The following is a 56,871-nucleotide window of genomic DNA, read 5'->3' on the forward strand; positions in this document are numbered from 1 at the left end:
TCACGAACTACATCGCCAGATCACTCCTCGAGTCCGGAGGATTCAGAACCCACCTACACCCTCGATTGCGATGAGCCGCTTTCTCGCGGTCACGGGCGGCGCGCCGCAACGCCTTCTTCGATTGCTGCCCGCGCCGCACAACGACGAAAACGCTATCGCTCGTCTCCGACGTCGATCATCTGCGGTGACCTGCTCTCTCATACCGAGCCGCATGGTCGGTGGCAAGGGATCGCTCGCGATCCCGCGGCAGCCGTCTACGCTCCGTCCCTCGTCGCAGGGCACGCCCCGCCCCGCTCACCCCGCGAACGCGCAGTGCATCCGCACGGGAGTCGCGCCGGCCTCCTCCTGCGAATCCCCCATGAGCTCCTCCGGCTGGAAGCCGAAGAACCTCGCCCCGTCCGCCGTGAGCAGCGGCGCGTCGGGCAGCTCGTACAGCGCCACATTCTCGCCCACCGAGATGACCGAAGGCGCCGACGAAGGCGGGGCCGCTCGTCCATCGACGGCGTTGTCGGGGATGCCGTCGAGCCAGTCCGAACGCGGGCAGACGCCGCCCCAGGCCTCGATGGGCGCCACCTGGATCGGGTACGCGGTGTCGGCGATCATCGTGACGGTGATGTCGCGGATCTGGTCGCCCGTGCCGCCGCCGGAGCAGTCGCGGTCTTGGTCGGTGTGCGGCATCCACAGCGTCTGGTCGATGCTGAAGCCGCTGTCGGTGGGCGTGACCTCGTGCACGACGTCGCCGCAGCGGGTGGTGCGCGCGATGGGGTAGGTCACCTGGTCCGCAAGCGCGGCATCGTCCGAGGCGCCGGCCACATCACGACCGAGCCAGACGTACCAGAGCTCGAGGTACCCGTTGCCGTCGGTCTGTGAGACGGGGATGGCGAGATCCGGGATGCCGTCATCGTTCGCGTCGCTTTCGACCCCATCCCCAATCTCGTAGGTGCGCATCAGATCGTCGCTGGCCATGCCCTCAGCGAAAGAGAGGGTGAGGGGTTCGAGAAGGCCATCCGGCGCGAAAGACCATTCGGCGTTCGCGACCCACTCCTGGATGTCCTCGCCCGTCGGCGCGGAAGACTCGGGCGCGGCCTCAGCGGTCTCGGGCGTGGCGGACGGCTCCGCGGGTGCCGACGGCGCGGCGCAGGCGCCCAGCACCAGGCCGGCAAGAAGCACCGCGCTGACGGCGAGCGAGCGGCGCATCATCCTTCGCGGTTTCCACGAGCAGCTGATGACGTTCCCGATGCGACGTGCGCCAAACCGAAACTCCCTCGTGTCGTCGGCGCCCGCGGATGCCGCTGGCGGAGCGCCGGATGTCGTTTCAACCTATCGAGAGGCCCCGGTCCCGTCCAGCAGTGCCCGCAGTCGTCCCTGGGCGGACGAACTCGCGTGCGCACCGAGGTCGGTGCCGATGGTGCATTCGAGGATGCCACGGAGGCCGATGCATCAGACGCGCTCCCACGCGAGTGTTTCGGGCGACCATCGCCGCTCGATCGCGGAACCATCGAACACCGGTATCAACAGGCCGGCGACGAGGTCGACAGCCCGGGCGAAGGTGAGGGTGTCACCGCAGGCTGGCACCCGTCGTGCTTCGGCAGGATACCGGCGTTCCCAGTGGTCGGGCGGTGTGAAGAGCGGGGAACCAGGAAGGCCCCGGTGCGTCCATTCCGCGTTGATGGCTTCGATCAGCTCGGCCCCGGAGATGCTCTGCGTTCGGGCGAAGACGACGAGGTCGACCAGGTCGCGCACCCGGCTCGATGGCTGGTCACCCGCCGTGCCGTACGTGCTTTGGGTGGCGCACAGCTTGTCGGCGATGTGATCGACAACCGGGTAGAGGCGCACCTGAGCGGGTGGCACGGTGGGGACGAGCGCGAGTCGCGTCTGGATGTCGGGTTCTGCGGTCATCAGGGAACCGGTGACCAGATCAACACTGAACTGCTGACGGCGCCTGACGCCGCAGTATGCGTCGGTAGAAACCCTGAACCCGCCGACATCGGGTTGCATGGTCGCGCCGCCGGCTGCTCGGACGCCCGTGATCACGAATCGGAAGTGATCGTGCAAGTCGGTGTCTAACGCGCCCCGCAGCCTCTCGACTGCGGAAGCGGGGTCGTCGATTTCGGCCAGCAGATCGATGTCCTTCGTTGTGCGTGCGTTGTGCACGCGCATGAGTACCGCGTTTCCTCCTTTCAGTACCCACCCGCAGTCGGGCATCGCGAACACGCGCGCAAGGAAGCGATCGACAACGAACTGCCTCAGAAGCACGACTGGCTCCACGCCCTGCGCCAGCGCCTCTGTTTTGGATCGCGCCGTGATCGCTGCCCACATGGCATTGCCGTCTCGGTACGGCAGTTCGCCGGTCACGTCGATACCTCGTCGTTATTCCTCTCTGCCGCGGTGGCCAGCTGAGCCCGTGGCCATGACTCGGCCGGTATCGAACGGATGAGTTCGGGAAGCCAGGCGGGGACACTGGTCTGCAGCGCGCTACGAAAAGCTTCCGTGTCCATTGCCGCCGCGAACCTGTCGGCGGCTGCAATTGTCGATAGGTCAATCTTCGGGAGGATGCCCTCGGGGAACGACGCGGATACGGCGGTGCTGTTCATCATGGCTGCGATGGCAGAAGTATCCAGCGAGCCGAGAGGGTTCTTCGCGGGATCGAGTAGTGAGACGGACTCGATGATGCTCCTGATTGCTCCGAGCTGACCAGTGGTCACGAGCGCCTTCCCGAGATCACTGGTTGCGAGGTCTTTGGCGAGTGCGGTCACGCTCAGTCCCACGAGATCGAGCAGTTGCTCAAGGAGCGCGGCACCGGTTGGTTGCCCGTTCCTCTGGGCAAGCGGGTCAAGTGCGTTCGCGAGCGCATCGCGTGTCGCGAGCCCGCGACGGAGGATCTCCCCTGCGATGTCCGCGATATGTGCGGGATCGTGTCCGTCGCGGAGAAGATCCGCGACGGTGCGTTCCGGCGTCGTGACCGGCAGTCCCTCAACGATCGTCACCTCGTCGGGGGCGAGTGCCCCACGGTGCAGACGGATGCCTCGGCGGCTCTGCTTGCGGCGGGGGACCGTGACCTCCGGCTCATCGTCGAGCAGGTCTCCGACCTTGTGGAGCGCCGCCGCGGAGGTGTGCGAGACCACCCCAGACGCGGTGGGAGTCGTGAGGCGTTCCTCAGCCAGCATCCCGGGCGCCAGCGACAGCCACGCGGCGCGTAGCGGCGTGTGGCTGTCGCTGACGCCCGGTGCGGCGTAGATTCCCCGTTCGACGCGCTCGATCACGCCCGCCTCGGCGAGGCGAGCGAGCTGGAGCCGGGTGATGCCCTCCGCCTCAGCCTGCGCGGTCGTGAGCAGCCCCCATTGCCGGGCCGTCAGTTCCGACACCCGAGCTACCACACCGGTCACTCCCATGACTACGATCGTATCAATCAGGCGATACTAATGAAGTACCTGGGTGGGGTCTCAGGAAAAATGTTGCTCGGTGAGTGCTTTCTCGCGGTCACGGGCGGCGCGCCGCAACGCCTTCTTCGATTGCTGCCCGCGCCGCACAACGACGAAAACGCTATCGCTCGTCTCCGACGTCGATCATCTGCGGTGACCTGCTCTCTCATACCGAGCCGCATGGTCGGTGGCAAGGGATCGCTCGCGGTCCCGCGCCAGCCGTCTACGCTCCCTCGCTCACCGCAGCACACGCCCCGCCGCTCCGCCCCGCTCACCCCGCGAAGGCGCAGTGCATCCGCACGGGAGTCTCGTCGGCCTCCTCCTGCGAATCCGACATGAGATCTTCGGGCTGGAAGCCGAAGAACCTCGCCCCATCCGTGGTGAGCAGCGGCGCCTCGGGCAGCTCGTACAGCGCCACGTTCTCACCCGCCCCGATCACGGCGGGCGCGGATGCGGGCGGAGCCGCACGCCCGTCGACCGCGTTGTCGGGGATGCCGTCGAGCCAGTCCGAACGCGGGCAGACACCGCCCCAGGCCTCGATGGGGGCGGTCTGGATCGGGTACGCGGTGTCGTCGAGCATCGCGACGGTGATGTCGCGGATCTGATCGCCCGTGCCGCCGTCGGAGCAGTCGCGGTCTTGGTCGGTGTGCGGCATCCACAGCGTCTGGTCGATGCTGAAGCCGCTGTCGGTGGGCGCCACCTCGTGCACGATGTCGCCGCAGCGGGTGGTGCGCGCGATGGGGTAGATCACCTGGTCCGCAAGCGCGGCATCGTCCGAGGCGCCGGCCACATCGCGCCCCAGCCAGATGTACCAGAGCTCGAGGTATCCGTTACCGTCGGTCTGCGAGACGGGGATCGCGAGGTCGGGGATGCCGTCGTCGTTCGCGTCGCTTTCGACGCCGGCCCCGATCTCGTAGGTGCGCATCAGGTCGTCGCTGGCCGTGCCGCCAGCGAAGGCGAGGGTGACGGGTTCGAGAAGGCCGTCGGGCGCGAAGGACCACTCCGCGTTCGCGACCCACTCCTGGATGTCCTCGCCCGTCAGAGCAGAAGTATCGGATGCCGCCTCAGTGGCGTCGGGAGTGGCGACCGGCTCTGCGGGTGCCGAAGGCGCGGCGCAGGCTCCCAGCAGTAACCCGGCAAGAAGCACGGCGCCGACGGCGAACGAGCGGCGCATCACCATCCCCGGTTTCCACGAGCAGCTGATGACGTTCCCGATGCGACGTGCGCCAAACCGAAACTCCCTCGTGTCGTCGGCTCCCACGGATGCCGCTCGCGGAGCGCCGGATGTGGTTTCAACCTATCGAACGATGCGCTCGTTGAGCGAGCGAAGCGAGTCGAAACGCGCTACCTCCCGCTCGTTGAGCGAGCGGAGCGAGTCGAAACGCCCACCCCGGTCGTGGAGCGAGCGGAGCGAGTCGAAACGCCGGGTCTCCGACCACCAGACACCGACCGCGAGAACCCCGAGAGGCGCGAGAACCGCGAGCCCCGCAGACCCGCCTCCGCTATCGGGCCTTGATCTTGCAGTGCCGCTGGGCGGCGAGATAGTCGGGATCATCCTCTCGGATCGGCATCCCTTCGACAATCTGTGTCATCTCTTCGAGCCCATTGTCAACGCCGCGCATCCAGTAGGCCCAGCACAGTCCCGTGCTGCCGGTGGGACTGCCGTGCTTCGACACGAATCGGATGCCGAGGGGCAGGGTGGCGTCGTCCAGGGTGACGTTCTCGCGCAGCTCGGCAGCGATAGCGGGCGTGAGGGCACGGTCGCCGCCGGTGATCTGTGAAAGCGTCAGTGGTTCTTCCGTCGTGCCATGAGAGGTCGGCCAGGTGTTGTCGAAGAGGGGTGGAGCAAGCGGGCCGTACGATTCTCGAGCGATGCGGAAGGCGGTGGCCGGCCCCGTAGTGAGTGCGAGCCCCGTCTTGGTGCAGATTCGCGAGTCAGACGCCACGTCAGCCGCTGAACGAATCGTCAACCAGGGCCTGCGCGGCGCGGGCTACCTCTTTCAATCGGTCTTCGCGGATCGCGTTCACCGGGGTGTCGTACTCGAGCCAGGGATTGGCCCCAATGAACCAGACGCGCGCGACGTGCTCGCCCTCAGCATCGGAGACCTTTTGCCACTGCTCGTAGGCGAAGGTGAGCTTCTTCACCGCTTCGGGGCGTGGCTGGGGCCCACCTTCCTTGGCCCATTTGTGGGAGGCCTTGCTGTCCTTGGAGCCAGCCAGAGCTGATACCAGGGTCCCGCCCAGGGCGGCGTTCAGGCGGCGGGTGACCTCGCGGATGTCGAGGCGGATTGTGCGCTGGTAGGCAGCGTTCTTGTCCGCGCTCTTTCTACTCGTGTTCTTGGTCGTCTTGGTGGCCATGGCGGGCCCCGTTTCTGTCGATACCTTGCAATTAGGGTAATGTGGATGCTGTGCGATTACCACCCATAAGCCACTACAACGACACCGTGACTGGCGGTGCCGTTCTCGAAGGTGAAGGTGTATCGGATGCCTCTCTCGGAGCGCCGAATGTGGCTTTCACCTATCGAAGGATGCCCGCCAGCGGTCGTTGAGCGAGCGAAGTGAGTCGAAACGCCCACCAAGGCCGTTGAGCGAGCAAAGCGAGCCGATACGCCCGCTACCCGCCCCCCACAAGTCCCCGCAACATCATCCCCGTCGACGCCGAACAGCGTCGGTTTGCGCACCAGCTCGAGCAGCTCGGTGTGCGTCGTCTCGACGCGACCGGGCACGCCGCTTCCTCGCCCGGCTCGATGGTGGTCTCCAAGACCCCCTGCGGCTTTGCGGGAATCGGTTTCGACGACGTTGAGGCGAGCCAGCGGATCCGGCCGTGCAGGCTCGTCGCATTGTGCGGCTACGGCAGGCCGAGGGTGCGCTTCTTCGCGTGCTCGAACTCCTCCTGGCTGAGCGTGCCATTGTCCAAGAGCGCTCTGAGGCGGGACAGCTCCTGCGACAGCGTCGGCGCCTCGGCTTCTCGACCCGTGGGGCTGGTTGGCTTCATGGCCGCCGCGCGGCGACGAGGCGCGGATGCTTTGAGGTCTGCGGCTACGCGCCGGATTGCTGAATCGAGTTTGCCTTGCGCCAGGGCGAGGTCGCCGCGGGACGCGGTCTTCGTGCCGATGAAGCTGAAGCCGTCGACGGCGCCCGAGATGGTCGTCACCGACCCGGTCGGTGTCTTAGCAACGGTGACCGATAGGTTGCCATCCCAATGCCGGTACTCGCTGTTCGCGCGAAGGCTCACGAATCCCGCGTCGCGGTCGGCATTCTGCACGCTGAAGCGACACTGCGCGGCGGCGTTGATCACGGCCTGGTACATCATCGAGTACGGCACTCCTTCGAGCTCTATCCGCCCCTGGTTGAACGAGTTGCGCACGCCATCGAAGAACCCCATGGCCCAGACCTTAGCCCCATGGGGGTAGGAGTCCGTGAGACGGGAATGCGCGTTCAGTCGGGTGCGAGATGAATGGGAGCGCTACGGCGCGACCTCACACGGCGAAACAGCGTCGTCGCCGGCCTCTTCCCCATCCAGGGTCGCGGTGTGTACGACCTCGAGACCCTCGGTGCTTGGTGCCCGTATCCCGATGTCGATGCTCGTGCTCTCGCCGGGGAGAAGGTTCGTCTCCCAGGTGTAGACGATGCGGTTTTCGTGTATGTCCGAGCCGACGCTGGCGCCGTCGCCCGCAGTGACAGACATCGGTTCTGCGCCCTCAGGCAGATAGATGTAGGCGACCGTCCGGGTCGTGCCAGGAGTAACACCGTAGTTGCCGCCGCCAGTGATGTGCTTCGTGTACTCCCCGATGTCGGCCGGCGCATCGTTCTGCAGGGTCACTCTAAGAGACGCCTCGCCCGTCCCGTCGGGGTGGGTGGTGCACCAGGATGCTGCCGTCTCTGTGCGCATGTAGTAGTCGAGCTTCGAGCCCGTACCGTCATTGAGATAGACGCCGAATCGGGTGGTATCGGCATCGGTGACGGGGAGCTTGCCCTGCAGGCTCGTGCCGTCGAGTATCGCTTGCTCGTCGTCATGGCTGCTCCAGATGAACACGCGGTTCTCGGCCGATGCCTGCCCCAACGCGCCGATGAGCGCGATGGGATCGAGCGAGCGCGTGGAGATCGCCTGGAAGACGGCTGCGGTGGCGATCTCGAAGAACTCGTTCTGCTGCAGCGGGTCGTCGTAGCGCAGATACACCTCGTTCAAGACGAGTTGTACGACGTTCTCAGCGGTGAGCGTGTCTCCCGTCGGCAGCGAAACGGGTCCCGTCACCTCCAAGATGTACGACAGCGCGACGGGATCGACCGCGATGACGCCGTCGGCGTCGTCGCCGTGCGTCTGCTGCCAGAACTCGCGTGCAAGTGGAGCGCCGAGGGTGAAGTCGGGCAGCTGAGTGACGTTTGCGGGGTATCGACCAGGCCGCGTGCCATAGATGGCCAGCACCTCGTCGTCGAACGCGATCGGCGGCTCGGGGTAGTAGCCCAAACCTCCCCCCGACCCCTGACCGGTCAATGAGAAACGGCCGTCCTCGGTATGCACGAGCGCCAAGGACCCGACGAGACCGCCCAACGATCGCCATTCGGCGTTGTTCTGAAAGAGCACGAGGTAGTCGCGAGGTCCATCCGCACCCAGCATCGGCGGCAACAGAAGCGTGGCGCGCGCGAGCACGTCAGTGGCACCGGCTACCTGCTCCGACAGCGCAGCGGCTTGTTCGAACGGCTCGCGGAGAGCGGGGATCAACAGGGAGGGGTCAAGGTGCGAGTAGACCCGCAAGGCTTCAGCGCTCTGTTCAGCCGCCTCGGATGCGCTGCCTTGCAGCTGGATGAGCGCGTCGGTGTCGATCGCGCCGTCGCGCGGGGCGAATGCCTCGAGGCCGACGTCACTCACCTGTCCGACGAGGGGTTCAAGAGCCGTCACGATTTCGTCGAGTCCTGCTGACACCGTGCTGACTGCGCGCAGCTGTGGGCCGATCCACGGCAGCGTTTCCGCTGCACGCCATACGCCGTCGCTCGTCAGAGAGCGTGCCGCAGAGGCCTCCTCGGCAAGGGCCGCGAGCTTGTCGCGCAATGCATCGTCATCATCGCCATCCATGGATGCGGCGGCAAACTGCGTTGCCAGCTCTCGCGCTTGCTGCAGATGGTCCTGCGCTGCGTATGCGCGAGTACCAAGCCATGCCGTCGCTGCCGCCACAAGAAGAAGGAGAAGCGCCAGACTCAGGGTGAAAGCGCGCCCAGCCTTCCTGCCCCTCGTCACTCGCCCCAAACTATCACCGCGCCCCATGTGGCCATGGAAGCGGTGCGTGCACCCGTGCTCGAGTGTTGCGTGCCGCTTCGGCGGTATACCGCAATCCGATACGATGAAAGTGTGCCGCCCCCAGCTGCTGAAGGCCGACGCACGTCGGCGAGACTCGCAGCAGTGGTGCGCTTCGGCTCGAGATATCTCGTCGATGCAGCGGCATGGATTGTGGGGCTCTCGCTCGCAATCTGGTTCCGTTACGCGTTCGACGTGCCGACGGACGCCTATTTTCCGGTCACGATGCTGATCCTGGTCACGCTCTTCGGGCAGCTCCTCTTCGGGTTCGTCTTCGAGCTTTACCGGGGGCGCTTCTCGTTCGGCAGCCTCGAGGAGGTGCGGGCGCTCGGTGTAGCGGTTGCGTTCGTCGCCGTGTGCCTGGGAGTGCCGGTGCTCTTGCTCGGGAGCGGCTACGGCGTTCCGCGCAGCATCTTTCTCATCGCGACCCCGCTCGCGCTCGTGGCGATGTTCAGCGTTCGATTCGTCAAGCGGCTGCTCATCGAACAGCGGAACGCGCCGAAAGAAGGGGTGACCCGCACATTGGTCTATGGCGCCGGTGTGCTTGGCAGTTCGCTCGTGCGGCAGATGCTCAGCGACCCGACGACGCTATACCGTCCAGTCGGACTGATCGATGACGATCCCGCCAAGCGACAATCGCAGGTGCGCGACGTACGGGTACTCGGGGCGTTCAATGATCTTCCGCGAATCGTCGAGCGCACGAGGGCGCAATTCCTCGTCGTGGCGGTGCCCAGGGCAGACTCCACGCTCCTGCGCCTCGTGCAAGACATGGCTATGCAGCTCGATCTCACGGTTAAGGTCGTCCCGACGCTCAGCGACATACTCGCGGGCCGGTCCGGCACCGGCACTATCCGCGACATCTCGATCGAAGACCTCATCGGCCGACATCCGGTCGATACCGACCTGTCGACGATCGCCGGCTACCTCACGGGGCGTCGGGTGCTGGTGACAGGGGCCGGGGGGTCGATCGGCCTTGAACTCTGCAAGCAGATCGCCGGCTTCGGCCCATCCGAACTCGTCATGCTCGATCGGGACGAGACAGGGTTGCAGCAGGCTCAGCTCGCAACAGCCGGTCACGGCCTGCTGAATACGAAGGATGTCGTACTCTGCGACATTCGGGATGCTCCGGCGCTTGACGAGGTGCTGATCGCCCGTCGGCCCGAGGTGGTGTTCCATGCCGCAGCTCTCAAGCACTTGCCGATGTTGGAGCAGTACCCCGACGAGGCGTGGAAGACCAACGTGCTCGGCACCCTGAACGTCATCAACGCGGCGCGACTGGCTGAGGTCGACACGTTCATCAACGTCTCGACCGACAAGGCAGCGAACCCGACGAGTGTGCTCGGCCACTCGAAGCGTGTCGCGGAGAAGCTCACGGCTTGGGCCGCGGACGACAGCGGGTTCCGTTACCTTTCCGTGCGTTTCGGCAACGTGATCGGCAGTCGCGGCTCGATGCTGCCCACGTTCCAGTCGCTGATCGAGGCTGGCGGCCCCCTGACGGTGACTCATCCCGACGTCACCCGGTATTTCATGACGATCCCCGAAGCCTGCCAGCTCGTCATTCAGGCGGGTGCGATAGGCCGCCCGGGTGAAATTCTCATTCTCGACATGGGCGAGCCGGTTCGCATCCTTGACGTGGCCAAGCGCATGATTGCGATGTCGGGAAAGCAGATCGAGATTGCCTTCACCGGTCTACGGGAGGGGGAGAAGCTGCACGAAGAGCTCGTCGGTGTGCGCGAGAAGCTCGAGCGCCCGTTTCACCCGATGATCTCGCACACGCGGGCCGACACCATTCCCCCGACACGTCTCGATCACGATGGGTGGATGGCGCGAATGTTTGCGGAACCGCGGGTCAATGACACTGCGGTGCTCGAAGCTCACCGCGCTCAGAAGGAGCACAAGGCGTGACCGAACGTATCTACATGTCGTCGCCCGACGTCGGCCAACTTGAGGAGGACGCCCTCGTTCGGGCGTTGAGGTCGGGGTGGATCGCCCCTCTCGGCCCCGAGGTCGACGCGTTCGAGGGTGAGGTCGCCGAACGCGTGGGTGTCGCGCACGGAGTGGCTCTGAGCTCTGGCACGGCTGCGCTCCATCTAGGTCTGCTCACCCTGGGAGTGAAGCCGGGCGACGTTGTCCTCACATCGACCATGACCTTTGCGGCGACGGCAAACGCCATCGTGTACACCGGGGCTGAGCCGTACTTCATCGACGCCGATCTGCAGACAGGCAATATGAGCGCCGAGCTGCTGCGCGAGGCGCTCTCCGAACTGCGCGCAGCGGGTGAGCGCATCGCTGCCGTTGTCCCGGTCGACCTTCTCGGCAAGGCCGTTGACTACACACGCATCCTGGCTATTGCGGAGGAGTTCGAGGTACCAGTTCTCTCCGATGCCGCCGAATCGCTCGGTGCGACGCACGCCGGCCGAGCCGCGGGCAGCTTCGGACACGCGTCGGTCCTTTCGTTCAACGGCAACAAAGTCATGACGACGTCGGGCGGCGGGATGCTGCTCACCGACGACGCCGACTTCGCCACGCACGTGCGCTACCTCGCAACACAGGCTCGTCAACCGGTCGTTCATTACGAACACACGGACATCGGCTACAACTACCGCATGAGCAACCTGCTCGCAGCTCTGGGTCGCGCCCAGTTGTCACGCCTCGACGAGATGATCGCCCGACGGCGTCAAGTCCGTGACCTGTACAAGGAGTTGTTCGCCTCAGTGGACGGCGTCGAGGTATTCGGTACCCGCGACGACGAGTTCGATAACGTCTGGCTGACATCGATCCTGGTCGACTCAGAGGTCACTGGTTGGGCGCCCAAAGACTTGAGCACAGAACTCGCCAAGGACAACATCGAGTCGCGTCCGCTTTGGAAGCCGATGCATCTGCAGCCGATCTTCGCTGAGGCTCGTGGCCGTATTTCGGGCGCGTCCGAGGCGCTTTTTCAATCGGGTGTCACGCTCCCAAGCGGTTCAGCTCTGACTCCCGAACAGCGGGAGCGTGTTGTGAGTCGCGTCCGGGACTTTCTCGGTAGCGCAGCCTGAGATGAGATTCGTACGCCTGCTCGGTTTCGATTTCGCGAAGCGACTGTTTGACGTGTTCGCATCCGCGGCGGCGCTCGTTGCACTGACGCCTGTCATTCTGTTCGTGGCGGCTCTGGTGGCAATCAACCTTGGCTGCCCAGTCATCTTTCGGCAGGGACGGCCGGGTCTGCGTGGGCGGGTATTCACCCTGTACAAGTTCCGATCGATGCGGAATCCCGATGCCGCCAAGGGGTTGGTGAGCGACGAGCAGCGGCTCACGCGATTCGGACGCATGCTTCGCTCTACGAGTCTCGACGAATTACCGACGCTCTGGAATGTGCTCAAGGGAGACATGAGCCTTGTCGGCCCCCGTCCGCTCCTCGTGGAGTACCTCGAACGGTATAGCCCGGAGCAGGCACGCCGGCATGAAGTGCGCCCCGGCGTCACGGGGCTGGCACAAGTCAGCGGGCGCAATTCACTCAGCTGGGAGGAGAAGTTTCGGATCGATGTCGAGTACGTCGATGCCCGAAACGCGACTCTCGACACGCAGATCCTCTGGCGAACTGCGCGCGCTGTCGTTCTACGCCGGGGCATCAGTCACGACGGCCATGCCACGATGGCCAAGTTCGGGGCTTCAAATGGTTGACGAGCTCGTCGTCGTGGGGGCGGGCGGCTTCGGGCGGGAGACTCTCGATGTGATCGAAGCGATCAACGCGTCCACGAACGAGGCCGTGTGGAAGGTCCTGGGCGTAACTGACGACGCTCCCTCGTCCGTCAGCCTTGAGCGGCTGGCAGCACGCGGATACAAGTACCTTGGACCGTCGCCTGACGTACGGGCGTCTCGTTCCGCCACGATGTACGTGGTGGGTGTCGGGTCCCCGAACGTGAAAGCGCAGATCGTTGCGGACTTCGACGCTGCGGGGTGGGAAGCTCCCGTGCTTATTCACCCCTCCGCGAGTATCGGTTCCATGACCGCCCTCGCAGCGGGCTCAGTGGTATGCGGCGGCGTCCAGCTGTCGACTAATACTCGGCTAGGCAGGCACGTGCATCTGAACCCAGGATCGATCGTGGGACACGACGCCGCCCTTGCCGATTTCGTCTCGGTCAATCCGGGCGCTGTCGTCTCTGGTGACGCGCGCATTGGTGCCCGGGTGCTGATCGGTGCCGGAGCTGTTGTTCTGCAGGGGCTCGAGGTCGGCGCAGGAGCGGTGGTGGGTGCCGCCGCGTGCGTGACTCGCTCGGTGCGACCACACCAGACAGTTGTGGGCGTCCCAGCCCGCTCGGTGCTTCGCGGGGATGTTGCATGAAGGTCCTCGTGCTCTCGCAGTACTACCCTCCTGAGGCCGTGCCGATCCCGGCAGAGGTTGCGAGGGGGATGCTTCAGCGAGGTCATTCGGTGCGGGTGCTCACTGCGTTTCCGAACTACCCCGACGGCAAGGTCTTCCCGGGATACCGCCAACGATGGCGTGTGCGCGAAATGGATGGGAAGGTACCTGTCTACCGGGTCCCCGTCTTCGCCGACCATTCTCAAAACCCCGTGAAGCGCATGGTGAACTACTTGTCCTTCGCGATATCTTCAACCACAGCGGCCCGGTATGCGCGAGGCGCCGACGTCGTATACGTCTATGCCACACAGATGACCGCAGCGCTTGGCCCTTGGCTTTGGCGCAAAGTGGGCGGCCCTCCGTACGTCCTTCACGTCCAAGACGTCTGGCCTGACTCCATCCTTGGAACGTCGATGATACGAAAAGGCTCATTCGCTTCACTCGTCGAGAAGCTCGTGGCCGCCTGGTGTCGGAGTGTGTACCGGGGCGCCTCGTCGGTAATCGGGATCGGGCCATCCATGGTGTCGCTACTGCAGGCGCGTTCCTCATCGAACGTGTCGGTCGAGCTCGTCTACAACTGGGGCGACCAGGAACAGATGACGCCGCCCTCACGGTCGGACCAGCGGGCAGGTACGGAGATCATCTACGCCGGCAATGTGGGCGAGATGCAGGATCTTGAGGTCGCCGTCCGCGCGGCTCATGCAGCGGTGGAGAGCGGTATTCGCCTCACCATTGTGGGAGGTGGTGTCGCTCGCCGCTCTCTACGATCGTTGGTGGCGGAGCTGGGATGCAGCAATGTCGTATTCAAGGACTCGGTCCCCCGGGCAGCGATGGCCAGCCTCTACGCCGAAGCCGACTTCGGGTTGGTGCCACTCAAGGACCTCCCGGTTTTTCGTGCAACCATCCCGTCGAAGTTCCAATCCGTCCTCGGTCACGGCCTCCCCGTGATCACTACGGTGCAGGGTGACGTCCGTGCCCTCGTCGAAGGCGAAGGTGTCGGACTCACGGCGGATGCTGGCAACGTAAGCTCTCTCGAAGGTGCCTTTCGTCGAGCCGCATCGCTGAGCGCCAAGGATCTTTCAGACCTTCAGGCGACGGCAACGAAGACATATGCAGCGTACTTTGTCCGAGCGTCAGGATTGGCTCGTATTGAGAGCATTCTGGTGCAATCGAGCCGTGCAACGGAGGAGGAATGATGGCTGGGCCTTATGAGGGCGCACGGGTGCTCGTCACGGGCGGGACAGGATCGTTCGGACATACGGTCGCCAAGAAGCTTCTTGACCGGGACATTGCCGAGATCCGTATCTTCAGTCGAGACGAAGCCAAGCAGGACCTCATGCGGCATGAGATCCGTGATGGCCGTATGCGCTACTACGTGGGAGACGTGCGTGACTACGACAGTGTCGAACGTGCGACGCGTGACGTCGACTTCGTTTTCCACGCCGCGGCCTTGAAGCAGGTTCCGTCGTGTGAGTTTTTCCCGATGGAGGCCGTGCGCACCAACGTTCACGGGAGTGAGAACGTCGTGCGCGCGTCGGACCACAATGGTGTTCGCTCTGTGGTTTGCCTCAGCACGGATAAGGCCGTGTATCCGGTGAATGCCATGGGAATGTCAAAGGCACTGATGGAGAAGGTTGCGCAGTCCTACGGGCTCAACAACCCGAATACCGAAACGACTGTCTCCTGCGTCCGCTATGGCAACGTCATGTACTCCCGTGGATCGGTGATCCCCCTCTTCATCCGCCTGATCAGGAGTGGCAAGAACGTCACGGTGACGAATCCTGAGATGACGCGCTTCATGATGTCTCTGGCGCATTCTGTTGATCTGGTTGAGTTCGCGTTCCTCAATGCCCAGCAAGGCGACCTTTTTGTGCGCAAGGCGCTTGCATGTTCGATGGGTACTCTTGCTGGTGCCGTCCTGAATCTCTTCCGTTCGAACGGTCAAGTTGAGGTCATCGGGACTCGCCACGCTGAGAAGCTCTCCGAAGCGCTTGCGACGCGAGAAGAGCTTTCGCGTGCACATGACATGGGCGACTATTTCCGAGTCGCTGCGGACAAGCGGGATCTCAACTACAGCGTGTACTTCGAAGAAGGTGACGTGCATCAAGACCGATACGAGGACTACGACTCGCACACCGTTGGTCAAATGACGGGCCCAGAGGTGGAGCAACTGCTGCTCTCGCTCCCCGAAGTGCGCGAAGAGCTGCGACTCGCTGGCATCCCGGTAGAGGAACCCGTCCCGTGAGCGGACTGACCCTTACCGGGGCAGGAGGTTTCCTCGGTTGGCACACGAGGGTGGCGGCGCGAGCGAACGACGTCGACACGGTCTCGCTCAAGGTCGGAAGTAGCTTCAGCGCCCCGCGAGCCGCGGAGACGGTATCGGGTACGGAGCGCCTCGTCCACGTAGCCGGCGTCAATCGCGGTTCTGACGCAGAGGTGCATGACGGAAACATTTTGTTTGCTACTCAAGTTGCCGATGCCATCAGGCGAGCGGATGAACCACCGCAGACCATTGTCTTCGCGAACTCTATGCAAGCCAGCAACAGTTCCACATACGGCATGGCGAAGGCTGCGGCTGCGGAGATCCTCTCCCGGGTAGCGGAAGATGTCGACATAGAGTTCGTTGACGTCCTGCTCCCCAACCTGTTCGGCGAACATGGGCGTCCCTTCTACAACTCCGTCACAGCAACGTTTTGTCATCTACTTGCCCGCGGTGAATATCCAGCGGTCGATCACGACCGGGAACTGACTCTTCTTCATGCTCAGAACGCTGCCGATCTGCTACTTGGTTCTGTTTCTCTTGAGTCGCAGGCTTCCCTCGAGCACGTTGAAACAGTGAGTGGCTTGCTAGGGCGCTTGACCGAACAAGCGAACCTTTACCGGCGTGGCGAGGTGCCGACGGTGGCGAGTCCGTTCGAGCGTGATCTCTTCAACACATATCGAGCGTTTGCCTTCGAGGGCCATATGCCTTTCGGCCTCGCTCGGCATGCTGACGAACGGGGCTCCTTTTTTGAACTGATCCGTTCACATGGAGGCACGGCCCAGTCGTCGATCTCCACCACAGCGCCGGGGGTTACACGTGGCGACCACTTCCACCGCCGTAAGGTTGAGCGGTTCACCGTAGTCAGTGGGAGCGCGTCCATTTCGCTGCGCCGGCTCTTCACGGACGAGGTGGTTACCTTCCAGGTGAGCGGCGAAGAGCCATCGGCGGTGGACATGCCCACAATGTGGGCGCACAACATCCGGAACGTGGGCGCCGAACTTCTCTACACCTCCTTCTGGACCAATGATTTGTTCGACCCTGTCGATCCCGACACGATCTCTGAGGTGGTTTGATGGGCAACAAGCTAAAAGTACTGACTGTCATCGGCACACGTCCGGAGATTATCCGCTTGTCGGCGACCATCAAACTTCTCGATCAGCACACCGATCATGTGCTCGTGCACACTGGACAGAACTACGATTACGAACTGAATGAAGTCTTCTTCGAGGACCTAGGACTTCGACGCCCCGACCACTTCCTTGCGGCCGATACCAGCAGCCTCGGTGCGGCACTTGGATCCATCCTCGCAAGGACCGAGCGCGTGCTTCTCGAGGAGAAGCCGGACGCATTCCTCGTGCTCGGTGACACGAACAGCTGCATCTCAGCAGTGATTGCGAAGCGAATGAAGATTCCGGTCTTCCATATGGAGGCGGGTAACCGTTCGTTTGATGAAAATGTCCCCGAGGAAGCGAACCGGCGCCTCGTCGACCATGTCGCGGACTACAACCTCGTGTATACAGAACACGCACGTCGCAACCTGCTGGCCGAGGGTATCTATCCATCACGCATCCTCTTGACCGGCTCCCCCATGCGTGAGGTCCTTGACCAGAATCGCGAGCAGATCGACGCGAGCGACGTGTTGCAACGGCAAAGTCTCGAGTCAGGTGAGTACTTTCTAGCGAGTCTGCATCGGGAGGAGAACGTCGACGATCCTGTCCGCTTACTTGAGGCGATTGAGTCACTGAAGGCGCTCTGCCAGGCGTACTCACTCCCGGTGCTCGTCTCCACACATCCTCGAACCAGGAAGCGACTGGGCTTGCTGAAAGAGTCGCAAACGGGTGGAATCACATTCCATCCTCCGTTCGGCTTCCACGACTACGTGAAGTTGCAGAAGGAAGCAAGGCTTGTGCTCTCTGACAGCGGGACGATCAGTGAGGAGTCCTCGATCCTCGGGTTCAGCGCCTTGACCTTGCGGAACTTTATTGAGCGCCCTGAAGCGCTAGATGCTGGAGCGATAGTCGCAGCTGGAATAACAGCGCCTGACGTACTGCGCGCCGCGGAATACGTTCTGTCTCCCAGCTTCGACCGACCACGAGTGCCAGAGTACGCGGTTAAAAATGCGTCGCGACGGGTTGTCACGTTTCTGCTATCTACAGCCCATTCGCACGCACGCCGCGTGGGTTTGTTGCACGTTGGCTCTTCGCAGACGTAGGGAGTACGTGTGACAAAGGTTATGGTCATTGGGTCAACAGATCCAGACTCATTCGCGGACAATGTAGCCGATACGCTGGTGCGGATGGGGCATGAAGTCGCAATGGCGGGAGCAGTCCGACCCCCATTACGGGGACGCCGGTTGAATAACGCTCTTGAGGTCGCTGGGGAAAGGTTTGCGGAGCTAGATCGGCGCCGCCAATATCATCTGATTCGGCGTGAACGACAGTTCAAGCCAGACCTGATCATCACTCTTGACAGACGAATCCATCCGTGGGTCGTGAAGGAACTCAAGAGCGGAGGAGCAAGAGTTGCTCTCTGGTTCCCAGATGCTGTCTCAAACCTCGGCCGCCATGATATGTTTCTGGCTCCGTACGACCGCTTCTTTTTCAAGAACCCTCGCCTCGTCGACCAGCTTTCCCGAGTGCACCAACTTCCGGTGTCCTATCTTCCAGAAGCCGCAAATTCCGATTGGCATCGTTCAAGTGAACCGTACGGGGCGGACGAGGTTGTTGTGATAGCTGGCAACATACATCCGACTCGCGCAATTCTCATTGACCATCTCGTGCAGGCGGGGCTGCCGGTGGTCGTATACGGGTCTCGGCCTCCGAAGTGGGTGGAGTTCCAGTCCGTAACGCAGGCACATACAGCCCGGTTTATCGCAAGACGGGAAAAGGCGAGCATATTTCGCCGTGCCCGGGTGGTATTGAACAATTTGCACCCAGCAGAGTACGCAGGCATGAATTGTCGGCTATTTGAAGCGGCAGCATCGGGAGCTGCGGTCCTCACGGAAGTTCGACCAGGCTTGGAGGACCTGTTCGAACTAAACCGGGAGGTCATTCCTTTTGGCTCGTTAGATGAGCTAGTGGTGCAATGTCACCGCCTGCTGTCGGATCCTTCGGCTGGCCGGGCGACTGGCGACGCAGCAGCGTACCGGGCTCACCGTGAGCATACCTACGAACAGCGCCTTGGCGAAATGCTTTCGGCGTTTTGATAGTAACCAAGTGCACGCGTCTGGTCAGCGAGAGTAGCTGGTCGACGAGTCCAAGCTCATGAAAAGGTCACGTCTCGCGGATACTATTGCGCGAATATCGAGGTCTGATATAATTCGCACGACTCTGGTCAACTATGTTGGGGTTGCGGTCACTGCGGGGACGTCGATATTGGTGGCTCGGGCTATCGGCCCCACGGGCAGAGGTGAATATGGCGCAATTGTCGCTTGGATGACGTTGGCGCTTGCGTTGGGTGAATTGGGCCAAAGTGGGGCGATCACGCACTGGGTTGCTCGCCTAACCAATCGGGCGCCAGTGTTAATTGCGTCAGGCCGGGTGCTCACCATTTGTGCGGCCGTCCTCGTGGGTGGATCCGCTGTCGCGATTGCGCCGATCCTTGCAGACGGGGATAGCCAACTCGCGGTGGCCTACGCGATCGCGTTTTCTACCTGCTTTCTGAACGGCCTTTGGGGGCCTTTCGTCTACGCCCTGCAAGCTACCTCAATTCGAATGTGGAATATTGTCCGGTTGGTCCAGCCGTTGACGTATGCGGCCGGGGTTGGCGTCCTATTCATGGCTATGAGCGTCAGCATAGTTGGGCTCGCGATCGCACTGTTGTCGAGCGCCGTTCTTCAGCTGATTTTGGCGCGTGTCCTCGCCCGTCGTCTCCGCCTTTCAGGTGGTCGACCTCAGGCAGCGGAAACTAGGCAGGTACTGCGGTACGGGCTCGCGTACGCGGCTTCGCAGGTGCCGGCGGCCGGAGCCGCCCAGTACGACAAGGTTTACCTGTCTCAGGCGGTGCCCGCGGTCGCACTCGGGCAGTACGCGGTCGCTGGCACTGTCGCGTCGCTCAGCGGCCCGCTTGCCACTGCGATAGCGAGTGTCTTGTTTCCTCGACTGTCCTCGTCGGGTGCCGGCGCTCTCTCCAGGCGGAGAGCGGAGAACCGCGCCATCGTTCACACAGCGGCCATTACCGGTATCGTCATGTCGATCATCGCGGTCATCGCCGCGCCGCTGGTCCCCTTTGTCTTCGGTGCGGATTTCGAGGACGCGGTTAGTCTCGTCTGGTGGCTACTTCCGGCAATGTTTCTACGCGCGGTCTCCGAGGTGGTTGCGGTGGTGATTCGAAGTCGTTCGCGGCCCGGCCTCGTGACTTGGGCGAGGCTTGCGAGCCTTGCAACTGGCGCTATTTCTATCGCTCCATTGGTCGAGCTGGCAGGAACGGTGGGAGCGGCTCTCTCCTTGATCGCGCTGGAAGCCACTATGCTCATATGCTCGTTTCTAATGCTCCGATTCCTTCGCCGCAAGCCGACGGAGGCGCTCGATGACTGAATTCGACCCCCCGGGAGGGCGCACGAAGACTCCATACTGGCGGGCGAGTGCCAAGGATACTGATCGGAGTTGCAGGGGCTCCGGCGGTAGGGCGTCGACAGGGCGATTGAGCGCGTCCAGCGTTGAGCGGAGGGGGGCGGTCCGAGCAGGGGCCGCTTTCGTGGTTCTCGCTGCGGCGTCAATGCTGGCTATCGGCGCAAGCCAAGTTCGCGGGGGGCAAGCGATCATCTTGTCATCTCTAGGGATGGCGCTTTTTCTATTCGCTTGTCTACTCGCGGTCTGGAGGAACGGCAGCCTGGGGACGCTATTCGATCTACGGCTCGGTCCGTGGCTATTCGGGTACGCGACACTCGCGTTCGGTCTCTCATCGGTGACAGTGGTCCTGCCGGAGTTCACGAGCGCGCAGGTCTCAGTTTCGACCGTTCCTGCAGCGCTGTTCACGTTGGCGGGTGGCTTCGCTCTCTGTGTTCTGGGCTATCTGTTCCGCGCGCTTTCGGAGCCGATATCCAAGGTCCTTCGCGCGACATTCCAAGCAATCTCACAGCGCCGTTCTGAACAAACTCGATCTGTCGCCGCTCTTTACGCTGTGCTGGCAATGGGAATTGCGGCCGACGCGCTGAAGGTCGGCTTGACCGGTCAGTTCGGGTACTTGGGGGACGCAACCCTGGTGACTATTGAGTCAGCGAGGTGGTACTCACAGCCACTTGAGATCGCGTCCACTTTGAAAGTGATGGCAATTTTCGGCTTGAGCGTTGCCGCTTTTCGCTCCGGCAACCGGCGGCCGGCCCGCGTGCTCTTTCCAGCTCTGCTGGTGGCCGTGCCGTTGAGTCTTGCTACTGGCATGAAGGAGGCCTTCCTCGACGTCGTGCTCGCCATCGTTATCCCATACGTCCTGATGCGGGCCCGCTTGAAGCTTGTGCCACTTGTGCTTGTTGGCCTCTTGTTTGTGACCGTGGTCACCCCGTTCGTAACGCAACTTCGCCTAGACGTACGGGGTCCTGAGGCGCTCAGCGTTGATCGCGCACTCGAGCGTACATGGGCAGGAGCGCTTCAGGAGGACGGCTACTTTGCGGCACTGGATCCAGTGCACTCTGGGCTTCAGGTCCTGAGCCGGCTGCGACAAGTTGACAACTTCGCGATCATCAGCGATACAACACCCAGGATAGTACCGTTTCAGGACTCGTCGGCTATTCTCGTGGCGCCATTAGAAGGGGTTGTTCCCCGTGTCGTTTGGCCAGATAAACCAGTTCGACTAGCGGGATACGAGTTTTACAAGGTCTACTACCAGGGGCAGGGGCAATCATCGAGTGCGATTACTCCGCAAGGTTCCCTCTATATGCATGGTGGTTTGGGCGTCCTGTTTGTAGGAATGTTCTTTATTGGCGTCTTCGTGCGTGCCCTTGACGATGGCCTTCAAGCGCGAGGAAGCACACACGCCGCATTGTTCCTGCTGCTAATAGCCCCGGTCGTAGTGAAGCAGGAGATGGATGTTCCCGGATTTCTCGCGGCTCTGCCGATTGTCTTCGTTACGTGGGTGGTGGGGATCATCGCCTTGTTCCCATCTCGTTCTTGGAGCATTGCCCAGTCCCCAGACCGTCTACACGACCGGCCTGACCGCTTCAGCGCACGAACTAGGAGCACCCCAATATGAGGCTTCGAAATCCGCGCGGTCAGTTTCGGCTAACGCCACGGAAAGTAGTAGGCAGGACCTTGCGCACGCTTGCCGCCTTCGGGCTTGCGGCGGCGTACGAATACTTGTCAATTACCGGGCGTCGGCGTGTGGTAGGCCAGGGGACCGAAGCAGTCGTTTCGCTCACTTCGCACAGCTCGAGGCTACGTCGTGCGCATCTTGCGATCGAATCGATCGGGCGCGGTCGTGCGAGACCGCGGCGTCTCATTCTGTGGGTAGACGCTGAAGACTATAGAGAGGCGATGGCGATGCCACGTATCGCTCGCCTCATGCGCCGCGGTTTGGAGGTGAGGGAAGGTAAGCGCGCGTACCGGGCTCACAACAAGTACATCAATTGGGTGGGCTCCGCGGATCTGGGCTACCTGGTGACTGCTGACGACGACATCTTCTATCCGCGCTCGTGGTTGGAGGAGCTGTGGGCAGCATTTGTGGAGGGTGGTCGCATGCAAGCTGTTGGCCACTGGGTTCGATGCCCCAGCTTGATCGGGCTGGATTTCGCCCCCTTCTCCACGTGGAAGGACGTGACGGACCAATCGGCATGCATTGGGCGATTCACGTTCGGAGTTTCTGGTGTCATTTTCCCTTCGGCGTTAAGGCAGGAACTTGCGCGGTCCGGGACCGCGTTTCTCGAACGAGCGCCGCTCGCAGATGATATTTGGATCAGCTGGTGTGCGCTGAGATCGGGGGTCGAAGTGCGTCAATGCAGGCGCCGCTCCGCCACCCAACTAGTGGTCCCCCTTACCCAGGGTCATCAACTTGCACAAGAGAACGTGCTTAGGGAACAGAATGACCGCCAGCTTGCGACGACCTACAACGAAGCAGATCGGAAGGCCCTGCGAGGGATTTCAGACGGTTCTCCAACTCATAGTGCTCGGGTAACGTCTCTGGGCGCGACACAATCGCACACCGCGACTGAGGACGATGACATCAATGATTGATTTGCGGATTTCGCCCTCACGGAGTCAGGCGCTCCAAGAGGCTCATCGTCTGTACGAGAACGATGCTGATGGCGAGGAAGTCGCACTCCGGCAGCTCCGCAGATTCAACGCCGAGTGGCAACGCTGCACTGTTGAGCTGGCTTTCTACCGGGAGTGGAAGCACGAGCACGGTCTACCCGACAGGATCGGAGATCTCGGTGAGTTGGAACATTTCCCTGTACTCCGAAAAGCAGATCTGCGCGAGCGCTCTGACCTTGTATTCCATGAAGCCAGACTCGGTAATTACTACGAAACCGGCGGAAGTACCGCCGAGCCGACGCGATTCCCCCGAGGTGGCCGCGACAGTGCCATCCTCTTCGCTGACAACTACGTCGGCAGGTCATGGTGGGGGTTGCTCCCGTATGAACGCTCTGTACTCGTGTGGGGCCACTCCCACCTGTACGGCAGTGGAATGAGGCGAGGTGTGCGCGGGCTACAACGGGCGATGAGGGACAGGGTGGGGAGAACCTTGAGGCTTGACGGCTACCAGCATTCGTCAACTGCACTTGCAGCACAGCTGGATCGACTCATCGCCTACCGTCCTCGCTACGTGGTTGGCTATAGCTCGGGGATGTCCCGACTCGCGCGGGCGGCGGACGAGACCCAGCTTGCAAGTCTTCGCGGCCTGCGACTCAAGGCGGTTGTCGTTACCTCGGACACGTTGGATCGAGTAGATGAGGAAGCCGTCCGGAGAGCCTTCCACTGCCCTGTCGTTATTGAATATGGAGCAGCAGAGGCTGGTGTGATAGCAATTTCTCGGTACGAAACACGTGAGATTCGCGTGTTGTGGAACAGCCATCTGGTCACTCTTTCGCCTTCGAACGAACTGAGGGTGACGACGCTTTGGCCGCGGCAGTTTCCACTGATAAACTATGCGCTGGAGGACGTAGTAATCGCGAAATCTGTTACCGCTGCGGGTAGCGTACTTGCCTTGAACGAAATTCGGGGGCGCGCCGCCGACCAGCTTAGGATCCGAGGCCGCAATGCGAATTTGACGATTGGCGCTCTGCAACTAGTTCATATGGTCAAGGGCTATAAACCTGTCGAATCGGTCCAGTTCTCGCAGGAAACGAATTCTAGTATTCGCGTTCACGTTAAGCTTTCTGAGTCCCGGTGGTTGCGCCATGTCGAAGAGCTCTTGAAATCTCAATTGCGCAATGAATATCCCGATATCGATCTGAGGTCCATCGAGGTGGTGGATGCGCCCTTGCAACTCAGCACGCGTGCCGGAAAGCATCTCGTGGTTCGGCCCTCGTCCCTCAATACGGAATAGTGCAGCGTGTTCTTATCTCGATTGCTGATGCGTCGCACGCCTTCCCCCTGGCTTAGGGGGGGTGGCTCGAGGGAATCGCATATTCGTATCGGCGTATTCGCCCCCCTGTTTCCTCCGGCCTTCCGCGGCGGCGGACCGATTCGTTCTATAGACGCTCTGGTGAGAACTGCGCCAGCAGAGATGGCGCCGGCAGTCCTGACTGCAGACCGCGACCTGGGGGAGAATCGGCCGCTGCCGGTCCCCCGAAACTGTTGGTGCGATTTGGGGGCTGCCGCAATTTATTACTGCTCCCGCAACAATCTTGTCTTAGCGTGGAGGGGAATTTTGGCGATGCGAAAATATCATCCCCACCTATTACATCTTAATAGTGCCATGAACCCCTTTTTTTCGGTTGTACCAATTCTTTTATGGCGCTTCGGTTTCTGGGGTCAAACGCCGCTCTTAGTTGCTCCACGTGGGGAATTCGGGGATGGAGCGCTCACAAGAAGGCGCTTCAAGAAGCGCGTGTACATCTCCTGTCTTCGTGTGCTAGGGATCCACCGTTCCGTGATCTGGCACTCGACCGCACCCCAGGAGTCCACTGATATCCGGAGAATTTTGGGTGACGATGCGGTCATTGTCGAGCGAACGAATGACACTCTTCTAGCCCCTCGCGCGGCGAACCCGCTCGCACACGAGGGCCCGATTCGCCTCGTATTCCTGGGGCGGATCGTTCCACACAAGGGGCTGGCCGTGGTCCTGGCGGCACTTCAGGACATGCCTGTACGAGTGGAACTTACGGTATTTGGTTCTCGTGAGGACGTGGGGTACTTCGCCCATTGCAAGGGCCTGGCTAGTTCTCTACCGCGCAATGTGGCAGTAGATTTTCGTGGTTCGGTGCCGCCACAGGAGGTTGTGAGAGTGCTACACGAACACGACGTGCTGGTGATGCCAACTGCGGGCGAAAACTTCGGCCACGTCATAGCGGAAGCGCTTTCCGCTGCATGCGTCGTCGTGACGACGCCGATGACGCCTTGGACCAAGGTACTTCAAGCAGGCGGTGGCGTGGTGATAGGTGACCGATCGCCTAATCGGTGGCGGCTCGAGATTGAGCAGCTAGCGAGGGCAACGCGATCTGAACGTTTGTCCCTACGTGAGTCTGCAGCGCAGGCATATGACAAGTGGGCGGCTTCACCAAGCGAGACACACGTGTGGGCTCTCGCTTTAGAAAAGGCCCTTTCAACGGTTTAGAGGCGGTGGATGCCCTCGCCGACCACACAATTTCGTGTGTCGAGCACGGGGATGCCGGATTGCTCCAGGTTGGCCAAGTCGAAAACATCATGGTTCGTAACAATGACGAGAAGGTCAGCGTCGGCTAGTGCGCAATCGTTCAGTTCAACGCGGCCCGCTGCATGCGGCCACCGCTCTTCAGCTACGAGCGGGTCGGCGGCGACGATTTCTGCTCCGTAGCCCTGAAGGAGCTCAATAATGCGAAGTGAAGGCGCCTCTCGACTATCACCAGAGTTCTTCTTGTAGGCGACTCCGACGATGAGGATGCGTGATCCTTTCAGTGACTTGCCAGCGTCATTTAGGATCTCGAACGCGCGCTGCACGACATAGTCGGGCATGTGCTCGTTCACGTCGTTCGCGAGCTCGACGAAACGGAAGCTCTGGCCGAGGCTCCGCCGCACCTGCCAGGAAAGGTAGCTGGGATCGACGGGAAGACAATGGCCACCGACGCCTGGTCCGGGGGTGAACTTCATAAATCCGAAGGGCTTCGTTTCGGCGGCGTCGATGGCTTCCCAGACATTCACTCCGAGTTGATGCGCGAAGACAGCGAGTTCATTGACCAGTGCAATGTTTACATGGCGGAAGGTGTTCTCAAGGAGCTTGGTGAGTTCGGCTTCTCTCGGCGTGGAAACGGGGACGGTGCGGTCGACGAGGGACGAATAGAAGGCGTCGACGCGCTCGCGAGACCTGTCGTTGATCCCCGAGATGACTTTAGGCGTATTGACGAAGGTCCAGGTCTCGTTGCCAGGATCGATGCGTTCGGGGCTGTACCCGACGAAAAAGTCGGTTCCCGCTGTGAGGCCGGACCCGCTCTCGAGAATGGGGACGAGAAGCTCTTCCGTAGTGCCAGGGTAGGTCGTTGACTCTAAGACAACCGTCGCACCTGGAGTGATGTATCCGGCGAGAGATAGTCCAGCGCTCTCGATGAAGGAAAGGTCGGGCAGCGTCTCGCGTAGCGGCGTCGGAACAGTGATCACAGCCACGGCGAAGTCCTGTGCAGCGGCATAGTCGCTCGTGGCGACATACTTTCCCGAATCAAGAGCCGCGCGAACGATCCCGGCGGGGATATCCTCGACGAAAGATTCTCCCCGCGCAAGTGTCGCGGTCCTATCGATGTCAAGGTCGAGACCGATCACGGTGTAGCCCACGTCGACAGCGCGCATTGCAAGTGGGAGGCCGACATAGCCTTGGCCAACAACGACGACCGGGCCCGTGATGTGACTCATCTGCAGCGACTACTTTCGGGTTGTGTGTGGACACAGGAGCCGCCGACAATCCAATCGACCCCAAGCTAGTTTGGCAGAGAGCTATCTCTCGCATGTCCTCGCTTCTGCGATTGCCTTTGCGAATCCGCCAGTTTCGTAGATCATGCGTCCGAAGAGAAACGACGGAGAGTCTGGTTCATCTATGAGCAGCATCTGCACCTTAGTGCCGGCGGGCAGACAGCGTTCGAATAAGTAGCGGGCGCGGACAGCATGACTCGCGTCGGTGGCGATGATCACACTCTTTGCGTTGTTCGCTTCCACAAGCTTTGCGACGGTACGAGCTTCGCCGAAGGTGTCCTCGCTCAGCGGTTCGAAACATGTCACCGTCAGCGAAATTGCCCGCTGACAGACGGTACGCAGTATCTCGATATTCTCTCTATCCAACAGTTCTTCAGCGACCCGTGACACCCAGAGATGCGGTGCTAGACCCGCCTCTGCGGCCCGGATCGCCGCGGGAAGCCGTTCGCCCGGCGGGGACAGCACGACGATCGCATCTGCCTCGTGTAGGGGCTCTTGGCGGGGAAAAACGAAGAGGATCAGGGCGGTCACCAGCCAACCAGCCGCGAGTAGTGCGAAGAGGGTGGCGCTCAGCGCAGCGACGCGTCGCACTGTGCGTGGACGTGCGCGAGAGGTTGGCATGTGGCTGGACCTAGCCCTCGGTGACTTAAGCGTACTTCGGTTGGATTCTCGACGCGTTCTTGTGAGTGACGGTACCAGCGGAGACGTGTGACCCCGTGATTGCGGCCGGCCTGAGGGCGACAGAAGGCTGAACGGCGGGTGTGTGCGTCACGGCGGCGTGTCAACCCCGGTTCGTGCGGTTTCGGGTGGGGTTAGCTTCGGCGCAACGCCGTGGGGTGGCGTGGTCGCGGGGAGGTGCGCACATGCAGCGGGAGCTCACCGGCAAGACCGCCGTCATCACGGGCGCCTCGCGCGGCGTCGGACTCGGGATCGCGATGCGGCTGGCCGGGGCCGGTGCGAACGTGGTGATGCTGGCGCGCGGTCAGGACGACCTCGACGAGGCGGTGGGCGCGGTGATGGTGCAGGGCGGCGAGGCGATCGCCGTCGCGGGCGATGCCGGGTCGCCGGCGGATGTCGCCCGGGTCGAGGCCGCGGCGGTGGAGCGGTTCGGCGCGATCGACATCTGGGTGAACAACGTCGGCATCGGGGCGATGGGGGCGTTCTGGGAGGTTCCGGTCGAAGACCACGACCGGGTGGTGCAGGTGAACCTGGGGAGCCTGATCCACGGCTCCCACACCGCCCTGCGCCGCTTCGTGCAGCAGGGCGAGGGCACGCTGATCAACATCGGCTCCGTCGACAGCGTCGTGCCCGTCGCGTATCAGGCCACGTACGCCGCGACGCAGGCCGCGATGCTCAGCCTGGGCGCGGCGCTGCGGCAGGAGCTGCGGCTTTCGGGCGCGGGCCGCGGCATCCACGTGTGCACGGTCCTGCCCTGGGCCGTCAAGACGAGCTGGTGGCGGCAGGCGGCGAACCACACCGGGCGCCGGCTGACGATGGTGATGATGGATGAGGTGTCGACCGTGGTGGATGCCGTCATGGCCGCCTGCGCGTCGCCGGCGCCGGTGCGCGCCGTGGGGTGGAAGGGGCGGGGAGCGGTGCTCGCCCACCGGATGTTCCCGCGTCTGACGGAGCACCTGGCTGCCGACCTCGTGCGCGCGCACCTGAAGCGGCAGCCGCGTGAGGCCAGGTCGCGGGGGACGATTCACTGAGGGGGCGTGGGTGGCTCTGGCGGGCGCTTCGCGCGAGGAGTTTCGCGCCGCGCGAGGATTCCTGGGGGCGATGAGTCCTCGCGCCGAGCCGAAGTCCTCGCGCGGGGCCGCTCCGTGCGCGCGGGGTGGGGGTTTCGGCTCGCTTTGCACCGGGTGGCTTGCTTTGCTCGCTCAACCACCGGGGCGGGGTGGTGAGCTGGCGGGCGAGATTGAGATAAATTGAGCAAGCGTTGAAAAACTACGCCTTCTCAATTAATCTCAATCTCGTGTCACTTATCGACGAAGCCATCATCGCTGTGCTCGAGGGTGCCCTGCCACGGGATGTGGAGTCTGCGGCGCTCGATTTCAAGCAGGAAGCCGAAACCGTGAAGCGTACGTTGGAGGTGCTCGCGGACGCTGTCGTCTGCTTCGCAAACTCTGAGGGCGGCGTCATTGTCCTCGGCGTCGCTGATTCGACGAGCGGCTCGGCCGGGATCGTCGGCACCTCGCCCACTCTAGACGCGAGCACCATCGTGCGAGGCATCTTTGATCGCACGAAACCGGCACTCTCGGTCCCTGTCGCCGTGCGGGAGGTCGAGGGGCGCACGTTGTACGAGATCACCGTTCCTGCTGGCGCAACGTTCTACTCGAACGCCAAGGGCACAGCTACCAGGCGCGTCAACGACGCGTGTGTGCCCTTCCCTCCGGATGAACAGCGCCAAGCGTTGGCCTCTCGGGGCGTCTATGACTGGTCGGCCCTCCCCAGCGGTGTGTCGAGGTACGACGAGGCGGAGCTTCTGCGTGTACGACGTCTCTTGCGCGCCGCCGACAAGACCGAGCTTGCCTCCGCTGAACCGTGGGCGCTGCTTGCAGACCTGCGATTGGTTGCTTCAGACGGCAGCTTGACCAATGCCGGCCTGCTCGTTGTCGGCGATGAGGCGGACATCACTGAACACATCCCTACCCACGGGTTCTCATACCAGTACCGAACGTCGACAGGCACGGAAGCGTCCTTTCGGTTTCGCGGTCGACGGGCCATCCTTGCGGCGGCGGAACAGATCATCGAGGCGATCGAGACACGCACCTCGATCTCACCGCTCAACGTCAGCGGCGGCGTACAGATCCAAAGGCAGGACTATCCGCCCGAAGCGGTGCGTGAACTCGCTGTCAACGCTCTCGTGCACCGCGACTTTGAGGCCGAGGGGTCTGTGGATATCGAGCAGACACCCCAGTCGCTCAGAATTGTGAGCCCCGGTGGGCTGGTTCACGGCGTGACGGCCCAGAATATTCTCAGTCACCCTTCGACTCCCCGAAACCGGCTGCTACTCGAGACCGTGACCACGTTGCAGGTCGCGGAACGCACCGGACAGGGCATCGACCGGGCGTATCGAGCGCTTCTGCGTGCGGGGAAGAAGCCGCCCACTTTCTCGGACAACGGCACGTCGGTCGAAGCTCTTGTACCGGGCGGTGCGGGCAACGACGCGTTCATCAGATTCGTGCGCACTCAACTGCCGGAATCGCTTGCGGTCGACATTGAGGCGCTTCTCATTCTCGACACCTTGTGTGTGCAACGAAGGGTTGCCGCTGCTGTGGTGGCACCGCTGATCCAGCGGTCTGTCATCGAGGGGCAGCGTGCGCTCGAACGATTGGCTACGGCCGAATTGGTCTCGCCGACGCGTCGGACGGCGTCTGCGCCGTTCCCGAACTACGAGCTGACGAGTACAGCGCTGACGGGGCTGGGGCTTGCGGTCGCCTACCACCGCCGCGCTGAGGGGGGCGTCGAGGACAAGACCGTCGAGCACCTGCGCGAGTACGGCTCAATCACGAATCAGACGCTGCGGCGGCTTTTCGACATGGAGATGTACCCGGCCCGAGACATGCTTCGCGAACTGCAGAGGCGGGGCATCATCGAGAAACTGGAGCGCGACGCTCGCGGGCCGGGAGTGAAGTACGGGCCGGGACCGAATTTTCCGACGCGCTGACACGTCGCGCGCTACTCGCCGTCGACGTTTCCGCAGCGAGGTGGCCTGCCGCTCGGGGCCAGGGCGGCGAATTTCAGGTGGTGAGTGCAATGCGTCGTGCGAAAGTCCTCTCGCGGGGGAGAGCGGAGGTGGGCCGGGTGGGAGGTTTCGCCTCGCTGTGCTCGCTCAACCACCGGAGGGCGGGGTCGTTTCGGCTCGCTTTGCTCGCTCAACGACCGGGTGGGGCGGGGGTCAGAGGTCGAGAAAGTCGCCGAGCCAGGTGCGCACCGCGGTGAAGCACGCGGGCGAGACCTGGCCCGCGATGCGGGTGAGGCGGTCTCGCGAGAGCGTGCGAGGCTGTTCGGTCATGACCCAGGACGGCCGGTCGAGACCGCTGGCGCCCTCGACTACGACGTGGTTCGGCCAGCCGCGATCGACCGTTGTGATCGGCAACACGATGGCGAGGCTGGTGACGGCATCCAGATATCCCGTCGAGGCGATGACGAGCACGGGCCGATGACCGCCCTGCTCTCGCCCGCGCACGGGTTCGAGCGAAGCCCAGGCGACGGTTCCCGGGGCGAGTTCGGGACGTGTCACGGGGTGTCGGTGTTGGCGTCGGTGAGTTCGGTGCGTTCCCACTCGGCTGACTCCGTGGCGTGCGAAGCCGTATCCGCTTCGGGCGAGCCGGCGAGCGCCGCCTTGAGGAGCAGCATCCGTCGCCGGCGGTCCTCGGCGTCGGCCAGGTGGGTCAGATGCGCGCCGAGGGTGAGACCCTCGTGCGCGGCCTGCGCCTTGAGGCGGTCGCGCAGTTCATCGCTGACCTTGATGGTGGTGATCATACTTTGAGTATACCGGTGGGTGCTCATCGGCAGGCGAGTCGCCAAGAAGTGTCGTCTGATGCGCGTGAAGGCAACGTTTTGTGGCGACCGGCGGGGTGGGATGCCGCGTCGGGCGAGGTGTTTCGCGCCGCGCGAGTATTCGTGAGGGCGACGAGTCCTCTTGTCGAGCCAGAGTCCTCGCGCCGAGCCGGAGGCCTCGCACAGGGGAGGTCCGGGGCGGGGGTCAGGGGGTTTCGGCTCGCTACGCTCGCTCAACCACCGGTGGTGGGTGGTTTCGGCTCGCTTTGCTCGCTCAACCACCGGTGAGGCTGTCGCCGTTCCAGAGCCAGGTGGTCGTGCCGCTCGGGGCCAGGGCCGTGGGGGCCGCGGGGTCGGTGCCGTCGAGGCAGGCGGTGCCGGCGGCATCCGCCAGTTCGAGGCCCTCGCACTCTTCGGCGGCGACGGCGGCGACGGCGGCGACCGGGGCGGAGTCAAGAAGGGTGACCGCGACCGCGCTGGTCGTGCCGGCGGACTCCCACGCGTCGCCCGTCCAGGTCGCGACCTCGCCGTCGCACACGAGGGCGATCGCGCCGCCCTGGGTGGCGAGGCTGCGGGCCTCGGGGCACGGGGCGTCGACCGGCTCGCCCGCGATGATCACGGTGGCCGCGGTGGCGGGGTCGATGTAGCTGGCGGAGGCGAGCTCGTCGGGGTAGGGCTCCCAGAACTCGCCCTGCGTGAAGGTGCGCAGCAGGTCGACCTCGCACTCGTCGCCGATCGCGGCGACGATCTCGGCCTGGCTGCCGGCGATGGGAACCAGGCTCGCGACCTGTCGCACCTCGCGGTAGAGGGGCGTGACGTCGTTCCAGCTCTGGCCGCCGTCGGTCGAGCGCTCGATCAGGGGCTGGATGCCGTCGGCGCACGAGCCCGCGACGGCCCGCCACACCACGCCGTCGGCCCCGACCGCCAGAAAGCGCTCGTCGGCGCGGTCGACCGGGCCGACGGCATCCGGGGTCTCTTCGGGAGTCGGGGTAGGGGAGGGCGTGGATGTCTCGTGCGGCGTGAAGCTCGGCACCGGTGCGGTGGATGCGTCGGCCTCGTCGCCGCGGCCCCGGTCGAGGGCGAGCAGCGCCAGCACGATCACGAGGACCGCGAGGGCGGCGACCACGGCGATCGCGATCCACTGGGCCGCGCGCGTGCGCGACCGGCGGGAACGGTAGGGGGGCATGGGCGCTCGCTACAGCAGGTCGTCGAAGCTGGTGCGGGTGGTCATCTGCGACGCGCCTTCGCCGGTGGTGCCGCTGTCGCGCTCTTCGCGCTCGGCCTTGGCCTGGCGGCGGGCGCTGCGGCTCTCGGTGCGGGAGCGGTACTCGGCCTTGGGCTGCTTGGGCTGCTTCTGCTTGGCGGCCTTGCCGGACTTCTTGGTGTCTTGCGTGTAGCCGCCGTACCCGTAGCCATAGCCGTATCCGTAGCCATAGGCATCCGGACCCTTCGTGGGCATCATCGTCATCACGACGCCCGCGATCTTGGCATCGACGTTCTCGAGCGTGTCGAACGCGCCCTCGAGCTGGTGCCGGTTGGTGTCTCCGGCGGCGACGATGACGATGGCGCCGCTCGTGCGGCGGGCGAGGATCGCAGCATCCGTGACCGGGAGCAGGGGAGGGGCGTCGAGGATGACGACGTCGACGTCGCGGGCGAAGCCGTCGAGGATCTCGTTCATCTGGCGCGACCCGAGCAGCTCGCTGGGGTTCGGCGGGATCTTGCCGGCCGGCAGCACGTAAAGGCTGTGGGCGCCCCACTTCTGCATCACGTCGGCCAGGTGCGCGCGGCCGATGAGCACGTCGGTCAGGCCCGCGCCGCCCTCGAGCCCCAAGTAGTCGTGCACCTTGGGCTTGCGCAGGTCGGCGTCGATCAGCACCACGCGCTGGCCCGCCTCGGCGAGCGCGATCGCGAGGTTGACGGCCGTGGTCGACTTGCCCTCGCTGGGCACGCTCGAGGTGACGACGAAGCTGTGGCCGCCCTCGATGTCGAGGAACTGCAGGTTGGTGCGCAGCGACCGGAACGCCTCGCTGCGGGGGTTCTGCGGGTCGTCGTGCAGGATGATCGGCCGGGTCTTGGCCTTGGTGTCGAACGGGATCGCGCCGATGATCGGGCGATCGGTGATCAGCTCCACGTCACGGGCATTGCGGATGCGGGTGTCGAGCACGGTGCGCGTCACGGCGAAGCCGATGCCGAGGGCCAGGCCCACCAGGCCGCCGAGGGCCAGGTTGAGCGGCACGTTCGGGCTGACCGGCACGAATGGGGCGTCCGCGACCTTGACGCGGGTGAGCTTGACGGGGCTGATGTCGGAGTTGTCGAGGGTCTCGAGTTCCTGCACCTGGGCGGTGAGGCTCGCGCCGATCGCGTTGGCGATGTCGGCGGCCTGCACCGGGTCGGCGTTGGTGGCGGTGATGCGCAGGATCGTCGAGTTGAGGGGGGTGGTGGCCTCGATCTGGTCGCCGAGCTGGCCTGCCGTGATGTTCTGCAGGCCGAGCTGCGAGATGACCGGGTTGAGCACGATCGGGGTGTCGACCAGCTCGACGTACGTGGTCATGCGCGACTCGGTGAAGCTGCTGCCCTGCTGCAGCTCCGAGATCGTGCCGCCCGCCTGGCTCGAGACGAACACCTCGCTGGTGGCCTCGTACATGGGCACGCGCGTGAGGCTGTAGACCGAGGCGGCGCCGATGCCGATGAGCGTCAGGGCGGCGATCACCAGCCAGTTCTTGCGCAGGATGCGGATGTAGTCGCTGAGCTCCACGGGGTCCCTTCGGCGTCCGTCGACGCGCTGCGTGTGGGGTTGGGCCTGCGGGGGCGGGCTCGTGCGTGCGCGTCGTCTGGCGTCGGGGAGACGGGGACTCCCCCTGACCCCCCGCGCCTATCCTGCCACGGGTGGGGGCGGGGGCCGGTACCGGCATCCGTTCGCCCAGGCGTCCCGCGAGCGGCAGGGTGCGACCCGCGGGGGTGCCGATTCCGTCAGCGCAGCTCGACGAGGTGATTTCCGGAGGCAAGGAGTGTCACGACGCGCTCGATCATCGGCTCGAACCACTCGAGGAGCGCCTGCCGCCGCGTGTTGCCGACACGAACCCACACGACTGCCGGGGGACTCCCGCGAAGAAGAAGCATGTCGCGGAAGTCTTCGTCCTTCGTGACGAGGACGGCGCCGTTCTCGAGGGCATAGGTCCAGAGCGCCAGATCCGCAGCATCCCCAGGGCCGATATCCGTCACGTGCTCGGCGAGGTGGCCATGCTCGGTCAGCATTCGCGCCAACGCAGGTGGAAGCTGCGCGTCGACGAGGAAACGCACGGTCTACGAAGCGATGAGGGGTTGGACTGCGCCGCGGCGTACTCCAGACACGCCGCGATGTCGTCCGCGGTCAGATAGGGGTAGTCCTGCAGGATCTCGGCCGTCGTCGCTCCCGAGGCGAGCAGCGAGAGCACGTCGGCGACGCGCATACGCGTACCGCGGATGGCGGGGCGCCCGTGCACCACGTCCGGGTCAATGACGATGCGGTCGAGCAGAGACATGACCTCAGGCTAGCGCCGGGCGCAGATCACGGGTACCTCTGCGCGGAGATTACATCGATGTTGGGGGAGTGCGCGTTCTGCGTGTCGTTGCGCTGCTCCGCTGCGTGTCGTTGCGCTGCTCCGCTGCGTCGCGGGGCCGTGCGGGCGCGCGCCGGTGGGGCGGAGGTGGTCTGCGGTGCGCGCCTTTGCTCGGCTGTCACGATTCCACCCTGCATGCGGCATCCGGCGTCGGTGTGTGACAGTGGAAGCGCCGGGAGGGGGTGTTCACCGACCGGGCGGCGTGAGGAACGCGCACCGAGGGCCGGCTGCGTTCGGCAGCCGCAGATCGAGAGTGACCAGCGGCGCGTCGAAGGCCTCGGCGATCGCGACGTACCAGGCGTCGTAGACCGTCACGCTCTCGCGCAGCTGCCAGATGCGGTCGGCGAACGGCTCGTACTCGCACAGGGTGAAGGGGAAGAGCAGAAGCTCGCGGTGCGCCGAGGTGGCGCTCTCGGCCGTGATCTGGCCGGCCATGGCGGCACGGCGGAGCACGTTCGCCACCTCAGCGAAGATCTGATGAGGGGCGAGCAAGCGTTCGTGCTCGATGGTCGACTCAGCCCAGCGGGCATCGTGGTCGGTCGCGATGAGCGCCCCGGCGAGGGCGCTCGCGTCGAGAACGACGGTCACCGGCGGTCCGCGTCGAGGTGGGTGAGGATCGATTCGGTGTTCAGAGCCGCCGACGAGTCGTGCTTTCGCTGCCGGGCACGAGCGACGACGGATGCCACATCGGGCCGCTGCGCCAGCTCGATCATCTCGGCGCGGAGGAACTCCTGCAGCGAACGGCCGCTTCGTGCGGCGCGGGCAGCGAGTTCATTCCGTGTCTCTTCGGGCACGTCGCGGATGGTGATCGCGGGCATGCAGGCATTTTAGCTGCAATGCATGCGTTTCGTCTCGCTTCGCTCGCTCAATCGGCCGATCGTTCAGCGCAGCGCAGAGCGTCAGATCCGCGGCATCGCCGGGCCGATATCGGTCACGTGCTCGGCGAGGTGGCCATGCTCGGTCAGCATTCGCGCCAATGCAGGTGGAAGCTGCGCGTCGACGAGGAAACGCACGGTCTACGAAGCGATGAGGACTGTGTGGTTGGACTGCGTCCCGGCGTATCCCAGACACGCCGCGATGTCGTCCGCGGTCAGATAGGGGTAGTCCTGCAGGATCTCGGCCGTCGTCGCTCCCGAGGCGAGCAGCGAGAGCACGTCGGCGACGCGCATACGCGTACCGCGGATGGCGGGGCGCCCGTGCACCACGTCCGGGTCAATGACAATGCGGTCGAGCAGAGACATAACCTCAGGCTAGCGCCGGGCGCAGATCACGGGTACCTCTGTGCGGGGATTGCGTCGCTGCGGCGAGGGCGCTCGTGTGGCGACAATTCAGGGTGAGCGCGGGACGCGCTCTTCGGAGTCATCGGAGCGTCGCCGCACTCATCCGGCGCCGAAACCAGTCGAGATCATCAGTGAAGGCCACGCCTTCTGCGATGACCCATCATTCGCTGGAGTTGCGCCACTGTGAACGGCGAGTGCGCGGCACCGAGCACACGGAGGACGTCGCCATCGACCGCCGAGGTCACAATGCCGAACGGGTGCTGAAGTTCCATGGATGGGGTTCTATCCCAAGGTCCACTTTCCTGTTCTTAGAGACAGTATTGTTTCGGTCGCGCGTCTCCGATGGGACTGAATTGCGAGCGGCGGCATCCGTTGGAGTGGTGCGTGCTTGCGGGCATGGGTCACCAGGGGATGTCGTCTGGGAGCGTTCGAGGGTACGTTTCCTGGCGAGCGGCGAGCGGCGAGCGGCGAGCGGCGAGCGGTGAAGGGGGTAGGTGGGTCACCCCACCTACCCCCTTCACCGCACGTGCCGGGTCACCAGAGCTCGGGGAGCACCCCCAGCTGGTCGAAGACGTCGAGGCCGTCCCACATCGACCAGCATTCGACGATCAGTCCATCCTCGAACCGAAAGATGTCGATGCCGCTCATGTGGATGCGCTTGCCCGTCGGCGCGACCTTGCCGTAGTCCGAGACGTGCGTTCCCGTCGTGTCCCACCGGACGACGACGCGGTCACCCTCGGCGATCATGTCTTGAATGGCCGTTTCGGTGCCCTCGAAGGCGCCCCACCAGCGAGCGGCATCGTCTTTCACCGTCTGCACGGCACTGCCTTCGAAACCGGTGAAGTGAATCGCCGCTTCGGGAAGGAAGTGGTCGTCGACCGCGCTCAGGTCGCCCTCGGCCCAGACTCGTTGATGGAACTGAGCGACGAGGCTCTTGTTCCGGTCGGTGTCGCGATCCGTGGAGGCCATCACTTCGTCTCCGCCGGTCGCTTGGCGGGTGCGGTGGCGAGGGCGTCTGGTGCGGTCATGAGTCGAGTCCATTCCTTGAGATATCCGCGGATCGGGGCTTCCGTTGCGACGTCGCCCATGAGCACACCGACCTCGTCGGGATCCTCCGTGTCGAGCGCCGCTCCCCGAGAGGTGTCGATCCACTCGCTTTCGGGGATGCTGAGTCCCTGCTGGATACGCTCGAACATCTCGAAATCATCGGGCGTGCCGAACGAGACGAAGTCCTCGTCGACCCGCAGCCGGATGAGGTCCGTCTCCTCGGGCGCGGTGGGCGCCGAGAGCAGGTAGATCGACAACCGGGTGTGGTCGACGGCGATCGGCTCGACGACCATGAGCTGGTTGCCGACGAAGATCAGGTTGGGAAAGAGATTGAGGTTGACCATGCTGCCGGTGCCGAGGTCGAGCGTCGCCGAATCGGCGAGCCCGCGCCGCCCGAGCGAGTCGACGAGCTCTTCGACCAGCGGCATGGGGCGCATGGTCGACCACGGGCCGCCGGGGATGCTGGGCCGCTGGTCGACGACCGAGTGTCCGAAGGGGTAGGCGCGGCTGATGATCGGCGTGGCGGCCGGGTTGCGCGCGAGCACCGTCTCGGTCTCTGCTTCTTTGCCCAGCAAGTTGTAGCTGCGGTGAGCGAACGTCGCGTGGATGCCATCCGCAGCGTTGTCCCACGACACCTTCCAATTGGCGCGGAACTCGTACCGCAGCGGAGTGCTGTGGATGGCGATCTGCCCGCCGGGGTAGCGGTCGATGTACTCGTCGAGCCACGGGCGCGCGGCGCCGAGCCACTCGATGATCGACGGCGGCTCGGGCGCGAGGCTTGCGAAGACGAAGCCCCGGTAGTTCTCCGTATGCGCGCGCCCGAGGTCGAACCGTCCCGACCGCACGTCCTCGTAGGAGGAGGGCACCGGCACGTTCTTGAGCTTGCCGTCGATGCCGAAGCGCCACCCATGGTACGGGCACGTCACCACGGCCTCGCACCCGCGCTCCTCGGTCACGAGCAATGTGCCGCGATGACTGCACCTGTTGAGCACGACGTTGATCTCGCCGTCTTTCGACCGCGTCAGCATCACCGGTCGCTGGCCGAGGTTTCGGCGCACGTAGCTGTTCGGGTCGGGGATCTCGCTCTCGTGGCCGACGTACGTCCACGAACCGCCGAAGACCGTCCCCATCTCGCGGCGGAAGATCTCTTCGTCGGTGTAGAGGCGGCGGTGCACGTGCTCGGGAGTGACGAGCTGATCGATCTCGGTCGTGATTGCGCCGAGGTCGCCGGTGGCGAAGGAGGACGTGGAGTTCGTGTTCATATCAGCCATCCGAGGTGGGGCGATCCCGCAGCCAGGTGAGGGAGCAGGAGAGTCTTCTGGATCAGGGTCCACCGGTCTCCGGTGCGGCCGAGCCGGTGCACCTGGCGTCCCACGGTGGTGAACACCGCCTGGTGACGCACGTGCTGCAGGGACAGGCAGCTCGACACGAGCACCTCTCCCGGGCGCTCGGCATCCGGCCAGGCCTCCACGCCGGTCACGGCGCGTACGACCTGTCCGGACGGGACGATCGCCCAGGCGTTCGGGTCCATGAACCGCCAGAGACGTTCCTCGAGACGACGCCGGTCGTCGAGGAACAGCCCCTGGTCGCTGCCCGGATGCGGGGTGCGCGTGTTCACCGGAACCCAGAGCATGGTGTCGTCGGTGCACCAGGAGAACCACTCCTGCCAGCGTTCGGCATCCAGTTGCCGCGCCTCGGCGTGCAGAAGCTGGGCGACCTCGGCAGAAAGCGCGGGATCGGCGGATGCGAGGCCACGCACGGTCTCGACGTCTCTCGCGAGGCTGTCGTATCGCCCCCGCACCAGCTGCAGGTCCGGCGTGATCTCGTCGTCGGGTGTGCGGTACAGCGGCGACGTCACGCGGGCTCCTTCGCGAGCAACGACGATGCCCTCGGAAAGTCGTGTGCGGGGAGCGGGTCCCCGTCTTTCCAGTCGTACACGTCCCAGAATGTCGCCGTCGGCCAGGCGCGACCGCGACGGACCGTGGCCGGGTCCGCGTACCGGATGGAGAGCCGCACGAAATCCGCGGGGCACGCGCCCCCCGCGGAATGCAGGGTTCGGGAATCCAGGATCACGGCGTCGCCCGCTCCGCCCGCCGGATCGATGACGGAGAACAGATCGGGGTGGGCGTCGACATCCGGGACGGGCTCGAGGGAGGACACGTCAGCGGAGAGGGTGTTCTCGCCCGACGAGAACTCCACCGGTGAGTAGATCGTCTTCTCGTGCGAACCGGCGACACCGCGCAGGCCGAGTCCCGCCGGCACCGGGGTGAGCGGCACCCAGATCGTGAGGAACGGGCGGTCGAGTGGGTGGTAGGGGTCGTCCTGGTGCCAGGGGCTGTCGGTCGCTGAACCGGCCTCCGACCAGAACCACTGGTCTTCGAGGATGACCGGGTCATCAGTGGAGAGGTAGGCGCGCGCCAAGCCGAGCATCTTCTCGTCCGTCACGAAATCGCGGATCTCGGGGACGTCGCGCCAGCGGAAGAGATCGCTCTCGAGGCTCGGCACGCCCTCGGGAGAGAGCCGACGGAAGGACGACGACGGATGCCGGCGGGACCACGCGACGGCGTCGAGCAGGGCTGCGCATCGATCCGCATCGAGGAGCCCGGGGTAGAACGCGATTCCGTCTGCGCACAGCGATTCGAAAGCCGTGGTGTCGCGATCATTCCACATTGGTGTATCACTCCTCGCTTCTGCGGATTGTTGGTATAGCCAACAGTACGGGGGAGTGATACCGAAGAAATATCCGATCTGTAACAGCGATGTTAACTGTGGCCAACATTTGGCCGTGTTACCGTGACCGGCTCTCCTGCACGAAAAGCAGTCGCGCGGTCTCGGCGCCGTACCCGCGTACGCCGCGCCAGCGATGCGCGACGCCGCCCGGGTAGTAGAGGGTGTCACCCGGGTACAACTCGAAAGACCCGCTGCCGGCGACCTCGACCAGGATGGCGCCCGCGATGACGTGGATGAACTCCTCGCCCGCGTGTGTGTACCAGTCGCCCCATTCGTCGGGCGCCCCGACGAAGAGCATCGGATACAGGGAGTGGCTCCCTGCCACCAGCGTGCGGGCGGTGCCGCCGGGATTCGACAGCGGCACTCCCGTGCCGGCGCGAACGAGCCCGACGTCGGGAGCGGGGCGATCCGAGTCCGCTTCGGCCATCAGCGATGGCTGGGTGGTGCCGAGTGCCTGCGCGATGCGGTGCAAGGACGCCATGCTGGGGCTGGATCGACCGCGTTCGACCTGGCTGACGAACGGATGCGACAGCTGTGCCGCGGCCGCGAGTTCCATGAGCGTCATGCCGAGGGCCTTGCGCCGGCGGCGCACGGTCGCGCCCAGCCGGGCCCCGGGAGGGGTCGTCGGGTTCTCGCTCGCCGGCGCATCGTTCGCCGGGTGAGATGCCGCCGCCTCGTCTGCTCGGCGATCGTCGTCGTTCGTCTCGAGGGTCATCGGATTCCATTCCACTCTTCATCCACGACGATATCCACCGTTCGGCTGTAGAGCACCCGGTCCGCGACCCGCACGACGATCAGGGCCCACCACCGACCCGGAGCCGCGCCTCGGGGTGCTCGCACGACGAATCGCAGGTGTTCCGTCGAGCCGGGCTCGACCCACGTGTCTTGCGTGGGTTCGGGGAAGAGCTGCCACGAACCGAAGGGAGCCACGACCCGGGCATCCAGAAGCATGGGGATCGTCCCGGTCCATTCGACCGCGACGACGAGTTCCCCGGCGTCCGCGGGCGCGAGGGCGAGAGGCGCGGGGTCACCGATCATGCGGACGAGATCGGACGTGCGATGCGGTCCGATGTGCACGACGTCCCACGTCGTCGGGTACGTCGTATCGCGCGGAATCGCCCGCACGAGGACGGATGCGCGGTCGGGGGCGTTCTCGATCACGCACCGCGTGCGGGCGAAGCCGCGCGCCGGCACCCGCAGCGTGCGCGCTCCCGCGACGAGCACCGCCCCGGGCGCGAGAGTGAACTCGAGATCGACGTCCAGGCCGACGGCGGCATCCGACGACACGACGAGGTCTACCTCACCGGAGGCGTTCAGCCGTTCGGTGGTCACGGCGCGTGCGTGCACGGCGACGGGCAACCCGGCAGCGGGTGGTGGCCCCGTGTTCTGGGTCCACCACCGGCTGAAAACGGGGGCGCTCGGTGCGACAGCGTTTTCGGAGAAGCTCGAGTGCTCGCGGACGGCGGAGTGCTCCTGGGCGGCGGACTGCTCGAGAATGACGGTGGCGCTCGCCACCGGAAGGACCTCGACGACCCACCCCGCGTCGCGGCGTTCGAGTTCGTCGCCTCGCGTATCGAAGAGATCGGAGTGGCGCGCCGCGACGATATCGCCGGGTGTGCCGTGCTCCGTGCCGCGGGCACCGCGCACGGTCGCCGTGGTGGGGGTGCTGCCGAGCTGACTGAGGCGAAGCGACGTTCTGCCGGGGCCGGCGGGACGGAGCGCCTCGAGCCGCACGTCACCCTCGACGACGAGCAGGTTCCCGCGCGTCGGGCGCGTGCCGCCTCCCGCTGCAGCGCCGGCGCGCAGCGGTCGGAGCACTCCATCGGCTGCGCGGTCGATGCCCGCCTGGCGCCAGTCGCCCGGGCCGGACACCACCGCGTACCGCACCTCGTGCGTCCAATGCTGAGAGGCGAACGACGACCCGTCCGGCAGGGTGCGTCGCGGGGGATCGATCCACTGGCCGGCAGGCCAGGCGGTACTGGATCGACGCAGGTTCAGCCACATCGTGCCGTCGGTCTCGACCACGCCACTGTGTGCATCCAGGGTCACGAGCGCGGCCGAGTAGTTCTCGCTCTCACCTTGGGCGTCTTCGCCATCCGTGTGGACGTCCATCTCGTGGCGACCGTCAAGCGAATCCACCAGTGCCGCGATCAGCTCGCTGCGCCCGGAGGGGGAATCTGCGATGACGGAAAGGATCGGCAGATCGGCGAGGCCGGTGAGGTCCGCCCCGGGCACCCATTGCTCCTCGACGCTCCCCTCGGCGGGGATCCACTCGACGCCTGCCTCGACTTCTTCGCCGCGATCCCGCAGCACCGACGCCGTCGGCTGTCCGTCGCCGTCGACCCCGCAGATCACGATCCTCAGATCGATCAGATTGCTGTCGAGCGCGAGGCTGCCGACACGTGCGTCGACGTCGCGCGTGGGAGTCGCGGTGACGCCCGATCGTGCGAGCGCGGCGGCGAGTACGTCGCCGAGTCGCTGGGATTCGTCGTCGCCGTCCGGGGCGATGATCTCCACCGCGCCGACTGCTCGCGCCGATGGCGCTCGCCCCGGCGGGTGCAGGACGATCCGGCACACCGTGCTCTGACCGAGCCAGCCGTGGAAGGCGCTGTCCAGCGTCCACGGATGCACCGCGCTATCGGCCGTGGTGAAACCGTGACCACGACCGATCACCGCTTCGCCGACGGCGGCGACGGGTCGAGCGCCCGCGATCGGGAGCGGCCAGCCGGCGCGGATCAGACGGTCATCGATCGTCTGGCCGTGCAGTCGATGCGTCACGGCGAGCCCCCCGGCCCCGTCGGACGCGAGAAAGTACGTCGTGGTGTGCACGGCGCCGGCGCCACACGCGGGCGGGAGCGGACCCTCGACCACGAGCCGCTCGCCGATGGCGCTGCGCTGCCGCGTGACACGCGTGGCGGGGCGGTCGCGCGTGCGCTCGCGGCTCCCGGTGGGCAGCAAGTGCCACGGCCCTTCGCCCATCTGCGGATGGGTCGGGTGCTCGAGGTCGACCACCAGTTCGCCGGCGAGTCGACCGGGCGGGATCATGCTGCGGCCGGTCGCCAGGTCGATGAAGCGCACGATCGCGCCGCCGCGCTCGGGGTCGACGCCCACCTCGTAGGCGTGCGAGCGGATGCCGGTCGTGTCGTCGGCCGTCCACACCGGCAGATCCGTGGCGCCGACGAGCCAGTAGGTCGTGTAGCCGAGACCGGGCACGTCGGAGCAGAGCGCGACGAGCTCGATCTCGGTGAGCGTGCCGTCCGGGGCGCGGTCGGCACGCTCGACCACCATCGGAACAAAGGCGCCCTCGCGGTCGACGAGCGTCACTCCGGGCGAGGCGAGCGCGCTCACATCGATGGTCGTGCGCACGAGTCCGCCCTGAGCCGACGTGCCGGAGGCGGCGACCACGACAGGCACCCCGTGTCGTTCGCCCGTGTCGATGCTGCGGCCGAGCCTGCCGAGGGCAGAGCTGAGCGCGCGGGTGGCGCGCTCGTGCGCGTCCATCCACGCCCCGACCAGATCGACGTAGACCTGATCCGAACTGGTCCCCGTGACCGAGTCGTGGTGCGAGAGCCAAACCAGCAGCCGCCAGACCCGGTCGATGTCGGCGGTGCTCTGCGGGTTATCACCGAGCAACGCCTCCCACAGCTCCGCATCCCGCGCGAGTCGTTCGATGCGGGAGTGGGCCGCTTTGACGTCGGCGTAGCTGACGTCCTTGCCCGTGTAGATCGGGTTGAGATCGCGCGTCAGGGTGCGCAACCCGGCGGCGTGACCGGGCCGGGGCCGGGCCCGGGCCTCGTCGGCGATGCCGCCGAACGCATCGCTCGGCAGCGAACACCGCACTGCGGGCCACGCGTAGGTCGCTCGGAAATGCTCGGGCAACGCGGTGATCCAGCGCACGGGAGGGGAGAGGTCAGTGCCAGCCGGAACGATCACGGCGCGTGCGGCCGCGTGGGGCCGCATGAGTGCCAGCCACTCCAGGAGCAGCCGCTCGGCCTCCTCGATCGTGTCCGCCCTGTCGAGCGGGTGACCGCCGGTGTAGTGCGTAGGCAGCGAGTGCAGGTGGATCGAGCGCCCGCCGGGTGCGGACCATGCGGTGTCGCTGGCGTGTTGGCGGGGCTCGTCGTGCGGCGCGTCGAACCCGCTGTCTCGCAGCTGGCCCCACTGGTGGTAGGCGCCCCGCGCGAGTGCGACGGCCGTGATGCCGGCCTCGGCGGCGACGGCGGGGAACTGCGGCGCGTGCCCGAAGACGTCGAGTGCCCACGCGGTTGTCACGTGCGCGCCGAGTACACCGCGCTGGTAGTCGAGCCCGTAGCGAAAGTTCCGTCGCAGCGTCTCGATGGCGGGCAGCACCGTGTCGGGCTCGTTCCACGTGCCGCCCACCACCTCCACGCGTCCTTCCGCCATGAGCCGGGCGAGCGTGGCACGGTGCTCCGGGTACCGGTCGCGGAACGGTTTGAGATAGTCCAGCTCCGCCACGACGAATCGGTAGTCGGGATCGACCTCGGCCAGGCGGATGTGGTCGAGGAGCACGTCGACCGCGGCTTTCTGAAACGCGATCTGGGGTGTCCCCGACCACAGCGTCTGGGCCCATTCCGTGACCGAGCCGGCTTGCGTGTTCCACCAGACCGGATCGAAGTGAAAGTGCGAGAGGAGGTGGATCGTCCACCCGGGTTCCGCGACGACGACCGTCACCGCCACCGCGTCGTCGGTGCCGTTAAGCACGGCGGATGCCGCAAGCTCCGCTCCGACCGCGCCCACGGTGCGCACGGGCACGTCCACGACGATCGCGCCGGAACCCGGCGGGACCGTCGCGGCCCCCTCGACGCGGTCGCCCACGACCTCGACGAGAAGGGGAGAGTCAGCGAGTGACCTGGCGATGCGGACGCGAACGACCTGCAGGCACTCGTCCGCGACATCGATGAACAGATCTGTCGTCTCCGCCGAGATGAGGCGCGTCGGCGAGGCGATCACCACAGCGCCTGCTCGGGCGCCACCACCTTGAGCACGGCACGTTCGACCAGCTCGATGAGCCAGTACACGAGCACTGCGACGATTGTGAGGATCACCGTGGTCGACCACAGGGCGTCGTAGCGACTGGTCGCGGCTGTAACGGCGAGAAGGTTGCCGATTCCGGTGCCGGTGGCGAGCCATTCCGCGACCGTTGCGGCCAGGATCGCGCTCGGCGCAGCGATCCTCGCAGCGGAGAAGAACGCCGGCATCATTGCTGGGACGCGGGCGAGGACGAGCGTGCGGACCGACGACGTGGCGTACGTGTCGAAGACGTCGATCACCTGGCCGGGCGTCTGGCGCAGCCCCGTCATGCATGCCACGAGGGTCGGAAAGAACGTCATGAGCGCCACGATCACCGTCATTCCGACCGCGCCTCGACCGAGCATCTGCACGAGCAGCGGTGCAATCGCAACGATGGGCACGCACCGCAGTGCGAGCGTCACGGGTGTCATCGTGCGTCGCACCGACGGAGCGAGATCGAAGGTCGCGGCGACGAGGACGCCGAGGATCAGCCCCGCGAAGTACCCGGGTATCGCGACGGCCGCCGTCGTCGCGAGCGCGTCGAAGATCTCAGTGCGGTTCAGGGGCGCTGAGGCGCTTGTCACCAGGTACTCCCACACGTCGGCGGGACCTTTGGCGAAGTAGGGATTGAGGCCGAAGAACCGCACGAAGCCCACCCAGAGCGCCAGCGACAGGACGAACACCACGGCGCCCTCAAGGAAGCCGCGGACCTGCCGGCGCCAGCCCGTTCCCGAGCCGCGGTTCGCGGGCGCGGCCATGATGATCGGCGGCTGCTCGGGGGTCAAGCGCCGACCGAGCCATCCCACGAACGTGTAGGCGGCGACGGAGACCGCCGCGCTGAGTGCGGAGAGGGCCCAGAGCGAGTCGGTATCGAGACCGCGGAGCGCCTGGATCGAGAGCACCCCGACGCCCGAGGCCGCGCCGGTGAACTCCCCCACGAGGGCGCCGAGGAACGCCGCGGGGACCGCGACCTGCAGGCCCGAGACGAGATACGGGATGCAGGCCCGAAAACGCACGACGAAGAGCGACGTGGCCCGCCCACGGCCGTAGCTCGCGACGAGGTCGAGCCACGAGGCCGGCACGGCCCGCAGCCCGACCAGCAGGGGCACGAGCGTCATGTAGTAGACCGCGATCGCCGCCAGCGTGATCTGCGGGCCCTCGCCGAGCCCGAAAACGAGCCGCAGCAGCGGCCCCAGAGCGATGAGGGGAAGACAGTAGACCACGAGCGCCATCCGCAGCACGATGCGCTCGGAACGCGGCAGCATTGCGACGAATACCGCGAGGGCGACGGCGACGGAGTTGCCGACCAGATAGCCCAACAGGGCCGACGTGCCGGTGATACCGAAGGCGCGCAGGTAGAGCTCTGCGTTCTCGCCGATGTTGATGACGATCGCGGATGGCGCCGCGATCAGGTGCAGCCCGGCGAGCGGCACACGGGCGACGAACTCCCAGAGCAGCACCAGGAACAGCCAGCCGCCGAGCGTTCTGACGAGCGCGCCCGTGTGCACGCGCTTTTTGCGCGCGCGCGGACGGGCCACCGGAAGGGGCGTCGCGCTATGGGCGATCGGCTTTTCGACGCTGATGGTCATGTCGATCCGGTGCCCTCGGAGTGTTCTTCGGCGTCGACGCCGAGGAGCGAGCCGATCTCGTCGACGAGCTCGTGGTACCGCGCACTGTGCAAGTGCGCGGCACGGCGCGGCCGGTCGATCTCGACGTCGACCCGAGCCACGATTCGACCCGGCCGCGCACCCATGACGATGACCGTGTCTGCCAAGAGGACCGCCTCGGGGATGGAATGGGTCACGAGCAGCGTGGTGACGCCGCGATCCGCCCACGTCGGCGGCAGCTCGAGATTCAGCCGACGCCGGGTGAGCTCGTCAACCGCGCCGAAGGGCTCGTCGAGCAGCATCAGGCGGGGCGACGTGGCGAGGCACCGCGCGATCGCCACCCGCTGCCTCATCCCTCCGGACATCTGAGCTGGCTTCGCCTTCTCGAACCCGGCCAAGCCGACCACATTGAGCAGCTCGTCCACATAGCCGCGATTGACGCGCTGGCGTGCCAGTCGCTGCGCGAGCACCACGTTGGATGTCGCCGACCGCCAGGGCAGGAGCGAGGCGTCCTGGAACGCGATGGCGATCTCGCCGCGCTTGCGCAGGACGAGCGGCGAGATGCCGTCGATCGAGATCGCGTCCGGGTCGTCCGCCTTCTCCAGCCCCGCGATGATCCGCAGCAGCGTGGACTTGCCGCACCCCGAGGGCCCGACCAGCGCGGTCAGCGTGCCGGGCTCGAGGGTGAGATCGACATGATTGAGAGCAGTGAACTCGCCCGTCCGCGTGTCGAACGTCTTGGTGACGTCCGTGCACGCGACGCGGGGTCCCGCCGTCACCGTGGCTGTATCGGAACTCACAAGACGGGCCCATCCGCGTAGATCTCCTCCAGGAGCGAACGGTCCCAGAGCGACTCGTCCGCTTCGATCCCCAGCATCTCGTACAGCTCGATGTTCGCGGCGACGTCCTCATCGGTGAACCAGCCGAAGCCGTACTCGTCGGTCAGGTCGCTGAACATGAGGTCGAGCTGCACCTCCGCCTGCACACTCTGCGTCTCGGGGTCGAGACCGGCATCGGGGAACATCTCCATCGTCAGCTCCGCCGCCGCTTCAGGGTCTTCGCGGTACGCCTGCCACCCCTGGATGTCGGCACGCAGCAGGTCGATGATCTCCTGGCGCTTCTCGTCGTCCTCGAGGTTCTCGCGGAGAACCGTGTAGACCTGGCTCATCGGGTCGTAGCCGAAGTCGGAGAGAAGCATCGAGTACCCCTCGATGCCCTGCGTCTCGAGCGCGATCGGAAGGTCGTTGTAGAAACAGAAGATCGCGTCGATCTGGCCGGCGACAAGTGCCGCCGGGTCGTACTGCGTCGGGACGAACTCGACATCAGAGCTGTCGAGGCCGTTGATGTCGAGGAAGGCGTCGAGCGCCGGCGTGTCGGTTCCCGCGACGCCGATCCGCATCCCGACGAGGTCTTCCGGCGTCTCCAGCGGGTTCTCGGCGAGAGAGAGGATCGTGTTCGCCGCCTGCTGGTACTGGCGTCCGACGATGACGAGGTCGGCGTCCGATTCGTTGGACCTCGCGACGCCGTCGCCGCCGGAGATGTTGACGAGGGACTCGCCGCTGACCGTGTTGACGTCTCCGGCGACGTTCGGCCCGCCAGGGGCGAGCGTCACATCGAGACCGACGTCCTCGAACATGCCGTTCTCGAGGGCGAGGTACGTGCCGCCGAACTGCACGGAGTGCGTCCAGGAGAGTTGGTAGGTCGCCTCGCGATCGACCACCGCCTCCTCGGTGTCTGATCCGGCGGAGGACGCGGGTGCGCAACCCGCCAGTGCGGTGGCGGCCAGCAGGGCGGTGCCGGCGAGGGCTGAGGTGAGAAGGGAACGACGGGAGCTCTGCGTAGCCATGACGGGATCTCTATTCAGAAGAGGGATGGTGGCACTAGCTGATTGTTGCTATCGCCAACACTCCTCGGCTGAGGTTGCCATCATGTTTCAGGTGTATTCCCCTGGGTAAAGTTTTGCGATTTCGTCGTCATCTCAGAGGTCGAGCACCAGCCGCGCGCCGTTGCAGCGCGAGACGCACACCATCATCAGGTCGGTATCGGCGTGCTCCTCGGGGGTCAGAACCGAGTCTCGGTGATCCACGGAACCCTCGACGACGACGGTCTCGCAGGTGCCGCAGTACCCCTCTCGACACGAGGACGCCACGGCGACGCCGGCCTCTTCGAGCGCGCTGAGCACGGTCTGATTCGGCGCCACGGCGACGTCGCGGCCGTCCTGCGCCAGCGTCACGACGAACGTGCCTTCCTCGCCGGAATCGGTCGCGACATCAGCCTCGTGCGGCGGCGCGGTGGCGTCGAACGCCTCGGTGACACAGACGATGCCGCGCCTGTCGGCGGCCTCCCGTGCGGACTGCATGAGCGAGCCGGGTCCGCAGCACACGATGGCATCGACGGTGGGCATCTCCTTCAGCACGCGTTCCACGTCTACTCGCCCCGAAAGCCCGGAAAAATGCGGCAGAACGCGGTCTCCGAAGCTATCGACAAGTTCGGCGAGCCCGAACATCGTCCCCTCTTCACGCCCCGTGTACACCAGTCGCCACGCGATGCCGCGAGCCTCGGCGGCCCGCACCATCGGGAGGATCGGGGTGATCCCGATGCCGCCGGCCAGGAACAGCAGGCGGGGGACGTCGGTCATCGGCATCCGGTTGCGCACGGCACGGCAGTCGACGGTGTGGCCCGGGGTGAATTGCTCGTGGACGCGCCTCGAGCCCCCCGTGCCGTCCGGGCGCAGAAGCACGGCGATGCGCCAGACCGTCTGATCCACGGGGTCGCCGCAGAGCGAGTAGTGCCGCAGGAGTGGCCCGCCGAGATCGAGCTCGACGTGGGCGCCCGGTTCCCACGCTGGCAGCATCCGGCCGTCGGCCGCCTCCAGCTCGGCCACGAGGACGTTCGGCACGGGCCGCGAGACGTCGCGAACCCTCAACTGCAGTGGACTCATCCTGCTTCCTCATCTCTTGATCCAGGTCCCAATTGTTACCACAATCAACAAAGGGATCGTCATGAGGAGCGGACTAGGCGGTGATTCGCATGCGGGTTCCCCGTCGATCGATCTGCTCGACGCGCAGATCGTGGGCCTCGGGGATGCCCGCTTCGATCAGCGCGTGCCACACGGCCTGAAGCCGCCCGCGAAGCCGATCCGAGAGGCCGGCCTCGATGGCGACGAGTGCGGTCGAGGGCAGCGCCGGGTCGGGGCTGCTCGCGGGGCCCTCGAGGAGCCCCGCCCGCCGGCGGGCGGCCACGACGCCCTCGAGCACGGAGCGCGCGTCTTCGTCGCCCTCCGTCCACAGGCGCAGGAGCCGCAGGCAGACCAACGCCTGGGCGGGGGCGTAGGTGACCTCGGCCGCGCGGGCGCTCTCGATCTCGGCCACGACGAGACCCCCGTCAGCGCCCAGATAGAGCGCATCCGCCGCGGGTTTCATCGCGGGCACGTAGCCCGGGATCTCTGCTCGTTCCACCGCGGCGATGATGTCGGATGACAGGTCGGCGACGACCTCGCGCCTCGTGATGCCGCGGAACGCTCCCAGAAAACGGCCCGCGAGAAAAGTCAGATCCGGTGAGAGACGCAGCCCGGCGACTGCGACCGCCGAGCCTGTCGACAGCGTCGGGGCGATCTCGGTCAGCAGCGCCGCGAGCGTCTCGCCCACCCATGCGGCATCGGTGAGCGGCAGCCACGCAGCCCACGGGATCAACGATGGACTCCCCAGGAGAATGCGGCCGGGGTCGACGCGCAGGCGGTGCGGCTGCCACGTGATCTCGAACACGCGCCGCAGCCCGACGAAACCGATCAGCCTGTTCACGTGGGCGTCGTGGTCCGCCCAGAAATCGATGATGATCGGGTGTTCCGACGACCGTGACAGAGCGCCGAGCGGGGCCAGGTCGCCGCCGGGAGCCGCGAGCTCCACGAGCGCGGATGCCGGTCGGCGATCCCAAGAGTAGCTGCGCGCGAGGTCGTTCCGGCTGTGTTGCGCGCGCATCCGAGCTCCTTTCCGTGTCGGGGGTTCAGTATGCGCGTCGACCGAAACCGCCCCCAAGAAGCACGGAGAAATGAAACACGGTGGTAACAATTCGGCCCGATACTCGAAGCAGCACTTGGTCTTCGTGGAGCCTCGCGAGTATCGCGAGCCATGCCGGGAACACGTGAAGTGTCTCAATCAGTCAGCGTCCGCGTCTCGCGGTCGCGCTTCGAATGAAGGAGACAGTCATGTCGTTTTCCGTACCCTCCATCGATATCACCGCCTATGTGCAGGGCGGGTCCGCCGAGGCCAAGCAGTCCGTCGCCCGGCTCGCCGATGCCGCCTGTCGCGACGTCGGCTTCGTGCAGGTGCACGGGCACGGCATCCCCGACGAGGTCATCGCCGGGCTCGCCAGCGCCATGGACGACTTCTTCGTGGGCAAGGACCTCGCCGAGAAGTCCGAGTACCGCACGCCGCCCGGGATCAATCGCGGCTACGCGCCGCCGAAGTCCGAGGCGACGAGCCTCAGTCTCGGCGTCGAGCCGGCCAACAAGATGAACGACTTCTTCGAGGCGTTCAACATCGGTCTCGATCGTTCCTACTACCCGGGGGCCGACCTGCCCGAGGGTGACTATCAAGACAACCTGTGGCCGAGCGACGAGTTCCGCGAGCCCGTGGAACGCTATTTTCTGCAGGCCCGCCAGGTGGCGTTGACGTTGATGGAGGTGTTCGAAGACGCGCTCGGCCTGCCCGAAGGGTACTTCGAGGCCCGGTCGCGGAACGCCACCGGCACCATGCGCATGAACAACTACGCGCTCACCCCGGGTCTTGCAGTCTCGCTCGACGGCGACCTGCGCGGCATGGGCGAGCACACCGACTACGGGGTGGTCACGGTGCTGTGGGCCGACCAGGTGAAGGGCCTGCAGATCCTCGGCAACGACGGAGCGTGGTACGACGTCAACCCCGATGACGGCGCCCTGCTGGTGAACCTCGGCGATGTGACCGCCCGGTTGACCAACGACCACTGGATGTCGACGCTGCACCGGGTGAAGCCGCCGGTCGTGAACGGAACCATCGAGCGCCGCAGGAGCGTCGCGTACTTCCACAGCTTCGACTGGGATGCCGTGGTCGAGCCGCTGCCCGAATGCGTGGGCGAGGGGGAGAGCCCGCTGTACGAGCCGATCACCGTCCACGACCATCTGCACGCCAAGCTGCAGGGGTCCCGCGCGGGCGTGGCGAACACCAGCGCGGTGCGCGAGAGCACGCGGGTGCGCGCCTCGCTCTGAGCGCGGGCGGGTCGCCAGAAAACGTCGCCTCGGGGCGGGGAAGGCGACGTTTTCTGGCGAGCGGCGGGCGGGATATGAGGATCCGCAACGGTTTCGCGTTACGTTCTGCAATCGCCCCGAGCTGCGGCTCGCTGAACGACCGCCGCAAGCCGTTTCGTCTCGCTTCGCTCGCTCAACGACCGCGCGCGGTCAGCCGGGCAGGTAGCGGTGCGCCCAGCCCCGCGGGGTGCGCGTGTACTCCACGCGGCGGCTGGGAGCATCGGGGTGCGAGACCCAGAACAGCATCCGGTGCGGGGTGACGCCGTATCCGACCCAGCCGTCCGGCTGCGAGGGGTCGGGATGCTGCGCGGCGAAGTCCGCCCACCGCTGCTCGCGCTCCTCACGGGGCAGGCGCGCGTTCTCGGCCATGTTGAGCCACGCGAGCTGACGCAGGTACGGCGACCTCGTCGCGTAGGCGCGCGACACTTCAACGGCCGGCGCCACATCGGCCGTGCCCTGCACCACGAGCTGGCGGGTGAAGCCCGGCCACAGGATCGTGAGCGACACCCTCGGGTTCGCCGCCAGATCGGCGACCTTCCGGCTGTCGGCATCGGTGTGGAAAAAGAATCGCTCGCCGTCGAACTCGCTGAGCATCACCGTGCGGGCTCGCGGAAAGCCGTCGCCGTCGATCGTCGAGACGGTCATCAGCATCCGCTCTTCGCCGTCCGCGGGCAGCCACTGCGTCGCGAGGGCGGCCGGATCGGCCCACGGCGCATCGGACTGCACCGGGTCGGTCGCCCGGTCGATGAGCGGCACGTCGACGATGAGTCGACCCGTGATCGTTTCCATGGAATCCCCTACCCGAACTCGAAGCCGTCGATCTCGGTCAGCGCCTCGCCGACGAAGTCGACGCCGCGCTCGAAGATCAGCTTGCCCTCCGCAGCGTTCGCGCCGGTCGCATCGCCGATCACGCCGGTCGGGCCGAAGTCCTCGCTCGTCCAGCCGAACATGACCGGCTTGCGGTTGAACCCGATGTGCGTCATGGCCGCGATCTTCTCGGGTACGTTGCGCGGCGGCATCGCGGGCGCCACCAGGTGCGGCGCCAGGTGCATGACGATCGAGGTCTCGCCGAACCCGGCGTGGATGCCCTGCCCCAGCTCGTCGGGACGGCCGTCCCGGCCGTCGCCCGCCGCCCCGGCGCCCGCGGGCATCGAGAACGAGCGCAGCCCGAACCGGCGCCGCAGCTCGCGGTTCGCCCAGCCGAGCAGCATGACGTTGCCGCCGTGCCCGTTCACGAACGCCACGGTGCGCACCGGCGTCATCGCGATCGACCGTCCCAGCTCGATCAGCTGTTCGAGCAGGGTCGTGCCCTCGATCCACAGGGTGCCCGGTGCCCAGTGGTGCTCATCCGATTTGGCGTACTCGATCGTCGGCAGCAGCCAGGCGTCGATCCCGGATGCCGCCACCCTCTCCACCGCGGCCGATGCCACGGCCTCGGCGACCAGGGCATCGGTGCGCAGCGGCAGGTGCGGGCCGTGATGTTCGATCGCCCCGATGGGCACGACCGCGATCGACCGCTCGGAGGTCGCCGCCACGAGCGAGGGGCCCGACAGGTCGGCCCATCTGCGGGAGGCGGGGATGAATGGCGCCGTCATCGGATCGCTCCCTTGGTCGGACCGGCGTACTCCGGGTTGAGCTTGCCGGGATTGAGTAGCCCCGCCGGGTCGGTGCTCGCCGCGAGCGCCACCGTCTCGTGCAGCCGGAAGTCCACGTTCCACTGGTGAGGGTTGTGCACGCCGACTCCGAGCTCGTTGAGCTTCGCGATGCCGTCGTAGACCGCCTCGGGGCTCTCGTAGACGCCCGCCAGCATCCCGATCGGCACCGCGTGGCCGGCCTCGACGTGCAGCAGGCCGCCCGGGTACACGGCGTGCACCTCGTCGATGCGGTCGATGAGCGCGTCGCCCGACACCTCGACGTGGAAGTACACGCCCGGCTCGGACTTCTGCAGCCACTCGATCGGGTGGTTGTAGCTGAGCACCGAGATCGCCGCCGAGACCCCGGCTCCCTCGCGCACGTCCTCGACCCGCCCGCCCGCGCCCTCGATGATGGCGGATGCCGCGGCCACCAGCGACGCATCGACGATCATGCGCAGCGAGCTGCGCCCGGCGGGGAACGCGTCGTCGGGCGGAAGCTGGGCGGTGATGTGCGGAGTGTCGGCCGACACCAGCCGTGGCGCCGGCTGCAGGCGCCCGAGGGTGCGCAGCACCGAGAGCGAACCCGTGAAGTCGGGGAACGAGGCGTAGAGCCCGCGCCAGTCCTGCAGGGGCTCGAGACGCACGGTCGCCCGCGCGATGATGCCCGCGGTGCCGTAATTGTGCACGAACCCGAGCGCCTCCTCACCCTCGACGTGCTGCAGCACCCCCCCGAGCGGCGTGACGACGTCGAGCGCGGCGACGAAGCCCATGTCGTTGGTGCCGTGCGCGATCGTGCCCGTGCCACCTGAGCCGCCGCCGAGGAACCCGCCGATGCTCGAGTGCACGGTCGAGGGGTACATCCACAGCTGCTTGCCCTCGGCGCGCGCAGCCTGTTCGAGCGCGTTCATAGGGGCCCCGGCATCCGCCGTGATCGTGTCGCCGTCGATACCGACGATCGTGCGGGCGCGCGAGGTGTCGACGACCAGGCCGCCCCGCATCGGGATCGCCTGCCCGTAGTTGCCGGTGCCCTTGCCGCGCGGTGTGACTGGCACCCCGTGCTCGACGGCGAGCGCGACGACCGCCGCGATCTGCTCCGCGGTGGTGGGAAAAGCCACGAGATCGGCGATACCGAGGGGCAGCAGCTCGGCGATGATCGGGGACATGCGGGAGCCGTCGACGGATGCCTTCTCTCGCTGTCTCATGTCGCTGCTGACACCGCGGGGGCCGAGCAGATCGTTCAGGTCCGCCTCGAGGGCGGCGTAGTCGGGGTGGTTCATGTGTTTCCTTTCGTGGCTTCAGGAACGCGGGTTCCGCGGGGCTGACGGCGCCGTGTGCGCGGGGCCGATAGCCTGCACGGATGAAGGATGGGGCGGCGGGGCGGCGTGCGCGGCGGGCCGACATCGACGAGTCGGCGCGAGCGCTGGGGGCACGCATCCGTGCGCTGCGCAAACAGCGCGGGATGACGCTGACGCAGGCCGCGAGCGAGGCCGGTCTGTCGCACTCGTTCCTCAGCCAGGTCGAGCGGGGCCTGGAGCGTCTGAGCATGGTGTCGCTGTTCCGCGTCGCGAACGCCCTCGGCACGACGCAGCAGGACCTGCTGACCGAGGACCCACCCGAACGTCCCCCGGGCAGCTACCACGTGTACCGGCAGCAGCCGGGATCGACGGTGGATGCCGGCTCCGGCTCGGGCGACGTTGTCGTGCTCGCGGCGCAGCGCGCGCGGTTTCTGCCGATGATCTTCTCGGGCGCGTTCACCGACGACGGCATCTGGTGGGGGCACGATGAGGAGGAGTTCGTCTACGTGCTCGAGGGAGAGCTGATCGTGGTGCTCGGTGACGCCGAGGTGCACCTGCGCGCGGGTGACGCCACCTACTACGAGAGCGGGGTGCGGCACCAGTGGCGCACCCCGGAGGGCGTGACCTGCCGCGTGCTGGTGGTCAAGGAGCAGCAGCACGACCGGTGAGGGCGGCATCCACCCGGTCCGCGTCGCGAGGCGAGGACTTTCGCGCGAGGTAAGGACCTTTGCGCGTGAATTGCCCTCGTGTGGTGCGAAAGTCCTCACGTGGTGCCGGGTGGAGGGGCGGGTGCCGGCGTGGGGCGGGGCCGCCGAGCGGGTCACGAGCTGCCCCCGCCGAGTTCGGCGGCCACCTTGGCCAGCGCCCGGGCATAGGCCTGCTCGTCGCCGTCGCGTGCGGCGCCCGCGATGACCACGCCGCCGACTCCTGGTACCTCGAGCAGCGAGCGGGCATAGGCCAGGGCCAGGCGGATGCCCTCGCGGTGCATGTCGCGCGCGGCGAAGAGTCGTCGCAGGTACCCGGTGGGCAGCGTCGCGGCGTGGAACGAGGCGAGCAGCTCGGCGCCGTCACGGTCGACGACGAGAGGCACGCCCGGCAGCACCGGCACCCGCGCGTCGGCCGCGGCGCAGCGATCGATGAAACGGGCGACGTCGTCGGCGTCGCCGCAGTACTGCGTCAGGCACAGCCGTCCGCCGGCGCGCTGCTTCTCGCGCACCCGCCCTCCACGCGCCTCGACCGGGGGCGCGTCGGGGGATTCGGCGAACGAGGTGAGCAGTCCGAGGGCGCTCGCCCGGGGCAGCAGCGTCGTCGACTCGAGGTCGAAGACGGGCTGCGCGTCGGTGCGATCCCCCGTGCGGGTGTGATCGCCGGTGACGCAGTGCACGCCCGCGACGCCGACGTCACGCAGCGCGGCGAGCTCGCCATCAAGCGCCACGCGGTTGCGGTCGCGGGTGTTCAGTCCGACCCACGCGCGCACGCCCGACCGCGCCATCAGCGCAGCGCGATACGACGGCGAGAACTGCGTGCGCGAGCGCCCCGCATCGCCCGACAGCGCGGCGTCCATGCTGCCGCGCAGCACGTCGGCGGTGCGCGCGACGTCGTCGGAGTCCATCGCTCGCCCGGGGAATCCGGTCATGATCAGCGGCCGGTGCGCGAGAATATCGAGCACCTCGCTACCGGCTGTCGTCGCGATCGCGGGGGCGGTCACACCAGCGGATGCGGGGAGCCCGGGCCACCGCACGGGAAGCGCCTCGTCGAGGAACACGCACGGAGTCGGAGCCACCTCACAGGTGCCGTCGGGGTTCACGCCGCCGCACGGCCCGTAGGTCATCGCCTTGGGGCAGTCCGCGCGCCGGGCAGGACCCGCGGTCGAGGTCAGCACGGCATCCACCCGCCTAGACTGCCCGCGTGAGCGAGACGAGCGACGCGAGTGATGGCGCGATCGGAATCGCGTCGTGGCTGGAGCGACTCGCCGCCACGGCTCCTGCCCCGGGCGGAGGAGCGGCGGCGGCCATGACCCTCGCTATCGGCGCGGCCGTTGCCGAGATGGCGGCCGGCTACGCAGCTGCGGAATCCCATCGCACCGCGGCGCTTTCGGCCGCCGCCGACGTGCGTGCGCGGGCTCTCGGCGCCGCGGACCGCGACGCCGCGGCATCCGCACGGCTGGTCGCCGCATACCGCCTGCCCGACGGGGATGCCGCCGACGCCGAACGTGCTGGCGCCCTCGCCGAGGCGGCCGGAGCGAGTCTGGCGATCGCGGCGGCTGCGGCATCGCTCGAGCCGACGCTGCGCTGGCTCGCCGTCTACGGCGACGAGCGGCTGGCGCCGGACGTCGTCGTGGCAGCGCGGACGGTCGCGGCCGCCCTCCGCGCAGCGGCCGCGACGGCCCGCAGCAGCCTGTCGGCGCTGCCCGCCGGGAATGCTGCGCGCGAGGACGGTGACCGAGCCGAGCTCGACGCCGTGACCCTCGCCGACGAGCTCGACGACCTGGCGGGGCGGGTCACCGGCACGCTC

Annotated in this window: 54 protein-coding genes (1 of these 54 only partly in view); 19 read left to right on the top strand and 35 right to left on the bottom strand. The window is 65.8% G+C overall.

The window, feature by feature from the left end:
- Positions 1–294 precede the first annotated feature (294 nt).
- The 8 genes from M4I32_RS12510 to M4I32_RS12545 form a co-directional block, all read right to left on the bottom strand.
- Positions 295–1,197 (bottom strand): hypothetical protein, encoded by a 903-nt coding sequence (locus tag M4I32_RS12510; RefSeq protein WP_319034811.1) that lies wholly within the window; start codon positions 1,195–1,197, stop codon positions 295–297.
- A 243-nt stretch (positions 1,198–1,440) separates the two neighbouring features.
- A complete protein-coding gene (locus M4I32_RS12515; RefSeq protein ID WP_319034812.1) occupies positions 1,441–2,355 on the bottom strand; it encodes a nucleotidyl transferase AbiEii/AbiGii toxin family protein in 915 nt (304 codons plus the stop codon).
- Positions 2,352–3,392: a type IV toxin-antitoxin system AbiEi family antitoxin domain-containing protein gene (locus tag M4I32_RS12520; RefSeq protein ID WP_319034813.1), complete on the bottom strand. Its 1,041-nt coding sequence runs from the start codon at positions 3,390–3,392 to the stop codon at positions 2,352–2,354. Before M4I32_RS12520 ends, M4I32_RS12515 begins: the two co-directional genes overlap by 4 nt.
- 301 nt (positions 3,393–3,693) lie before the next feature.
- Positions 3,694–4,602, bottom strand: a complete 909-nt coding sequence (locus M4I32_RS12525) for a hypothetical protein (protein WP_319034814.1) — start codon at positions 4,600–4,602, stop codon at positions 3,694–3,696.
- A 322-nt stretch (positions 4,603–4,924) separates the two neighbouring features.
- Entirely contained in the window at positions 4,925–5,368 is a 444-nt protein-coding gene (locus tag M4I32_RS12530) for a hypothetical protein (protein ID WP_319034815.1), read from the bottom strand.
- A 1-nt stretch (position 5,369) separates the two neighbouring features.
- Positions 5,370–5,780: a hypothetical protein gene (locus M4I32_RS12535; protein WP_319034816.1), complete on the bottom strand. Its 411-nt coding sequence runs from the start codon at positions 5,778–5,780 to the stop codon at positions 5,370–5,372.
- 490 nt (positions 5,781–6,270) lie between these two features.
- Positions 6,271–6,807 carry an SHOCT domain-containing protein gene (locus tag M4I32_RS12540; protein ID WP_319034817.1) on the bottom strand — a complete coding sequence of 179 codons (537 nt, stop codon included), beginning with the start codon at positions 6,805–6,807 and terminating at the stop codon, positions 6,271–6,273.
- A gap of 81 nt (positions 6,808–6,888) precedes the next feature.
- Complete coding sequence (locus M4I32_RS12545; protein WP_319034818.1) at positions 6,889–8,595, bottom strand: DUF4012 domain-containing protein; 1,707 nt, start codon at positions 8,593–8,595, stop codon at positions 6,889–6,891.
- A gap of 96 nt (positions 8,596–8,691) precedes the next feature.
- On the opposite strand from M4I32_RS12545, the gene M4I32_RS12550 reads away from it, so the two are divergent.
- The 14 genes from M4I32_RS12550 to M4I32_RS15240 all read left to right on the top strand — a co-directional run bounded on the left by M4I32_RS12550 (position 8,692) and on the right by M4I32_RS15240 (position 25,025).
- A complete protein-coding gene (locus tag M4I32_RS12550; RefSeq protein ID WP_319034819.1) occupies positions 8,692–10,620 on the top strand; it encodes a nucleoside-diphosphate sugar epimerase/dehydratase in 1,929 nt (642 codons plus the stop codon).
- Positions 10,617–11,753: a DegT/DnrJ/EryC1/StrS family aminotransferase gene (locus M4I32_RS12555; RefSeq protein WP_319034820.1), complete on the top strand. Its 1,137-nt coding sequence runs from the start codon at positions 10,617–10,619 to the stop codon at positions 11,751–11,753. Before M4I32_RS12550 ends, M4I32_RS12555 begins: the two co-directional genes overlap by 4 nt.
- A 1-nt stretch (position 11,754) precedes the next feature.
- A complete protein-coding gene (locus tag M4I32_RS12560; RefSeq protein WP_319034821.1) occupies positions 11,755–12,378 on the top strand; it encodes a sugar transferase in 624 nt (207 codons plus the stop codon).
- The gene (locus M4I32_RS12565) at positions 12,371–13,039 is read left to right on the top strand and encodes a NeuD/PglB/VioB family sugar acetyltransferase (RefSeq protein WP_319034822.1); all 669 of its coding nucleotides are present in this window, start codon (positions 12,371–12,373) and stop codon (positions 13,037–13,039) included. Before M4I32_RS12560 ends, M4I32_RS12565 begins: the two co-directional genes overlap by 8 nt.
- The gene (locus M4I32_RS12570; RefSeq protein WP_319034823.1) at positions 13,036–14,253 is read left to right on the top strand and encodes a glycosyltransferase family 4 protein; all 1,218 of its coding nucleotides are present in this window, start codon (positions 13,036–13,038) and stop codon (positions 14,251–14,253) included. The genes M4I32_RS12565 and M4I32_RS12570 overlap by 4 nt, the downstream gene beginning before the upstream one ends.
- Positions 14,253–15,302, top strand: a complete 1,050-nt coding sequence (locus M4I32_RS12575; RefSeq protein ID WP_319034824.1) for a polysaccharide biosynthesis protein — start codon at positions 14,253–14,255, stop codon at positions 15,300–15,302. Before M4I32_RS12570 ends, M4I32_RS12575 begins: the two co-directional genes overlap by 1 nt.
- A complete protein-coding gene (locus M4I32_RS12580) occupies positions 15,299–16,393 on the top strand; it encodes an NAD-dependent epimerase/dehydratase family protein (RefSeq protein WP_319034825.1) in 1,095 nt (364 codons plus the stop codon). Before M4I32_RS12575 ends, M4I32_RS12580 begins: the two co-directional genes overlap by 4 nt.
- The gene (gene wecB / locus M4I32_RS12585; RefSeq protein ID WP_319034826.1) at positions 16,393–17,532 is read left to right on the top strand and encodes a non-hydrolyzing UDP-N-acetylglucosamine 2-epimerase; all 1,140 of its coding nucleotides are present in this window, start codon (positions 16,393–16,395) and stop codon (positions 17,530–17,532) included. The genes M4I32_RS12580 and wecB overlap by 1 nt, the downstream gene beginning before the upstream one ends.
- Positions 17,533–17,616: 84 nt before the next feature.
- On the top strand, positions 17,617–18,525 hold the full coding sequence (locus tag M4I32_RS12590) for a glycosyltransferase (protein WP_319034827.1): 909 nt from the start codon (positions 17,617–17,619) through the stop codon (positions 18,523–18,525).
- Positions 18,526–18,583: 58 nt separating this feature from the next.
- Positions 18,584–19,855, top strand: a complete 1,272-nt coding sequence (locus M4I32_RS12595) for an oligosaccharide flippase family protein (protein ID WP_319034828.1) — start codon at positions 18,584–18,586, stop codon at positions 19,853–19,855.
- Positions 19,856–20,231: 376 nt separating this feature from the next.
- Positions 20,232–21,506 (top strand): hypothetical protein, encoded by a 1,275-nt coding sequence (locus tag M4I32_RS12600; protein ID WP_319034829.1) that lies wholly within the window; start codon positions 20,232–20,234, stop codon positions 21,504–21,506.
- Positions 21,507–21,787: 281 nt separating this feature from the next.
- On the top strand, positions 21,788–22,483 hold the full coding sequence (locus tag M4I32_RS12605; RefSeq protein WP_319034830.1) for a hypothetical protein: 696 nt from the start codon (positions 21,788–21,790) through the stop codon (positions 22,481–22,483).
- Complete coding sequence (locus M4I32_RS12610) at positions 22,476–23,795, top strand: hypothetical protein (protein ID WP_319034831.1); 1,320 nt, start codon at positions 22,476–22,478, stop codon at positions 23,793–23,795. The genes M4I32_RS12605 and M4I32_RS12610 overlap by 8 nt, the downstream gene beginning before the upstream one ends.
- Before the next feature lie 372 nt (positions 23,796–24,167).
- Entirely contained in the window at positions 24,168–25,025 is an 858-nt protein-coding gene (locus tag M4I32_RS15240) for a glycosyltransferase (protein ID WP_413466826.1), read from the top strand.
- On the opposite strand, the gene M4I32_RS12615 is transcribed toward M4I32_RS15240, so the two are convergent.
- Both M4I32_RS12615 and M4I32_RS12620 read right to left on the bottom strand, forming a co-directional pair.
- On the bottom strand, positions 25,022–26,290 hold the full coding sequence (locus tag M4I32_RS12615; protein ID WP_319034832.1) for a nucleotide sugar dehydrogenase: 1,269 nt from the start codon (positions 26,288–26,290) through the stop codon (positions 25,022–25,024). The genes M4I32_RS15240 and M4I32_RS12615 overlap by 4 nt on opposite strands.
- An 81-nt stretch (positions 26,291–26,371) precedes the next feature.
- Complete coding sequence (locus M4I32_RS12620; protein ID WP_319034833.1) at positions 26,372–26,878, bottom strand: YdcF family protein; 507 nt, start codon at positions 26,876–26,878, stop codon at positions 26,372–26,374.
- A 332-nt stretch (positions 26,879–27,210) separates the two neighbouring features.
- On the opposite strand from M4I32_RS12620, the gene M4I32_RS12625 reads away from it, so the two are divergent.
- Together M4I32_RS12625 and M4I32_RS12630 are read left to right on the top strand one after the other, a co-directional pair.
- Complete coding sequence (locus M4I32_RS12625) at positions 27,211–28,056, top strand: SDR family NAD(P)-dependent oxidoreductase (protein ID WP_319034834.1); 846 nt, start codon at positions 27,211–27,213, stop codon at positions 28,054–28,056.
- Positions 28,057–28,286: 230 nt separating this feature from the next.
- On the top strand, positions 28,287–30,017 hold the full coding sequence (locus tag M4I32_RS12630; protein WP_319034835.1) for an ATP-binding protein: 1,731 nt from the start codon (positions 28,287–28,289) through the stop codon (positions 30,015–30,017).
- Between the two features lie 231 nt (positions 30,018–30,248).
- Here the strand turns inward: M4I32_RS12630 and M4I32_RS12635 are convergent, their stop codons facing one another.
- The 21 genes from M4I32_RS12635 to M4I32_RS12735 form a co-directional block, all read right to left on the bottom strand.
- Complete coding sequence (locus tag M4I32_RS12635) at positions 30,249–30,593, bottom strand: type II toxin-antitoxin system PemK/MazF family toxin (RefSeq protein WP_319034836.1); 345 nt, start codon at positions 30,591–30,593, stop codon at positions 30,249–30,251.
- Positions 30,590–30,835 carry a hypothetical protein gene (locus tag M4I32_RS12640; RefSeq protein WP_319034837.1) on the bottom strand — a complete coding sequence of 82 codons (246 nt, stop codon included), beginning with the start codon at positions 30,833–30,835 and terminating at the stop codon, positions 30,590–30,592. Before M4I32_RS12640 ends, M4I32_RS12635 begins: the two co-directional genes overlap by 4 nt.
- Before the next feature lie 292 nt (positions 30,836–31,127).
- Positions 31,128–32,039, bottom strand: coding sequence for a hypothetical protein (locus M4I32_RS12645; protein ID WP_319034838.1), 912 nt, complete (start codon positions 32,037–32,039; stop codon positions 31,128–31,130).
- 9 nt (positions 32,040–32,048) lie between these two features.
- Positions 32,049–33,608 carry a polysaccharide biosynthesis tyrosine autokinase gene (locus tag M4I32_RS12650; protein ID WP_319034839.1) on the bottom strand — a complete coding sequence of 520 codons (1,560 nt, stop codon included), beginning with the start codon at positions 33,606–33,608 and terminating at the stop codon, positions 32,049–32,051.
- 215 nt (positions 33,609–33,823) lie between these two features.
- The gene (locus M4I32_RS12655; RefSeq protein ID WP_319034840.1) at positions 33,824–34,108 is read right to left on the bottom strand and encodes a DUF5615 family PIN-like protein; all 285 of its coding nucleotides are present in this window, start codon (positions 34,106–34,108) and stop codon (positions 33,824–33,826) included.
- The gene (locus M4I32_RS12660; RefSeq protein WP_319034841.1) at positions 34,102–34,374 is read right to left on the bottom strand and encodes a DUF433 domain-containing protein; all 273 of its coding nucleotides are present in this window, start codon (positions 34,372–34,374) and stop codon (positions 34,102–34,104) included. The genes M4I32_RS12655 and M4I32_RS12660 overlap by 7 nt, the downstream gene beginning before the upstream one ends.
- Before the next feature lie 264 nt (positions 34,375–34,638).
- Complete coding sequence (locus M4I32_RS12665; protein ID WP_319034842.1) at positions 34,639–35,040, bottom strand: type II toxin-antitoxin system VapC family toxin; 402 nt, start codon at positions 35,038–35,040, stop codon at positions 34,639–34,641.
- Positions 35,037–35,270, bottom strand: coding sequence for a FitA-like ribbon-helix-helix domain-containing protein (locus M4I32_RS12670; RefSeq protein WP_319034843.1), 234 nt, complete (start codon positions 35,268–35,270; stop codon positions 35,037–35,039). Before M4I32_RS12670 ends, M4I32_RS12665 begins: the two co-directional genes overlap by 4 nt.
- An 81-nt stretch (positions 35,271–35,351) precedes the next feature.
- Positions 35,352–35,465 (bottom strand): DUF5615 family PIN-like protein, encoded by a 114-nt coding sequence (locus M4I32_RS12675; protein WP_319034844.1) that lies wholly within the window; start codon positions 35,463–35,465, stop codon positions 35,352–35,354.
- A gap of 3 nt (positions 35,466–35,468) precedes the next feature.
- Positions 35,469–35,693: a DUF433 domain-containing protein gene (locus tag M4I32_RS12680; RefSeq protein ID WP_319034845.1), complete on the bottom strand. Its 225-nt coding sequence runs from the start codon at positions 35,691–35,693 to the stop codon at positions 35,469–35,471.
- Between the two features lie 573 nt (positions 35,694–36,266).
- The gene (locus M4I32_RS12685) at positions 36,267–36,701 is read right to left on the bottom strand and encodes an ester cyclase (protein WP_319034846.1); all 435 of its coding nucleotides are present in this window, start codon (positions 36,699–36,701) and stop codon (positions 36,267–36,269) included.
- Positions 36,701–38,041 carry an aromatic ring-hydroxylating dioxygenase subunit alpha gene (locus tag M4I32_RS12690; protein ID WP_319034847.1) on the bottom strand — a complete coding sequence of 447 codons (1,341 nt, stop codon included), beginning with the start codon at positions 38,039–38,041 and terminating at the stop codon, positions 36,701–36,703. Before M4I32_RS12690 ends, M4I32_RS12685 begins: the two co-directional genes overlap by 1 nt.
- Positions 38,038–38,637, bottom strand: coding sequence for an aromatic-ring-hydroxylating dioxygenase subunit beta (locus tag M4I32_RS12695; protein ID WP_319034848.1), 600 nt, complete (start codon positions 38,635–38,637; stop codon positions 38,038–38,040). Before M4I32_RS12695 ends, M4I32_RS12690 begins: the two co-directional genes overlap by 4 nt.
- Positions 38,634–39,449 (bottom strand): phytanoyl-CoA dioxygenase family protein, encoded by an 816-nt coding sequence (locus M4I32_RS12700; RefSeq protein WP_319034849.1) that lies wholly within the window; start codon positions 39,447–39,449, stop codon positions 38,634–38,636. The genes M4I32_RS12695 and M4I32_RS12700 overlap by 4 nt, the downstream gene beginning before the upstream one ends.
- A gap of 118 nt (positions 39,450–39,567) precedes the next feature.
- Positions 39,568–40,224 (bottom strand): helix-turn-helix domain-containing protein, encoded by a 657-nt coding sequence (locus tag M4I32_RS12705; RefSeq protein ID WP_319034850.1) that lies wholly within the window; start codon positions 40,222–40,224, stop codon positions 39,568–39,570.
- Positions 40,221–44,483 carry a hypothetical protein gene (locus M4I32_RS12710; RefSeq protein ID WP_319034851.1) on the bottom strand — a complete coding sequence of 1,421 codons (4,263 nt, stop codon included), beginning with the start codon at positions 44,481–44,483 and terminating at the stop codon, positions 40,221–40,223. Before M4I32_RS12710 ends, M4I32_RS12705 begins: the two co-directional genes overlap by 4 nt.
- Positions 44,477–46,129 (bottom strand): ABC transporter permease, encoded by a 1,653-nt coding sequence (locus tag M4I32_RS12715; RefSeq protein WP_319034852.1) that lies wholly within the window; start codon positions 46,127–46,129, stop codon positions 44,477–44,479. The genes M4I32_RS12710 and M4I32_RS12715 overlap by 7 nt, the downstream gene beginning before the upstream one ends.
- Positions 46,126–46,947: an ABC transporter ATP-binding protein gene (locus M4I32_RS12720; RefSeq protein ID WP_319034853.1), complete on the bottom strand. Its 822-nt coding sequence runs from the start codon at positions 46,945–46,947 to the stop codon at positions 46,126–46,128. The genes M4I32_RS12715 and M4I32_RS12720 overlap by 4 nt, the downstream gene beginning before the upstream one ends.
- Positions 46,944–47,993: an ABC transporter substrate-binding protein gene (locus tag M4I32_RS12725; RefSeq protein WP_319034854.1), complete on the bottom strand. Its 1,050-nt coding sequence runs from the start codon at positions 47,991–47,993 to the stop codon at positions 46,944–46,946. Before M4I32_RS12725 ends, M4I32_RS12720 begins: the two co-directional genes overlap by 4 nt.
- Before the next feature lie 132 nt (positions 47,994–48,125).
- Positions 48,126–49,088, bottom strand: coding sequence for a PDR/VanB family oxidoreductase (locus tag M4I32_RS12730; RefSeq protein WP_319034855.1), 963 nt, complete (start codon positions 49,086–49,088; stop codon positions 48,126–48,128).
- A gap of 73 nt (positions 49,089–49,161) precedes the next feature.
- The gene (locus M4I32_RS12735; protein ID WP_319034856.1) at positions 49,162–50,124 is read right to left on the bottom strand and encodes a hypothetical protein; all 963 of its coding nucleotides are present in this window, start codon (positions 50,122–50,124) and stop codon (positions 49,162–49,164) included.
- A 227-nt stretch (positions 50,125–50,351) separates the two neighbouring features.
- On the opposite strand from M4I32_RS12735, the gene M4I32_RS12740 reads away from it, so the two are divergent.
- Positions 50,352–51,389 (top strand): isopenicillin N synthase family dioxygenase, encoded by a 1,038-nt coding sequence (locus M4I32_RS12740; protein ID WP_319034857.1) that lies wholly within the window; start codon positions 50,352–50,354, stop codon positions 51,387–51,389.
- Positions 51,390–51,578: 189 nt separating this feature from the next.
- Here the strand turns inward: M4I32_RS12740 and M4I32_RS12745 are convergent, their stop codons facing one another.
- From M4I32_RS12745 to M4I32_RS12755, 3 genes are read right to left on the bottom strand one after another with little or no spacing between them, the layout of a single operon-like run.
- The gene (locus M4I32_RS12745; RefSeq protein ID WP_319034858.1) at positions 51,579–52,217 is read right to left on the bottom strand and encodes a pyridoxal 5'-phosphate synthase; all 639 of its coding nucleotides are present in this window, start codon (positions 52,215–52,217) and stop codon (positions 51,579–51,581) included.
- Between the two features lie 8 nt (positions 52,218–52,225).
- Entirely contained in the window at positions 52,226–53,023 is a 798-nt protein-coding gene (locus M4I32_RS12750; protein ID WP_319034859.1) for a creatininase family protein, read from the bottom strand.
- Entirely contained in the window at positions 53,020–54,339 is a 1,320-nt protein-coding gene (locus tag M4I32_RS12755; RefSeq protein WP_319034860.1) for an FAD-binding oxidoreductase, read from the bottom strand. The genes M4I32_RS12750 and M4I32_RS12755 overlap by 4 nt, the downstream gene beginning before the upstream one ends.
- 80 nt (positions 54,340–54,419) lie before the next feature.
- Between M4I32_RS12755 and M4I32_RS12760 the strand changes: the two genes are divergently transcribed.
- Positions 54,420–55,025, top strand: a complete 606-nt coding sequence (locus M4I32_RS12760; protein WP_319034861.1) for an XRE family transcriptional regulator — start codon at positions 54,420–54,422, stop codon at positions 55,023–55,025.
- Between the two features lie 152 nt (positions 55,026–55,177).
- Here M4I32_RS12760 and M4I32_RS12765 read toward each other — a convergent pair whose 3' ends face one another.
- Positions 55,178–56,248, bottom strand: a complete 1,071-nt coding sequence (locus M4I32_RS12765; protein WP_319034862.1) for a methylenetetrahydrofolate reductase C-terminal domain-containing protein — start codon at positions 56,246–56,248, stop codon at positions 55,178–55,180.
- Between the two features lie 17 nt (positions 56,249–56,265).
- Between M4I32_RS12765 and M4I32_RS12770 the strand changes: the two genes are divergently transcribed.
- Positions 56,266–56,871, top strand: partial view of a cyclodeaminase/cyclohydrolase family protein gene (locus M4I32_RS12770; protein WP_319034863.1) — the 5' portion only. Its footprint extends 3 nt past the window's final position; only the first 606 of its 609 coding nucleotides appear in the window; the start codon lies at positions 56,266–56,268; its stop codon lies beyond the right edge, outside the window.

Source organism: Microbacterium sp. LRZ72 (assembly GCF_033792225.1).
Taxonomy (GTDB): Bacteria; Actinomycetota; Actinomycetes; order Actinomycetales; family Microbacteriaceae; genus Microbacterium.

What these genes read in the sequence shown, in the direction of transcription:
- M4I32_RS12560 (WP_319034821.1), top strand. Translation starts at nt 11,755, where the DNA reads ATGAGATTCGTACGCCTGCTCGGTTTCGATTTCGCGAAGCGACTGTTT.
- M4I32_RS12655 (WP_319034840.1), bottom strand. Translation starts at nt 34,108, where the DNA reads ATGCTGACCGAGCATGGCCACCTCGCCGAGCACGTGACGGATATCGGC.
- M4I32_RS12550 (WP_319034819.1), top strand. Translation starts at nt 8,692, where the DNA reads ATGGAAGCGGTGCGTGCACCCGTGCTCGAGTGTTGCGTGCCGCTTCGG.
- M4I32_RS12755 (WP_319034860.1), bottom strand. Translation starts at nt 54,339, where the DNA reads ATGAACCACCCCGACTACGCCGCCCTCGAGGCGGACCTGAACGATCTG.
- M4I32_RS12615 (WP_319034832.1), bottom strand. Translation starts at nt 26,290, where the DNA reads ATGAGTCACATCACGGGCCCGGTCGTCGTTGTTGGCCAAGGCTATGTC.
- M4I32_RS12670 (WP_319034843.1), bottom strand. Translation starts at nt 35,270, where the DNA reads ATGCCCGCGATCACCATCCGCGACGTGCCCGAAGAGACACGGAATGAA.
- M4I32_RS12645 (WP_319034838.1), bottom strand. Translation starts at nt 32,039, where the DNA reads ATGCCCCCCTACCGTTCCCGCCGGTCGCGCACGCGCGCGGCCCAGTGG.
- M4I32_RS12705 (WP_319034850.1), bottom strand. Translation starts at nt 40,224, where the DNA reads ATGACCCTCGAGACGAACGACGACGATCGCCGAGCAGACGAGGCGGCG.
- M4I32_RS12760 (WP_319034861.1), top strand. Translation starts at nt 54,420, where the DNA reads ATGAAGGATGGGGCGGCGGGGCGGCGTGCGCGGCGGGCCGACATCGAC.
- M4I32_RS12680 (WP_319034845.1), bottom strand. Translation starts at nt 35,693, where the DNA reads ATGTCTCTGCTCGACCGCATTGTCATTGACCCGGACGTGGTGCACGGG.
- M4I32_RS12575 (WP_319034824.1), top strand. Translation starts at nt 14,253, where the DNA reads ATGGCTGGGCCTTATGAGGGCGCACGGGTGCTCGTCACGGGCGGGACA.
- M4I32_RS12595 (WP_319034828.1), top strand. Translation starts at nt 18,584, where the DNA reads ATGAAAAGGTCACGTCTCGCGGATACTATTGCGCGAATATCGAGGTCT.
- M4I32_RS12700 (WP_319034849.1), bottom strand. Translation starts at nt 39,449, where the DNA reads ATGTGGAATGATCGCGACACCACGGCTTTCGAATCGCTGTGCGCAGAC.
- M4I32_RS15240 (WP_413466826.1), top strand. Translation starts at nt 24,168, where the DNA reads ATGAACCCCTTTTTTTCGGTTGTACCAATTCTTTTATGGCGCTTCGGT.
- M4I32_RS12725 (WP_319034854.1), bottom strand. Translation starts at nt 47,993, where the DNA reads ATGGCTACGCAGAGCTCCCGTCGTTCCCTTCTCACCTCAGCCCTCGCC.
- M4I32_RS12690 (WP_319034847.1), bottom strand. Translation starts at nt 38,041, where the DNA reads ATGAACACGAACTCCACGTCCTCCTTCGCCACCGGCGACCTCGGCGCA.
- M4I32_RS12520 (WP_319034813.1), bottom strand. Translation starts at nt 3,392, where the DNA reads ATGGGAGTGACCGGTGTGGTAGCTCGGGTGTCGGAACTGACGGCCCGG.
- M4I32_RS12565 (WP_319034822.1), top strand. Translation starts at nt 12,371, where the DNA reads ATGGTTGACGAGCTCGTCGTCGTGGGGGCGGGCGGCTTCGGGCGGGAG.
- M4I32_RS12640 (WP_319034837.1), bottom strand. Translation starts at nt 30,835, where the DNA reads ATGATCACCACCATCAAGGTCAGCGATGAACTGCGCGACCGCCTCAAG.
- M4I32_RS12740 (WP_319034857.1), top strand. Translation starts at nt 50,352, where the DNA reads ATGTCGTTTTCCGTACCCTCCATCGATATCACCGCCTATGTGCAGGGC.
- M4I32_RS12525 (WP_319034814.1), bottom strand. Translation starts at nt 4,602, where the DNA reads ATGGTGATGCGCCGCTCGTTCGCCGTCGGCGCCGTGCTTCTTGCCGGG.
- M4I32_RS12660 (WP_319034841.1), bottom strand. Translation starts at nt 34,374, where the DNA reads ATGTCTCTGCTCGACCGCATCGTCATTGACCCGGACGTGGTGCACGGG.
- M4I32_RS12605 (WP_319034830.1), top strand. Translation starts at nt 21,788, where the DNA reads ATGGCGATGCCACGTATCGCTCGCCTCATGCGCCGCGGTTTGGAGGTG.
- M4I32_RS12570 (WP_319034823.1), top strand. Translation starts at nt 13,036, where the DNA reads ATGAAGGTCCTCGTGCTCTCGCAGTACTACCCTCCTGAGGCCGTGCCG.
- M4I32_RS12750 (WP_319034859.1), bottom strand. Translation starts at nt 53,023, where the DNA reads ATGACGGCGCCATTCATCCCCGCCTCCCGCAGATGGGCCGACCTGTCG.
- M4I32_RS12610 (WP_319034831.1), top strand. Translation starts at nt 22,476, where the DNA reads ATGATTGATTTGCGGATTTCGCCCTCACGGAGTCAGGCGCTCCAAGAG.
- M4I32_RS12730 (WP_319034855.1), bottom strand. Translation starts at nt 49,088, where the DNA reads ATGAGTCCACTGCAGTTGAGGGTTCGCGACGTCTCGCGGCCCGTGCCG.
- M4I32_RS12590 (WP_319034827.1), top strand. Translation starts at nt 17,617, where the DNA reads ATGGGGCATGAAGTCGCAATGGCGGGAGCAGTCCGACCCCCATTACGG.
- M4I32_RS12540 (WP_319034817.1), bottom strand. Translation starts at nt 6,807, where the DNA reads ATGGGGTTCTTCGATGGCGTGCGCAACTCGTTCAACCAGGGGCGGATA.
- M4I32_RS12715 (WP_319034852.1), bottom strand. Translation starts at nt 46,129, where the DNA reads ATGACCATCAGCGTCGAAAAGCCGATCGCCCATAGCGCGACGCCCCTT.
- M4I32_RS12510 (WP_319034811.1), bottom strand. Translation starts at nt 1,197, where the DNA reads ATGCGCCGCTCGCTCGCCGTCAGCGCGGTGCTTCTTGCCGGCCTGGTG.
- M4I32_RS12685 (WP_319034846.1), bottom strand. Translation starts at nt 36,701, where the DNA reads ATGGCCTCCACGGATCGCGACACCGACCGGAACAAGAGCCTCGTCGCT.
- M4I32_RS12625 (WP_319034834.1), top strand. Translation starts at nt 27,211, where the DNA reads ATGCAGCGGGAGCTCACCGGCAAGACCGCCGTCATCACGGGCGCCTCG.
- M4I32_RS12745 (WP_319034858.1), bottom strand. Translation starts at nt 52,217, where the DNA reads ATGGAAACGATCACGGGTCGACTCATCGTCGACGTGCCGCTCATCGAC.
- M4I32_RS12735 (WP_319034856.1), bottom strand. Translation starts at nt 50,124, where the DNA reads ATGCGCGCGCAACACAGCCGGAACGACCTCGCGCGCAGCTACTCTTGG.
- wecB (WP_319034826.1), top strand. Translation starts at nt 16,393, where the DNA reads ATGGGCAACAAGCTAAAAGTACTGACTGTCATCGGCACACGTCCGGAG.
- M4I32_RS12535 (WP_319034816.1), bottom strand. Translation starts at nt 5,780, where the DNA reads ATGGCCACCAAGACGACCAAGAACACGAGTAGAAAGAGCGCGGACAAG.